Raw genomic sequence first — 45572 nt, forward strand, 5'->3', positions numbered from 1 at the left:
GTGACCAGCGCGGCAATCGCGGCCTTGACCTCCGAGAAGTACACGCTCTTCTTCGTGGCCGTGATCGAGACCAGCAGTGTATCGAGCTGCCCGAGCAGTGTCGGGTCGATTGTGGCGGCCTGGCTTGCTGCGTAGGTGAAGCGGTCAAAGCTGAGCTTGCCGGACCGAATTCGTGCGGTGAGTTTCGGCAGCCCGATGAACGCCGTGGCAGCGCCGGTCACCCGTGACCATGCGGTGCTCGACGTGACGTCGAGGGCGTGGGCGAGAGCAGTCAGCGTCGGTGTGCCGATGCGCTCCCGCAGCCAGGTGAGCGCCTCTGCGCGCGCCGCGTCCGAAGCGCCAGCTTCACCAGCAGTCTCATCAACTTCGGCAGCAGTCTCAGTACGTTCAGCCGAACCGACTCCCGCGAGGAAATGCAACGCATCGACCTGCGTGTCAATGTTGTCGCGGCTGTCGGAACGCACCCGTTCGAGCACAACACCGAACATCTCCTCATAGCCCTGCAGGTGCGCCCGTTCGAGCACGCTGAGAGATTCTTCGAACGCTGAGAACCTCGTCCGGTACGCACCAGCAGACACCGACACGGGCGCTTCAGCTGTCGCTGTCATCGCCGCTGCCTCCCTCCGCTTACCGGTGCAGTGGTTCCATCACGCCATGAGGCACTGACATCGCCCTCTGACCAGAGGCGACGCCGGAAAGTAGGCTCCGCAGCACCCGTGACGGCCACTGGATTCACGATCATGGCCATCACTCCTCCGTGCTCCTGACTTCCGTGCTTCTCCTGCCTTGCTTCCATCACAGCACGAGGCACTGACATCACTCGCTCACCAGCAGATATACACCCGACGGGCACTGAGTTGGGGTCGGCAGACCCCACCCAGCGACCACCTCGGCAGCGGCGACCACCGCCTCGGGAGCGGTACCCCCCCATCCTGGCAACGGCGACCCCCGGCTCGGGTGCGGAGGCCGCCCCAGCAGACACCGCACCCGGCAAGGCGCACTGACGTTATCCGCTGTCAGGTGTAGACTCGCAGGTCAAGGCACGATCCACTGACGGCAGCCGAGGGGAGCCACGCACGTGTGGGAGTACTTCACGCAGCGCTCTGACCAGATCCTCTTCGCCTCCTGGCAGCACTTCAGCCTCGTGGGCCAGAGCCTCCTGCTCGCCACCCTCATCGCCGTCGTCATCGCGGTGCTGTCCTACCGCTCCTCGGCCATGAGCGCAGCCGCCAACAGCGTGTCCGCGATCGGCCTGACGATCCCGTCGTTCGCACTCGTCGGCCTGCTCATCGCCCCGGTCGGCTTCGGTGTCATCCCCGCCGTCATCGTCGTGACCTTCTACGCCGCCCTGCCGATCCTGCGCAACGCCCTCGTCGGGCTCTCCGGCATCCCCGACGACGTCGTCGAATCCGCCCGCGGCATCGGCATGAGCCGCATGCGCACCCTGCTGACCGTCGAACTGCCGATGGCCTGGCCGGTCATCCTCGCCGGCGTCCGGGTCTCCGGGCAGATGGTGATGGGCATCGCGACGATCGCCGCCTACTCCCTGGGCCCCGGCCTCGGCGCCTTCATCTTCTCCGGCCTCGACCGCCTCGGCGGGGCGAACTCGCTCGAATCCGTCGTCATCGGCGTCGTCGGCGTCATCATCCTCGCCTTCATCCTCGACCTGCTGCTTGTGGCAGTCGGCCGTCTGACCATTCCGAGGGGTATCCGTGTCTGAGAACCACCGCACTGCATCCACCGCTTCCGAGGCGCCCGGCACCGAACACGATTCGGGCACCCAGGGCGTGTCGATCACCCTGGAGGGGATCACCAAGCGCTACGACTCCGGCAAGCCGCCGGCTGTCGACGGGCTGAACATGGAGATCCCGGCCGGGTCGATCGTGATGTTCTGCGGGCCCTCGGGCTGCGGGAAGACGACGACGCTGAAGATGATCAACCGGCTCATCGAACCCAGCTCCGGCCGGGTGCTCATCGACGGGGAGGACGTCACCGACCTCGATGCCGACAGGCTGCGCCGCCGCCTCGGCTACGTCATCCAGGCCGGCGGGCTGTTTCCGCACATGACGGTGGCCAAGAACATTGGGCTGGTGCCCAGGATGCTCGGCTGGGACGCCAGCCGGATCCGCGCCCGCGTCGACGAGCTGCTCGAACTCGTCTCCCTCGACCCGGCCACCTACCGCGACCGGTTCCCCCGCGAGCTCTCCGGCGGCCAGCAGCAGCGCGTCGGTGTCGCCCGGGCGCTGGCAGCGGACCCGCCGGTACTGCTCATGGATGAGCCCTTCGGCGCCGTCGACCCGATCACCCGGCAGCGGCTGCAGGATGAGCTCATCGCCATCCACTCCGAGCTGAAGAAGACGATCGTGTGCGTCACCCACGACTTCGATGAGGCCGTCAAGCTCGGCGACTGGATCGTGATCTTCCGCGAAGGCGGCATCCTCGCCCAGTACGACTCACCTGAGAGGATCCTCGCCCAGCCGGCGAACTCCTTCGTCGAGGACTTCATGGGCGCAGGCGCCGGGCTCAAGCAGCTGTCCCTGTCCCGCCTCGATGACGTCGAGCTGACCGAGCCGGTGCGCGTGCGTGCTGGTGCTCCCGCCGCCGAGGCGGTGGAGACGATGCGGGCGGCAGGAGAGGACTATGTGGTCGTCGTCGACGACCAGGACCGGCCCGTCGACTGGCTCATCGCCAGCCAGCTCGAACGCTTGGAGACCCTGCCGACGCAGGTGAATGAGGACCTGCCGGTGGTCTACAACCGCGCCTCCCTCAACGACGCTCTCGACTCGATGCTCGTGACGACGACGTCATCGGCGATCGTCGTCGGAAAGCGCCGCCAGATGCTCGGGCTCGTCACCGTCGACACGATCATGGACGTCATCTCCGGGCTCAACGGTCGCGCCCACGACACTGCCGCCGAGGCGCCGCTGGGGCAGAACGAACCCGAGGAGTTCGAGATCCCCGAAGACGACGGGCGCACCGGCCGCAACACCGACGAGGCGATCGCTGCCAAGCAGCGCGAAGACTCGACCGCAGACACAGGCGACGCCGGTGACGACACGGCTGCCGGCGACCCGGCAGGCGGTGCGATTGCCGACGACACAGCAGGCAACACGACAGGCGACACGGCTGCCGGTGAGCCTGACGATCGTCCGGCCGGCGCGCACCGCGCAGACGGGGACAGGCCATGAGCACCCTGACCGCCGGACAGCGCCGGGACATCCGCGACCTGCTCGTGCAGGCCGGGCTCATCGTCGTGGCCTTCGGCGTGCTCATCTGGTGGCTGCTGACCACGGATCTCACCGACGTCGAATCCTCGACTCTGGCGCCCGGTGCAGTCTGGTCGCTGACGCTGGAGCACCTGCTGCTCACCGTCGTCTCCGCCGTCATCGTGCTCGCCGTGGCGATCCCGCTCGGCATCCTGCTCACCCGCCCGGCCCTGCGCCGGGCCGCAGGACCGGTCATGGCCGTGGCGAACATCGGCCAGGCCGCCCCGGCTGTCGGCATCATCGTGCTGTTCGGATTCTGGCTCGGCTTCGGCCTGCAAGCCGCCATCGCAGCACTCGTCGTCTACGCGCTGCTGCCGGTGCTGCGCAACACGATGGTCGGCCTCACCCAGGTCGACCGGCAGCTCATCGAAGCCGGCCGCGGCATGGGCATGAGCGCTGCCGCCGTGCTCTTCCGCGTCGAACTGCCGCTTGCAGTGCCCGTCATGCTCTCCGGCATCCGCACCGCACTCGTCCTGCTCGTCGGCACCGCCACCCTGGCGACCTTCGTCAACGGCGGCGGACTCGGCCTGCTCATCACCACCGGAGTGACCCTCGACCTCACCCGGGTGCTCATCGCCGGGGCCATCCTCGTCGCCCTGCTCGCCCTCGTCGTCGACTGGACCGGACGCGTCGTCGAACTGGCCGTACGGCCGAAGGGACTGGCATGACATCCCACCCGACCACCACCCCGGTCAGCCGCAGACGCACGAGGCTCGGCCGCCTCGGCGCCGGGATCGCACTGCTGAGCACCCTGGCGCTCGGTGCCTGCGGACTGCAGCCCTCGGCCGCCTACATTCCGCCGGTCGGCCCCGGGTCGATCGAGGAGATCCCCGGTGCCGCCGACGGGAAGGTCTTCACGGTCACGAGCAAGAACTTCACCGAAGCAGTCATCCTCGGCAAGATCTCCGTCATCGCCGCCGAGGCCGCCGGATTCAGCGTCAAGGACCTCACGAACGTGCCCGGCAGCGTCTCAGCCCGCAAGCTCATGACGAGCGGGCAGGCCGACCTGACCTGGGAGTACACCGGCACCGCCTGGCTGACCTACCTGAATGAGGAAGAGGGCATCGCCGATCCGCACGAGCAGTGGCAGGCCGTCCACGACGCCGACCTGGACAACGGCCTGACCTGGGGCCCGGCTGCCGAGCTCAACAACTCCTATGGCATGGCGATCCGGCCCGACGCCCCCGGCGAGCTCGGCGCGGTGACGAAGATGTCGCAGCTGGCAGACCTGAAGCCGGAGGACCGCACGATCTGCGTGGCCGCCGAATTCAACTCCCGGCCCGACGGGCTCACCCCGATGCTGGAGGCCTACGACATTCCGCGCGGGGAAGCCGACGGCACACCGGAGGACAACATCGGCATCTACGACGCCGGCCCGATCTACTCCGCAACGGCCGCCGGGCAGTGCAACTTCGGCAACGTCTACCTCACCGACGGCCGGATCAAGGCGATGGACCTCGTCGTCCTCGAAGACGACAGGCAGTTCTTCCCCGCCTACAACGCAGCCCCCGTGTTCTTCACCCAGACGCTCGAGGAGTATCCGCAGCTTGAAGAGGTCTACGCGCCGATCGCCGAGAAGCTCACCACCGAGCAGATGCAGGAGCTCAACCGGCAGGTCGACGTCGACGGCGACGACCCCGTCGACGTGGCGCTGCGCTGGATGGTCGACGAAGGCTTCGTCACCGAACGGTGACCCAGCGTCTAAGCGGTAGGCTCGTCACCGACACGTGACGGAAGGAAACGGCGATGTTGGGGCTGAATCTCACCGAAGGCACGGTGCTCATCATCTGGCTGATCGGCATCGCCTGCGCGGCCGGCACCCGGCGCGAACCCGGTGACACCGCCCGCTACCCGCTCACCGTCATGGCCGCCCTGTTCGTCCCGGTCATCGGTTCGGTCTATGCGGTTGTACGGTTCTTCCAGGTGCGGGCACGCCACCGGCAGCAGCGCGGACTCGGCCGCGCGAAGGACACAGCGCTCAGCCGAGAGTGAGCGGCTCGTCGGCTGCGATCGGGCCGTCCTCGCCGACCCGCCAGGAGATCTCGACCTCCACCTCGCGTTTGGTGCCCTTGCTCGGCTTCTGCTCGGTCGCCGGCTTGTCCTCGTCGACGACCTCGACGGACAGGCGCACCGAGCTCGGCATCTCCAGCCGGGTCTCTTCAGCGCCCTGACGGAACACGAGCGTGCCCTCGGCGATCTGGTCGGCGAGCTGCTGGAGCAGGTCGGCGAGCTCGTCGCGGCTGCGGATCTCTTTGGTCTTGAGGTGAACGGTCTTCACAGTGACATCCCTTCAGGTGCAGGGTGCCGGCGCAGATGCCGTGACAACGGCGGAAAGGCGCGCAACCGGCCGGATACCCATCGTATCGGAGTCCGCATCTGCGGGATACGGGCGTCGTGAGAGCAGAAACAAAAGGTCTCGCCTGCTGGCACCAGTTCACAAGCGTGACCTGCATCGCTAAGCTCTGTGTATGGACGTCACTCATACTCTCGGTTCATTTGACTACGTTGACCCAACTGATCTCAAGAGGATGGCTGAGGCCTCAGGACCCAAGGTGACCATCCTGATGCCGACATCGCGAGCGGATCACCAATCCCGTGAATCCTCCACCCGGCTCAAGTCACTGCTCGATGAGGCGGGCCGCAAGCTCGCCGACGCCGGCGTCGAGGCGAAGGAAGCAAAGGAGATCCTCGCCCCGCTCAACGACCTCGTCAACGACGGCCCGTTCTGGCGGCAGCAGGCCGACGGACTGGCCCTCTACGCAGCCAAGGGCATGACGCTGACCTACCGGCTCGGTGTGCCGCTGACCGAGCACGTCAGCGTCGGCGACTCGATGACGGTCCGCCCGATCGCCCCAGCGCTCGCCCAGTCCCATGCCTTCTACATCCTGGCGCTGTCACGGAACAAAGTGCGCCTGTTCGACGCGACGAAGGACTCGATCGTCGAACTCGACCTCGGTGAGACCGTGCCGCAGAGCATGGACGACGTCGTCGACCCCGATGAGCGGCAGCGGCAGCTGCAGAGCCGGTCGATCGGCGGTGACCGTGCCATGTTCCACGGCCACGGCGCCGGCGGAGAGGTCGACCGGATCTTCGTCGAGAAGTTCGTCAAGGCCGTCGGCGAAGGCGTCGGAACGCTGCTCGGCAAAGCCCGCAGCCAGCCGCTGATCCTCGCAGCCGTGGCTGAGGCGATGCCGCTGTTCAAGCCCGTGTGCACCTACCCGGCGCTGCTCGACGAGATGGTCGCCGGCAACCCCGATGACCGCACGCCCGGCCAGCTGCACGCCGATGCCTGGGAGGTCGTCATGCCGGCCTTCGCCGAACGCGACGACGCAGCCTACTCCCGCTTCGCCGATGCGCAGGGCACCGGCCGCGGCGTCACCCAGACCGATGTCATCCGCGAGGCGGCTGCCGAGGGGCGGGTCGACACGCTGTTCATCAACCCGTCGCTCACGGCCTCAGAGGGCAGCGGCGATGTCGATTCCGCGATCCTGTCGACGCTGCAGAACTCCGGCACGATCGTCATCATCTCCGACGGCCGGGTCGAGAACGTCGCAGCGCTGATGCGGTACTGACCCCCGGCCGCTCAGGCGGTCCTGATCTCTGTCAGAGCGGCGAGTGCGGCAAGGGCTGCGCTCGCCGCTTCGTGTCCCTTGTCCTCCCGTGAGCCCGGCAGCCCAGCCCGGTTGCGGGCCTGCTCGTCGTCATCGCAGGTCAGCAGCCCGAACCCGACCGGTGTGCCGGTCTCGGCCGCCACCTGGGCCAGCCCGTCGGTGGCGGCCCGGCAGACGTAGTCGAAGTGCGGGGTGCCGCCGCGGATGACGACGCCGAGTGCGACGACGGCGTCGAAGCGTTCCGCCGCCGCACGGGCCAGCAGCGGCAGCTCGAAGCTGCCCGGCGCCCGGAAGACGCTGACCTCCATCCCGGTCGTCTCAGCTACGGCCTCGGCGAGGGCGCGCTGGGCGCCGGCGAGGAGCCCGTCCATCACCTCGGTGTGCCAGGAGGAGGCGACGATCGCCACGCGGGTGCCCGGTGCGGCCTGCGGCTTCATCCTCGGTGCTCCGCTCGATGCCATGATGTGATCCCTTCTCTCAGTGTTCGGTGCGGTGTCCGGTGCAGTGCCCGGTTCAGTTCTGGTGGGCGGCTGGGGTGTGCGTGTCGAGCCACGTGCGCAGGTCGGCGATCGAGATGACCGGCAGCCCGAACCGGGTCCCGAAGGCCAGCAGCGCGTCGAGGCGCATGACCTCGCCGGTGTCGTCGACGACCTCGGCGATCGCTGCGACCGGCCGGCAGCCGGCCAGCCGGGCGAGTTCGACTCCGGCCTCGGTGTGCCCGGCGCGCTCGCGGACCCCGCCTGCGGCGGCGATGAGCGGGAACACATGCCCCGGCCGGGTCAGCTGCTCCGGGCCCGCCTGCGGGTCGGCCAGCGTGCGCAGGGTTGTCGTGCGCTCACCGGCGCTGATGCCGGTGTCCAGGCCGCGGGCATCGCAGCTGACGGTGTAGTTCGTGCCCTTCGGGTCCTCGTTTACCGCGGTCATGGCCGGCAGATCGAGGTGGGCTGCGATCTCAGCGGTCATCGGCGCGCACACCACGCCGGAGGTGTGGCGGACGATGAAGCCCATCCACTCCGGGCTCAGCAGCTCGGCCGGCACGATGAGGTCGCCTTCGTTCTCGCGGTCGGCATCGTCGACGACGATCGCCGGCACACCGCGGCGCAGCCGGCTGATCGCCTCCTCGATCGAGTCGAGCCCGCGTGCCGGGGACGCGTCGGCTGCGGTGGTCTCCCACGGCTTGTCCTGCCACGGCGACGGCGGCGCCTGCACGGGATCGGCGCGTCGCACGTGCCGTCCGGCGAGGCTCTGGGCGTACTTGGCCAGCACATCGGTTTCGATGTTGACGAGGTCCCCGACGCTCGCCTGCCCGAACGTCGTCGCGGCCAGGGTCGCCGGGATGAGCCCGACCTCGCACCACGGCTGCCCGGCACCTGCCGGGGAGACAGCGGTGATCGTCAGCGAGGTGCCGTCGAGTGCGATCGAACCCTTCTCCACGCACAGCGGGGCGAGCGTGGCTGGCAGCTCGATGCGCATCCGCGTCCACGCCCCGCAGTCCTCGAACACGCTGATCCGCCCGACCCCGTCGACGTGGCCTTGGACGATGTGCCCGTCGAAGCGCCCGCTGGCCGGCATGCAGCGTTCGAGGTTCACCTGCGCGCCCGCCCGCAGCGCGCCCAGGCTCGTGCGCGCCAGCGTCTCGCCCATGATGTCGGCGGTGAAGACCCCCGGGCCCGAGGTGCCGGCCGGGTTCTCATCAGCTGGCGCGGTGTCGGCGGGAGTGCGGGTGGCGGTGAGGCAGACGCCGTTGACGGCCAGGGACCCGCCGGCTGGCAGGTCGTCGATGAGGCTGCCGGCCCTGATGCTGATGCGGGCGGTGTCGGTGCCGGGAACGGAGGTGACGGATAAGACGGTGCCGGTGGCTTCGATGATGCCGGTGAACATGTGGTGACTCCTGTGGTCGGTGGTGGATGGGGCTGGCGGTGCCTGGGCCGGGGCGGCGGGTGCCGGTCTCAGGTGCAGGATGGTGTCCGTCCCGCTCGTGGCAGCGGCAGGGGCAGCAAGGTCATCGGGGATGAAGCGCGGGGCGGCTGCGAGTGTCGGCACCTCAAGGCCGGTGGTGGCGGCGAGCCCGCCGGTGCCGAGCAGCTGCGGGCCGAGGTGGAGGAACAGCTCGTCGACGAGCCCGGCGGTCAGGAAGCCGCTGAGCAGGTGCGCCCCGCCCTCGACGAGCACGTGCTCGATCCCGCGGGCCCGCAGCTGCCGCAGTGCGTGCAGCAGGTCGTGGGTGCGCAGGTGGATGGTGCGCGGGTCGGCGGCGAGGTGGCTGGAGGCGTCGAGATCGCGGGTGCCGATGACGACCGGCACCGGCTGCCGGGCCGCAGCGCGGCCGTCGACGCGGGCGGTGAGCCGCGGATTGTCGGCCCGGGCGGTGCCGGTGCCGACGATGACGGCATCGACCCGGGCGCGCAGCGCGTGCACGCGGGACCGGGTCTCATCGGAGGTGATCCACTGACTGGTGCCGTCGGCAGCGGCGATCCGCCCGTCGAGGCTCTGGGCGAGCTTCGCCGTCACGAACGGCCGGGACGCACGCTGTGCGGCCACCCACCGGTCATTGAGTGCAGCCGCCTCATCGGCTGCCAGCCCGGCGACCACCTCGCGTCCGGCCGCCCGCAGCACCTCGGCACCACCGGCGGCGACCGGATTCGGGTCGGCTGCCGCGTAGACGATGCGCGGGATCCCGGCCCTGACGATCGTGTGCGCACACGACGGGGTCCGGCCGACATGTGCGCAGGGTTCGAGCGTGACGACGAGCGTGGCAGTGCCGAGGTCGATGCCGGCTGCGACGGCGGCTGCCAGGGCTGCCGGTTCGGCGTGCGGGTGCCCAGCGCCTGCGTGGTAGCCGGTGACGATCGTCCCGTCGGCGCTGATGACGGCGGCACCGACGACGGGGGTGGCCCCGCGCTGGCCGCGGCGGGCGGCGGCGAGGGCAGCGGACATGGCCCGGCGTTCACGGGCAGTGATCCCGGCGGCAGGCGCGGCGGGTGCAGATGAGCGGTGCATTCTCCCTCTCCTCCTACCGGGGAGACGGGAGCCAGGCGGCAGGCGTCCGCGCAGACACGGGTGCGCCGCTGCCGGTCCGGGCAGACACGGGTGCCCTGGACCGTGTGTTCCTCCCATCCAGACTTTCACTGTCGGTCTCGGAATCGCACCGAGTCAGCCGAACCCCTCCGCCCGTGTGGGCTTCGGCGTTCGGGTCGCGGACTGTCACCGCCGGTACGGAATCTCACCGTCCCCGGAACATCTGCCCACACCGTAGCACGCGTCACAGACACACCGGTCACCGCGCCCGAGGCGGTGGGCGCCTCCCGTACTCCGCCACCGCCGTTGTCCGACCCGTCTGGCATAGTGAAGACAGGATGCTCACCAGGGAGATCATCACGGTGTCCCTGCTTGCGAAGGAACAGTCATGCACCCGTTCTCCCGCCCCGCGCTCGCCCTCATCGCCGCCGGCGCTCTCACACTGGCCGCCGGATGCACGGCCGCAGATGACGCACCCGGCAGCTCGCCTGCGCCCAGCACCCCGGAACCGCCGCAGCTGAGCGAGGCGATCACCCTCGACTTCTACGCCAGCCTGCTGGCCGACAACGACACCGACCGGGCGCTGGTCGCCGACGCCATGGGCGGCAGGCTCGTCGCCGTCGGCGCCGATGGTGCCGAGCTGTGGAGCCACCAGGCGCAGGTCGATATGGACCGGCCCGACAGCGTGGCCGCCTACTCCCACGGCCAGACCGTCATCGTCGATGACGGGACCGGCCGTCTGCGCGCACTCGACTGGGGCGACGGCAGCGAAGCCTGGACGTATACGCCTGCCGATGCCGATCTCGGCTGCACCGAACCGGGAGACTACTACTCGTCCTCCTCCACCGGAACGAGCGCACTGGGCGAGGACGGGATCATCCTGCTCGAATACGGGATGATCGACGCCGAGCGCGGCAGCTGCACCGGCGCTGAGCAGAAGGCCATGGTCCTCGGCCTCGATCCGGCCTCCGGCCAGCCGGCGTGGCCGGCCGTGCAGGCGGCCGCCGATGCGCAGCCCATGGGCGGGGCGAACCTGCAGATCACCCCGGACCGCACGCGCGCCTACCTGCCGTGGCGCGATGGCGACGGCAGCTTCCTCACCCGCCTCGACCTGGCATCGGGCCAGCATGCCACCGTCGACCTCAGCACGTACGGCGAGCAGGGCCTCGGCTTCGGCATCTACCCGCAGACGGCACCCGGCACGTTTGTCTACGCCTTCGGCACCGCCGATCCTGACGACCCGTACGCCGGGTCCGTCACCCGCACCGCACTGCTGACGGTGCCGACGGACCTGCCGGAGAGCTCTGGGGTGCTCACCCCGCTCAGCACTGCCGACGATCCTGACCTCGCCGCGGGCATCGACTTCAGTGAGGAACCGGTCGACTACTGTGCCGCCCGGCCCATCTCCACCGCCGCGGGCACTTTCGTGTGCGCGAGCACCCAGCTGTTCGCCTCCCGGATCCTGGTGCTCGGCTCACTGCTCGACGGCGAGGCCTGGCACACCGACATCTCCGAGGACGCCTTCGAATTCGGGCTGTTCACCGAGCAGTACGGTCGCCTCCACACACCCGTCGACGGCACCGACGCGCCGCTGGTCATCATGCCCGGTCTCGACGCCGGCGTCCGGGCCGTCAACGCCGCTGACGGATCGACACTCTGGGAGGCAGGAGAGGACGCCGATCCGCTCGATCCGGTCGAAGGCAGCTACGGATTCGGCGGCAACGGCGCACTCCCGCAGCTCGGCCTCATCCCGGTGCTGCTCAACGACGCGGTGCACTTCTTCACGCTTGACGGCACCGAGCACGCCGAGGCCCACGATGTCGGCCAGTATGCCGAGCCGAGTGCCACCGGCCGCTGGTTCGCAGCAGCCGCCGGTGAGTCCACCACGCTGTGGACCGTCACCGGCGGCTGAACGACGCCGCTGTGCGGTGCTGGCTGCGCTGCGCTGAGTCTCACCAACCGCGCTCGGCCAGGCGGTGCGGGGCCGGCAGGTCGCTGACGTTCAGCCCGACCATCGCCTCACCGAGCCCACGGGAGACCTCGGCGAGCACCTCGGGGTTGTCATAGTTCGCCGTGGCCGTGACGACGGCTTTGGCCCGTGCCTCCGGGTTGCCGGACTTGAAGATGCCCGAGCCGACGAACACACCCTCGGCACCGAGCTGCATCATCATCGCCGCATCAGCAGGGGTGGACACGCCCCCGGCGACGAACGTGACGACCGGCAGACGGCCGTCGCGGGCGACGGTGCGCACGAGGTCGAACGGCGCCTGCAGCTCCTTGGCCGCAACATAGAGCTCATCTTCGTTCAGCGCGGACAGCCGGCGGATCTCAGCGCTGATCGTGCGGATGTGGCGGGTCGCCTCCGAGACATCGCCGGTGCCGGCCTCGCCCTTCGAACGGATCATGTCGGCACCTTCGTTGATGCGGCGCAGCGCCTCGCCGAGGTTGGTGGCACCGCACACGAACGGCACCTCGAAGGCGCGCTTGTCGATGTGGTTGACGTAGTCGGCAGGGGAGAGGACCTCGGATTCGTCGACGTAGTGCACGCCGAGGGACTGCAGGATCTGCGCTTCGACGAAGTGGCCGATGCGCGCCTTGGCCATGACCGGAATCGACACGGCCTCGAGGATCCCGGCGATGAGGTCCGGGTCGCTCATCCGGGCGACCCCGCCCTGGGCGCGGATATCGGCAGGCACCCGTTCGAGCGCCATGACGGCCACTGCACCGGCGTCTTCGGCGATGCGGGCCTGATCAGGGGTGACGACGTCCATGATGACGCCGCCGGCCAGTGAGCGTGCGAGTTCGGAGCTCAGCTGGGCGTCGGCGGCGCGCTGGTGCTCGGCGCTGCCGGCGGTGCCTGCGGTGGGCGTGTGCGCAGCGTCGTCAGAGGCGGTGTTCTGGGTCAGTGTGGCAGTCATGCAGTCTCCTGGGTCTCAGCGGGCGCCGGGCACCCGCGGGTGGTGAACCGGACGACCAGGCGCCCGGCGGGTATTCGTGAGCCTAACGAGCATTGGACTGCAGATATGGTCCAGTTCCAGGGGTATTCTGTAGTCCAGTTGCGCGCGGTTCCGGAAAGCCGCGAGGCCAGGTGAGGGAGGGGTGCTCATGGCGCATGACGCGGATCTCACGGTGAGGCTCGACCGCAGCTCGCGCATCGGTCTGCCGCTGCAGATCGTCGCCGGCATCCGGGCCGAGATCGCCACCGGCCGTCTGCGCCCAGGCGACAGCCTGCCCTCCAGCCGGGTGCTCGCCGCGCAGCTCGGCGTCGCCCGCGGCACCGTGCAGACGGCGTATGAGCACCTCATCGCCGAGGGTCAGCTCGTCACCGCCGCCCGGTCGGGCACACGCGTCAACCCGGCACTGCAGACGGCGCCGTCGCGCCGACCCTCCGCTGCCCGCGCCCTGACCGGTCGCGGCCTGACCGGTCGCGCCCCGACCGGTCGCGCTTCGGCTGCGCGCCGCTCGGGGACACGTGCCGCGCCGGTGCGAGCGGCCCCCGCCCAGCACTCCACTGACACCTCGGCTGAGGTGCGCATCGATGCCCGGGATGTGAGCGTGCGCCCCGACCCGCGCGACGAGCCCGATTTCCGGGCTGCCTGGCGCCGCGGACTCGACACCCGCGATGTCAGCGATGACGGCTGCGGCACCCAGACGGTGCGCCAGGCGATCGCCGGGCACCTGCGGCTGGTGCGCGGCATGCAGGTCGAACCCGCCGACATCGTGCTGACCGCCGGCGCCCGCGACGGGCTGCGCACCGTCCTCAACGTCCTCGCCCCCACGGCGCTCGGAGTCGAGAGCCCGGGCTTCCCCGGTCTGCGCCGAGCGCTGGCGAACACCCCCACCGTCGATGTGCCCGTCGACGCCGACGGCATCGACCCCGCTGCGATCCCGGTGCGGCTGCGCGCCCTGCTGCTGACCCCCAACCACCTGCATCCGCACGGAGACTCGATGAGCGCGAGGCGACGCGTGCAGCTGCTGCGCTGGGCCGAATCGTGCGGCGGACACCTGATCGAAGACGACTACGACACCGAAGCCCGCTACGCCGGCAGCCTGCCGCCGACCCTCGCCGACCTCGACAGCAGCGGCCGGGTGCTGCACCTCGGATCCTTCGCCACCCTGCTCGGCACGCGCCTGGGCATCGGCTACATCATCGCCACCGGCCCGCTCAGCGCTGCGATCGCCGCCCACCGCCGGATGCTCGGTCCCGCCGCCTCACCGCTCATTCAGGCAGTGCTCGCCGACTACCTGGACTCAGGCGGGCTGCGCCGGCGGATGCTGCGGATGCGCAAGCGGCTGGCGGCCGCCGCCGAGGCGGTCGATGCCGCAGGCCTGCCGCTGACTCATGTGCGCGGGCGGGTGATCCTCGAACGGCCGGCCGGGGATGCGCGGCGCCTGCGGCGCGCACTCGGTGAGCGCGGCATCCTCGTCGACGATCTGGCTGGCAAATGGACCGGCGGGCAGCAGACCGGCATCGAGATCGCGCTGAGCTCGCTCACCGGCCCGGAGCTCTCTACTGTCCTGGCGGCTGTGCGCGATGAGCTCAGCCAGGACTGATGACGCTCAGCAGCGGTCGCCGGGCATCACCGCAAGCGGATCCCGTTCGGCGGCCGGCAGGTGGAGATCCGGCTGTGCCAGCGCCCGCGTCAGGGCAGCCCGGGGTGTCAGCGGCTGATGGGCAGGCGCCCCTGCGAACAGCTCGGCGCGCCAGCTGTCGCCGGAGGAGACCATGTCCTCCTGAAGCGATTCGATGAGCGCCTCGACCGTCGGTCCCGGCAGATCCGTCAGCACCGCCGCAGCCTTCGCGACGAGCGGCTCCGGCAGCGGGCCGCCGGGCACCTGCGGGCGGACGAGCCCGCTGAGCTCAGTGAGCAGATCGATGAGCTCAGGGTACGACATCACCGTCCCGCCGCCGATCGAGAACTGCCCGGTCGGCCGATCGACTCGCAGCGCCGCCTCGATCGCGGCGGCCACATCGGTGATGGCGATCGGCTCGACGAGGTGGCGCATCCACGACGGCACCACTGTGACCGGCAGCCGCGTCGCCAGCTGCCGGACGAGGGCCAGGCTCGTCGAGCCCGCCCCGACGATCATCGCCGCACGCAGCGTGATGACCGTGGCGTCAGCTCTGGAGAGCTCCTGTTCGACTTCGAGGCGTGAGAGCAGATGCTCGGACAGTCGCTCCTCGCCGACAGCCGGGATGATCCCCGAGAGATAGACGATCCGGCTGATGCCTGCAGCATCGGCTGCCCGGCGGACGCGCAGGGCTGACTGCCGGTCGACCGTGCGGAAGTCAGACCCGCCCATCCCGTGGACGAGGTAGACGATGGCATCGGCATCACTGTGAGCCACCACCGTTGATACGGATGCGTCATCGGTGACGTCGAGCCGGGCGGCGGTGACGCGGTCTGCCCACCAGAACGCCCTGAGCTTCTCCGGTGAGCGGGCCGCGGCGGTGACGGTGTGCCCGGCCTCGAGCAGGACGGGGATCGTGCGCGAGGCAACGTATCCGGTGGCGCCGATGAGCAGAACTCGCATTGCAGTCATCTCCTAGACTGGTGCCATGACGTCGCAGCGGGTGCTCACCTCACGTGTTGCTGTCTGGGCGCCTGCGACCGTCACCATTGTCCTCGGCGCGCTGATCCTCCGCAAGGCCTTCGGGCTCGGCGCATCTGCCGGCACTGCGGCACTGCCGCTGTGGAGTCTTGCCCTCGCCGCGGTGTGGACGCTCGGCGGGATCGCCCTCATGCTGCTTGCACGCGCGCATGCCAGACGCCACCGCTCAGCTGACCTCGCACCCGGCCCGCCGACGCGCCGCTCCGCCGCCTCTGCCGGGTGGCGGGCGCTGGCCATCGGCGCGGTGCTGGCGGGCGCGTCGTTCCTCGGCGGCTGGATCCTCAGCCTCATCCCGGCAACCGCGCCGTGGATCACCGCGGCCCTTGTGACTGCCGGGACCTCGGCGGCCGGGCTGACGCTGGCGGCGGCCTTCGTCACGGGGCTGTCGGAAGAGGTGTTCTTCCGCCTCGGCCTGGCCGACCTGTTCCGCGGCCGCGCCCGCTGGATCGCCCCGACCATCGTCTACACGCTCGTCACCTGCGCAACACTCAACCCCGGCCTCATCGCCGCCGCCCCCGTCGTCGGGCTCGCCGCCGCCTGGGCCCGTGAATCGACCGGCCGCTGGTTCGCCCCGCTCATCGTCCATGGCCTGTGGTCGCTCGTCATGGTCGGGATCTTCCCGCTCGCAGCCTCCCTGCTGGGAGGCATCTGATGGCCGCCCGGATCGCCCCAGCACCGGCAGCCCCAGCACCGGCAGCGCCGCGGCAGCCCGGCGCCGAGGTGGGCCGCGCCGTGGTGGGCAGCGCGAGTGCGTGGAGCCGGTGGTGAGCGCTCCGGAGCGGACCGCAGACGGCCGCTACATCATCGTCAAGGGCCGGCGCTGGCGAGCCCAGGATCCTGTGCTGCCTGAAGAGCTGACCGCCCCGCTGCTGAGCGCCCTCGGCACTGCCCGCTCGCAGCTCTCCCGCCGGCGCCAGCTCACCGACGAGCAGACCGCAGCGCTGCGGCAGCGCGTCACCTGGGCCAAAGAGGGCCTCGGTGAGCGCGGCACCCCGTGGTGGGAGCTGACCGAGGATGAGCGGCTCGCCCGCGCACGCGACCGGCTGGAACGCCTGGCGCGCCGGGATGGCGCAGAGCGCGACGGGGATCGCTGAAAGAAATCTGTCCGCCGGTGGAATAATCTCCCCTCCAGCAAAGTTGAGTCTGGTGTACGCAACTTTCATGATGCTGGGTTTGACACTCGAATTCAGCGTGACAAGACTTGAGTCAGATGCACTCAACACCGGCGTCAGCCGGGTTGGGCCTGACTCAGAAGAAAAGGAGAAACACTATGGCTCGTGCAGTAGGAATCGACCTCGGCACCACCAACTCGGTCGTGGCTGTGCTCGAAGGCGGCGACCCCAAGGTCATCGCCAACGCAGAAGGCGGCCGCACCACCCCCTCGGTCGTGGCGGTGAGCAAGAACGGCGACTCCCTCGTCGGTGAGATCGCCAAGCGCCAGGCCGTGCTCAACGTCAAGAACACCGTCGCCTCGGTCAAGCGCCACATGGGCAGCGACTGGACCACCGAGCTCGACGGCAAGACCCTCACCGCCCCCGAGGTCTCCGCCCGCATCCTGCAGAAGCTCAAGCACGATGCTGAGGAGTACCTGCAGGAAGAGGTCACCGACGCCGTCATCACCGTCCCGGCCTACTTCAACGACTCGCAGCGCCAGGCCACCAAGGACGCCGGCAAGATCGCTGGCCTCAACGTCCTGCGCATCATCAACGAGCCCACCGCGGCCGCACTGGCCTACGGCCTCGAGCGCGGCAAGGAGGACGAGCTCATCCTCGTCTTCGACCTCGGCGGCGGCACCTTCGACGTGTCCCTGCTCGAAGTCGGCAAGGACGACGATGACTTCTCGACCATCCAGGTCCGTGCGACCTCCGGTGACAACGAGCTCGGCGGCGACGACTGGGATCAGAAGATCGTCGACTGGCTCGTCAGCCAGGTCAAGAACGGCTACGGCGTCGACCTGACCAAGGACGCCGCTGCCGTCCAGCGCCTCAAGGAGGCCGCAGAGCAGGCGAAGAAGGAGCTGTCCTCGGCGACGAGCACGAACATCTCGCTGCAGTACCTGTCGATGAGCGACAACGGTCCCGTCCACCTGGATGAGACCCTCACCCGCGCGAAGTTCGAGGACCTCACCAAGGACCTCCTCGAGCGCACGAAGGCTCCGTTCAAGGCCGTCATCGCCGATGCCGGCATCTCGGTCGACGAGATCGACCACGTCGTGCTCGTCGGCGGTTCGACCCGCATGCCGGCCGTGGCCGAGGTCGTCAAGGAGCTCACCGGCGGCAAGGAGCCCAACAAGGGCGTCAACCCCGATGAGGTCGTCGCAATCGGCGCCGCCGTGCAGGCCGGTGTCCTCAAGGGTGAGCGCAAGGACGTGCTGCTCATCGACGTCACCCCGCTGTCCCTCGGACTGGAGACCAAGGGCGGTGTGATGACGAAGCTCATCGAGCGCAACACCCCGATCCCGACGAAGAAGTCCGAGACCTTCACCACCGCTGAGGACAACCAGCCCTCCGTGTCGATCCAGGTCTTCCAGGGCGAGCGCGAGTTCACCCGGGACAACAAGCCGCTGGGCACCTTCGAGCTCACCGGCATCGCCCCGGCACCGCGCGGCATGCCGCAGATCGAGGTGTCCTTCGACATCGACGCCAACGGCATCGTGCACGTGTCCGCCAAGGACAAGGGCACCGGCCAGGAGCAGTCGATGACGATCACCGGCGGCTCGGCGATCCCGCAGGAGGACATCGACCGGATGGTCCGCGAGGCTGAAGAGCACGCCGACGAGGACAAGAAGCGCCGCGAGGCTGCTGACACCCGCAACATGGCTGAGAACCTCGCCTACCAGACCGAGAAGCTCATCACCGACAACGACGACAAGCTGCCCGAGGACGTCAAGACCGAGGTGCAGGGCGACGTCGACGCGGTGAAGGAAGCGCTCAAGGGCGAGGACGACGACGCGGTCAAGACCGCCGTCGAGAAGCTCAGCCAGTCTCAGACGAAGATCGGCGAGGCACTGTACCAGCAGGGTCAGGAGGGCGGCGCCGAGGGCGCTGCCGGTGCCGAGGGAACCGCAGACGCCGGTTCCGATGCGACTGAGGACGACGTCGTCGACGCTGAAGTGGTCGACGAAGACGAGGAGAAGAAGTGATGTCCGCCGAGAATCCTGAACAGGGCTTCTCGTTCACCGACAAGCGTCGGGTGGACCCGGAGACCGGCCAGGTGCGCGAGCCCCAGGCCGGCTCCGGCGCCGCCGGCGATGCTCAGGAGCAGGCACAGGCGGCAGCCGCCGAGGGCCGGCTCGACAGCGACGGCCCGGAGGTCGCCACCGGCGGCGAACCGGCCGCCGAGACCGACCCGGCAGCCCAGGCAGCCGAGCAGGCTCAGGGAACCGAGCAGGCTGAGGGAACCGCGCAGGCCGAGGCGCCTGCCGCCTCGGGTGCGGAGGCAGGGGACGGCGCACTCGATCCGGAGAACGTCAGCCCGGCTAACGACACCGAGGCCGAGCTGCTCGATCACCTCAAGCGGATCAACACCGAATACGCCGCCTACCGGATGCGCTCCCAGCGCGAGCAGGACCGTGCGAAGGAGGCCGGTGTCGCCAGCGTCGTCGAGGCGCTCTTCCCGGTGCTCGACGAGGTCCGCCTGGCGCGTGAGAACGGCGACGTCGAGGGCCCCTTCGACACGCATGTGACGAAGCTCTTCGACACGCTCGCCAAGCTCGGCGTCACGCAGTACGGCGAGGTCGGTGAGGAGTTCGACGCCAACATCCACGAAGCGCTCATGCAGCAGCCCAGCGACGAGGTCGAGACACCCACGGTGTTCCTCGTCATGCAGCCGGGCTACATGCTCGGCGAGCGGGTGCTGCGCGCCGCCCGCGTCGGCGTGCAGGCCCCGGCAGACTGATCTGCCCAGCCGGCACCCGGCGTGAGCCGCCCGCAGCATGAGTTGCGGATTCCGTTCCCGAGGCGGCCACCGCCTCGGGCACGGACCGGATGGGCAGGCAGTCCGCCTGCGCATGCGGTGCGTGAGGAACGACAGACCGGCAGCCGCGGCTGCCGCACAGCAGACAGGGACCGACATCCAGACACACACGACACACGATGACGGCGCGAGCCGGAAAGGAGGTGCCAGGTGAACTCCGGACCTCAGAACGAATGGTTCGACACGGACTACTACAAGATCCTCGGCGTCTCCAAGGACGCCTCGCAGTCCGAGATCAAGAAGGCCTACCGGAAGCTGGCCCGGAAGTACCATCCGGACACCAACCCCGGTGACAAGGCCGCTGAGGAGAAGTTCAAGCAGATCGGGCAGGCCAACCAGGTGCTGTCGGACAAGGAGACCCGCGAGCAGTACGACCAGGTGCGGGCGATGGGCCGCGGCGGCGCCCGGTTCTCCGCCGGTGCCGGCGGACCCGGCGGTGCCGGCGGGTTCGAGGACATCTTCTCCGGCCTGTTCAACACCGGCGGCGGGGGCACACGCACCCGCTACACCACCCGCAGCCCCGGCGGCGGGCCGGCCGGATCGGCAGGCGGGGACATCCCCCCGGAGTTCGCTGATCTGTTCGGCGGATTCGCCGGCTCCTACGGCGGCAGCCCCTATGACAGCCCCTACGGCGGCGGCTTCTCCACCGGCCCGCTCAAGGGCGGGGACATCAAGGCGAACACGACGCTGTCCTTCACCGAAGCCGCCAAGGGCGCGACCGTGAAGCTGTCGATGCCCGGCGGCAAGCCGCTGACCGTGCGCACGCCGGTCGGCGTCAAGGACGGGCAGAAGATCCGCCTGCGCGGCAAGGGCAAGGCCAGCCCCAACGGCGGCGATTCCGGTGACGTCATCCTCACCGTGCAGGTCGAACCCCACCCGGTGTTCACCCGCGACGGCGCGAACCTGCGGATGACCCTGCCGGTGACCTTCGACGAGGCTGCCCTCGGCGCCGAGGTCGAGGTCCCGACGCTCGGTGGGATGCCGGTGCGGGTGAAGATCCCGGCCGGAACACCGTCGGGCCGCACCCTGCGGGTGCGCGGGAAGGGCATCGAGACGAAGAAGCTCACCGGTGACCTGCTGGTGACCGTCGAGATCGCCGTTCCGCAGAACCTGACGCCCACGGCCAAGGAGGCGGTCGAGGCCTTCCGTGAGGCGACCAGCGGTGAGGATCCGCGAGCCGGGCTGCTCGATCGGGCCCGGGAGAGGTGAGCGGGGTGAGCGACGATGAACATCGGAGCGACAGCAGCCGTCTACGTCATCTCCGTCGCCGCTGAGCTGGCGGGCATGCACCCGCAGACGCTGCGGCAGTACGACCGGATGGGCCTGGTGGTGCCCAAGCGCACTGCCGGTGCCGGGCGGCGCTACTCACCGCGCGACATCGAGCGGCTGCGGCTGATTCAGAAGCTGAGCAAGGAAGACGGCATCAACCTCGCCGGCATCAAGGAGATCCTCGCCCTGCGCCGCGACCTCGACGAGGCCCGCGACGCCGCCACCCAGGCACATGCCGCCGTGCACGAGCTGCGCCAGCAGATCGAGGGACTGCGGCAGCGCGTGCAGGCCGAATCACGGGTCTTCGCCGCCGGGCAGAGCGGTGACATCGTCTCCGTCATGCACGGCAGGCGCCCGCGGGTGCGCATCGCCGGGGCTCTTCCCTCGGCAGCCAGCGCCCGGCCCGGCGGGAGCGAGGCCGATCGCGCCTCCCGCGACATCCTCCTCTACCGCCGCCGGTGACGCGGCAGCCTGCGAGACGATCGACGGTGAGGTTTCAGACCTGACGATGCGAAGCGGCGCCCAGCGCAGAAGCTGGGCGCCGCTTGCGCTGTCCCGGCTGTGCGGCCCGGACTGATCGCCTCAGATGATGGTGTCGAGAAACAGCGGGGCGAGTGCGAACCAGCTGAGCAGCACGGCTGCCGGCCCGGAGAGCACGAGTGCCGCCGTCCACCGCAGCCGGGTGAGCGTCACCGCCGTGAGGCCAGCGGTGAGCACGGCACACGCCCACGGCACCCAGTGGCCGGGCGTTTCGGTCAGCGCAGTGGTGAAGAACGACCCGGCGATCACCCAGCAGGCGATGAACCCGAACACGACCGCGCAGCGGATGACAGCACCGGCAGGCCGGGCCGTCTGCGGTGCTGCCGCCGTTCCCGGCGGACCTTGTCGAACTGGTGCTTCGGTCATGCCTGCTGTGCTCGCTTCCGGCCGACGATCCACAGGATGATGCCGAGAATCGTCAAGCCCACACCGAGCAGACCGCCGAACACGGCGATGAGGATGCCGCCGACGGTGGAGAAGACCCCGCCGGCCGACAGCGGTGGGGCGAGGATGACATCGGGCTGGTTGCACGTGATCGAGTAGGTGCCCGCCTCGCGGACCGAGAACCCGTCGATCGACTCATAGGTCCTGCCATCGAAGGAGTAGGACGACGTCTGATTCGTGCCCTTGCTCACCGGGGTGGGCCCGGTGATCGTGCAGCTGGTGAAGCCGGAGTCCTCCGGCACGTAGACCTGCCACTCGGATTCCGCTTCGAAGAACTGGTTCGTGGTGCCGTTGACGCGGATCGCCTCGTCGGAGAACCCTGACAGGGACGAGGCACCGGCGATCGTCATGACGATGCCGCCGATGATGGTGAGCACGAGGATGCCGGCGCCGACGAATGTCAGGATCTTGCCGATCAGCGGCATCTTCGACTTCGGCTTCGGGGCACCGGTGCCGGTGGCGCACGGGTCCTGGCCGCCGTACTGCGGCGCCTGGCCGGGATACTGCGGTGGCTGCTGTCCCTGCCGACCCTGGTGTCCCTGGTGGCCGGGATACTGGGGCGGCTGCTGGCCCGGAAGAGGTGCCTGGCTGCCGTACTGCGGTGCCGACGGCGCTCCGTACCCGGGTCCGCCTGGTCCCTGCTGGCCGGCTGGGCTGTCGGCCGGGTGCATGCTGCTGCTTGCGTGCGAGCCACCGGGGTGCTGGCCGCCGGGCTGCGCCGGACCGGCTGGAGGCTGGGAACCAGGAGGCTGCTGGCCACCCGGCGGCTGCTGACCTCCCGGAGGCGGACCGCCTGCTGGCGGGCCGTTCGGCGGGGGCGGCTGGGGTGGGTAGCTCATGACGCTCGTCCTCTTCCTCGTCGTTGTCGGTGCTAGATCCAGGGCGGCGGCTTGGGGAGGTCCTGCGGAGTCGCCGTTCCCGAGGCGCCCTTGTCGTTGTCCTCGACGCCGGAGTTGGGCCAGCCGCGCCCGGTGAGATAGGAGACGATCTCGGCGGCCTCGCCGGTCACCTCGATCGGCTCGGCTGGACGCGTGTCGTCCGGCCCGGCGACGACCATGCGCGGGGAGTCGTCGCGGTCGGTGATGTTGAGCTTGAAGTTGACCGGTTCGTCGCGGGCGATCCACATGCCGGTGATCTCATCGAGCAGTGCGTTGACCATCGCGGCCGGGAAGTCGAGGGTCGTCATCCCGATGTTGAGGTCCAGGGAGTGCATCCAGGCCTCCCGCGCCCGCGCCCACGGGATCTGCGCGGCCTGGATGTCCTTGCCCTGCCCGTTGACGACCGTTGCGCTCCAGGCCTCATCGTCCATGTCGTCGAACTCGTCGCTGAGCTCGTCGACGACCTCATGGGCCATCGTCATCACGTCACCGTTGGAGGTGTGGGCGACCGTCGAGTCGATCTCCTCATCGCGGGCCTGCCGCGAGGGGTACATCCGGTTCTCCTCACCGGTCCGGGCCCATTCGAGCAGCCGCATGAACGCCTCGGCGTTGTGGATGACGTGTGCTGCAACGTGCTTGCGGGTCCAGCCGGGCAGCGATGAGGGCTGGTCGAGATCGGCGCGGGAGAGCTGGTCGAGTGCCTGCAGGAAGAACTGCTCGCCGAGGAGCCGCAGGTCGAGGTCGCGTTGAAGCTGATCTGCATCGATTGCCATGTCCTCAGCTTAACGTCCCACCTCGGCCCGCGCCTGCCTGAACCTGAGCCCTCAGACGAGTCCCAGCCACTTCCAGTACGTCGCCGAGAGAAGCAGCACGAACAGGTAGCCGGCGATGGTGAGCGGGATGCCGGTCTTGAGGAACTGCTTGGCGGTGAACGCGCCGGTGCCGTAGGCGAGCATGTTCTGCGGTGCCGAGATCGGCAGCAGGAAGCCGAAGCTGATGACGAACTGCTGGATGATGACGAAGCCGAACCCGCCCTGGGCCGCACCCGGCAGGCTCATCGCCAGGGCGATGTAGACCGGGATGAGGGCCGAGGCCAGCGAGGTCGCTGAGGCGAAGCCGAGGTGGATGAGGATGGTGAACACCGACACGACGGCGATGATCGCCAGCATCGGCATCTCCGACAGGCCGACTGCGCCGAAGGTCTTCGACGACAGCCACGCGGCGGCACCGGTCTTGAGCAGCAGGGAGCCGAGCGAGATGCCGACGGCGAAGACGACGAGTGTGCCCCAGTTGATGAGCTTCTCGACGGCCTTCCAGGAGAACACGCCGATCTTCGGGGTGAGCATCACCGCGATCGCGACGATCGTCACCGTCGAGGAGTCGAACGGGTGCAGCACCTCCTCAGTCGACCACAGGATCAGCAGCAGCACGGCGATGATGATGAGGCGGATCTCGCGGGCGGTGATCGGGCCGAGTTCGGAGAGGTTCTGGCGGATCATCTCGCGGCCGCCGTCGATCTTGTCGGCCTCGGGCTTGATCGCCCAGCGCATGACGAAGTACAGGGTGATCGACATGAGTACCGACCATGGGGCTGCCCACAGGAACCAGGAGCCCCAGGCGACGTCGACGCCCATCTCCGAGGAGATGAAACCGGTGGCCACGAAGTTCTGCGCGGCAGCCGTCTTGATCCCGACGTTCCAGATCGAGACCGCCTGCGCGGCGGCGATGACGAGGAGTGCGCCGAGCTTCGAATTGTTCGCCAGGCCGAACGCGGCGACCATGCCGAGCAGGATCGGCACCACGGCCCCGGCGCGAGCGGTGGCAGACGGGACGAAGAACGCGAGCACGATCGAGATGACGATCGCACCGATGAGGATGCTGCTCGTCTTCTCACCGGCGAACCGCAGCACCCACAGCGCCAGCCGCTTGTGCAGTCCGGTCGCCTGCATCGCCGCAGCGAGTGCGAGCGCGGCTGCGACCAGCGCGACGGCTGGGGAGGCGAAGCCAGCCAGGCCGAGTTTCAGCGCCTCGGTCGAGCCCATCGGCTCAGGGCCGGCACCGTCTTCCAGCGCAGGGGCGAAGCCGAGCAGGATCGCGGTCAGGCCGATGATGATGACGGAGGAGACCGGATAGGTCACAGCCTCGGAGACCCACAGGATGACGGCGAAGGCGAGGATCGCCAGCGCCCGCTGACCGGCCACGCCGAGCTCCGGGTCGCCAGGCAGCAGCAGGACGACGATGAGGGCGAGCCAGGCGGCGGCGAACCAGATCGGCTTGAGCCCGAGGTGGGCGAAGAATCCATCGTGGTGCTTGGAGCTCGCGGTGCTCGAGCCGCCATCGTGCTCGGCGACGGCGCGCTGATCTGCGCGTGCCTCGGCCTGCTGCTTCGAGCGCTTCTCCGCTCGGGAGCGCAGGGGTGACCGGCGCTCTGCGGGCTTGTCAGAAGTGGGGCGATCATTCATGGGAATTGCTGCTCCTCAGCTGCACGTCGGGGATGGGCGTCACCGCAGGTTCTGCTCCCAGGGTATCGGCAGGCGATCCTCAGGCGCGAGGGTTTCGCCTGGTCACTCGCGTGGAACGCATCACCCCCGGTGGCACAGACCACCGGGGGTGATGCGTCGTGATGACCGGCTCAGCTGCGGCGGCGGGTCAGCATGATGCCGGCCGTGCCGATGGCCAGCAGCGCCAGGCCGGCACCGGCGGCGGTGAGTTCGGAACCGGTGCGCGGCAGACGGCTGCGGTCATCGCGCTTGTCGTCGCCGTTCCTCCCATTGCCATCTGTGCCGCTGTCATCGCCGCCGGAGCCGTCATCGTCTGAGCCGTCGCCGGCCGTGACGGTGAAGGCACCGGTGAGGTCATCTCCACCGGGGCAGGCGACGACGACGTCATAGGCACCGATGTAAGACTCGGCGGCTTCGGGATTGTCGCCGAAGACGGTGAAAGGGACCGTGCCGTCGGCATCGGCGGTCGCGGTGTCGACGTGAGTGCCGATGTTCTCGCTCTCCGGCGTCACTGTCAGCTCAGCGTCTGTGCCCGGCTCACACCCGGTGGCGACGATCGTGACAGCGCCCTCCTTGACGAAGTCGGCGGCTGCGATCCGCTCGGGATCGACGCTCAGCTCACGCGCAGCCGGGGTGGAAGGGCCGTCGGTCGGCTCCGCCGTCGGGTCGTCCGTCGGCTCCGTGGTTGGTTCGTCCGTCGGGTCAATCGTGGGATCTGCGGTCGGGTCCGTGGTTGGTGCGTCCGTCGGGTCCGTCGTGGGATCACCGGTGGGGTCCTCGGTCGGCTCCTCGACGATGCGCACGGTGTGCTGGGTGACCGGCAGCGTGTCCGGCAGCCGGTTGGAGCCCTTGACCGTCTCTGCACTGACGGTGATCTCATCGCCGACAGCCACCGAATCCGGCGCGGTGACGGTGAACTCCTCTGCCGGGCCTACGCTCTCCGGTGCGACGTCTGCGATCGGCTCATCACCGAGTGCCGCGGCAGGGGAGTAGCTGTAGCCCACTGCCGGGCCCTCCTGGACCGAGAATGCCAGGCCAGCCTGCGCCTCGGCGGCGGTCGCCGTCTCCGGCCCAGCGATGTGTCCGGCGTCGTAGGTCACGACTGTCGTCTTCGAGGTGCTCTTGCTGGCGCTGCTCACCTGCACGACGACGGCCTCATCGGGCTGCAGTTCGCCGACCGTGGCATTGCGCTCCGGTTTGAACGAGGAGACGAACGCGTCATCAGCGGCGAGGGTGAACGAGTACTCACCCGACTCATCGGCTGCGCCGTCGAACCGGTCGACGTCTTCGATCGGCAGGGTGTAACCGCCGTTGAACATGGCGTTGACCGACCGCACGTCGACCTCGGCGCCGGGATCAGTGGTGACGGTGACGGGGATGCCGTCGGCGAGCTCGGAGACCGGGATCGGGTAGGGCATGTCGACGGTGACGTCGGCCGCCTGGGCGGGAGCCGCCACGGCGACACCGGCACCGGCGGCGAGCAGGGCTGCCGCACCGGCGGCAAGACCGCGCAGCGACAGGGCAGAGAGCAGAGTCTTCACAGGACACCTCGCAGAAGCAGGATCGATACACACCCAGCCAAGCGGATCGAAGCATCGCGGCACTGGCGGTTAGATGAATCCAGCGAGAACTCTGCGCCCGCAGCTTCAGCCGCGGCGGCGGGTGAAGACGACCGAGGCGGTGCCGACGGTCAGCAGGATCGCGCCGGCGGCTGCGGCCAGCAGGTCGCTGCCGGTGCGCGGCAGCCGGGCGCCGCGGCCGTGCTGCCCGCCGGGCGTGCCCGTCGGCTCGGCGCTCGGGGTCGGTGCGGCATCGGCGGTGACGGTGAAGCTGCCGGTGCGCTGGTCATTCCCGGCACAGGCAACCGTAACTGCGTAGTCGCCGGCGTAGGTCTGGGCCATCATGTCGTGCTGGCCGTGGACGCTGAACGCGACGGCCCCATCGGCGTCGACGGTGGCGGTTTCGGAGTAGTTGCCGACGTTCATGCCCTGCGGGATGACGGTCATCGTCGCATCGGCGTCCGGCTGGCAGCCGGTGGCGGAGATGATGACGGCGTCCTCGCGCACGAAATCCGAGGCACTCAGCTTGCCCGGCTCGATCGTGAGGGTCTTCTCCGCAGTCGCCTCTTCCGTGCCCGAGGTGCCGGTCGCGGTCTCCGTGGCAGGTGCCGGTTCCGTTGCGGTCGTGTCCCCGGTGGCGGCAGGCTGCGGGGTCTCCGCCTCGGGCGTCGCCGGTGACTGAGTGAAGCCGCCGGATTCGTCGGCTGAGTGCTCGTGCGTGCTATCCGGTGCGGTCGGCGAGGTGTCGGGCACCGTCTGCTCCGGAGCTGGGCTCCGATCCTCAGCAGTGCTGCTGCCCGGACGCGGGCTGGTGGCCTGCATGGCGTCATCGGCGGGCTGCGCGAGGGCTGGGGTGGCACCGGCGGACATGGTGAAGGCGATGAGGACTGCTGCGCAGGTGCGGGAGAGTCTCATGGCGTGCCTTTCAAGCCGGGCGACCGGATACTCAGGATATACCCAGGTTCAGCTGAGCGGAAGAGGCTCAGGCGACGGGCAGCGGCCAACCCTCCTGACGGATGAGGCGGGTCTGCTCCCGGGTTGGGGTGCGCACGATGAGACCATGGTGTTCGACCTGCATGGCCAGGTAGTCCGTCTCGCCGAGCGGGTCGCCGTCGATCTGCATGTCGATCTTCTCTTCGCATTCGATGACGACGGACTCGCCGCGCAGAATCTGCGTGTGCAGGCCCTTGCGCTTCTGGCGGGAGAACACCGAGGCGGCCACACCGATCCATTGGAAGGCGTTCTTCGGGGCTACGACGAGGAGGTCGAGGATGCCGTCGGCGATGTCGGCCTCGGGCATGAGGATGATGCCGCCCTGGATCTTGCCGCAGTTGCCGCCCACCACCGAGCGGACTTTGGCCCGCAGCGCCTGCTCGCCGTCGACGGTGATCGTCACGCGGGTCGGGGAGCCGACGAGCTTGCGGGCACCGGCCTCGAAGTAGGCCAGCCAGCCGACCTTCGACTTGAGGTCGGAGTCGGTGTCGGCCATGACGGCGGCGTCGAAGCCGAGCCCGGCCATGACGAGGAAGGCGGAGTCCTCACCATCGGGGGCAGTCTGCGCGTGACCGATGTCGATCGGCTTGTCCTGGCCCCACAGGGCGATGCGCATCGCCCATTCCTGCCGGTCGAGCGGCAGGCCGATGTTGCGGGCCAGCAGATTGCCGGTGCCCATCGGGATGATGCCCATCGGAGTGTCGGTGCCGGCCAGCACCTCGGCGGCGGCGCGCACGGTGCCGTCACCGCCGGCGGCGACGACGAGGTCGACTCCGGCGTCAAGCGCCTTGCGGGCCATCGCCTCACCGGGATCGTCCTCGGTGGTCTCGATGATGAGCGGCGGCTGCCAGCCCTCCTGGCGGCACACCGCCGAGGCGACCGCGGCGAAGTCACCGGTCACATCCTTGACCGGGTTCATGATGACGGCCGCGCGCGGCTTCGGCGGGATATCGGCACTCTGGCCCGACTGGCTGTCTGCGCTCGTGAGATCCTCAACATCGAGCTGCTGATCCCTGCCCGCAGCAGACTGCTGCGCTGCCCGGCGATCCGCGGCACGTGAGCGGGAACCGAGCCAGTAGCCGATGAACAGACCGACACATAGGATGACGACGGCGAAGGCCAGAAGGAAGAGCATTCCGGTTGAAGATTCCATGACACCAATCTACTCCGCGAACCGGTCCAGCTGACTCAGCCTGAGCGGGCGAAATTCCGGTGAACGGGTGCTGGGAGACGTCCTGTCATCGCAGCGATAGGCTAGGTGTGTGATCGATCTACAGCAGCTCAGAGAAACCCCCGAGGCGTTCAAGGCCTCCCAGCAGGCCCGTGAGGCGGATCCGGGACTCGTCGATGAGATCCTCGCCGCTGACGAGGCCCGGCGCGCAGCGCTGACGTCCTTCGAGGAGGCCCGCGCTGAGCAGAAGTCGTTCAGCAAGCAGGTCGCCAAGGAGAAGGACAAGGACGCCAAAGCCAGGCTCGTCGCCGAGGCCAAAGGCAAAGCGGAGAAGGTCAAGGCACTGCAGGCCGATGCCGACGAAGCCGGCTTCGCCTTCGACAAACTCGTGCGCAAGCTGCCGAACCTCGTCATCGACGGCGTGCCCGCCGGCGGGGAGGACGACTCCGTTGAGCTGCGCCGTGAGGGCACCCCGCGCGATTTCGCAGCCGAGGGCTTCGAACCCCAGGATCACCTCGCGATCGGTGAGGGCCTCGGCGCGATCGACACCGCCCGCGGGGCGAAGGTCTCCGGTGCCCGCTTCTACTACCTCACCGGTTTCGGCGCCCGTCTCGAGCTGGCGCTGCTGACGATGGGCCTCGACACTGCTGAGAAGCACGGTTTCAGTCCTGTCATCACCCCCACGCTGGTCAAGCCTGAGGTGATGGGAGGCACCGGTTTCCTCGGTGAGCACGCGGATGAGGTCTACCGCCTCGAAGCCGACGACCTGTTCCTCGTCGGCACCTCAGAGGTGCCGCTGGCCGGCTACCACATGGACGAGATCCTCGACCTCGACGGCGGGCCGAGGCGCTACGGCGGCTGGTCGCCCTGCTATCGCCGCGAGGCCGGCTCCTACGGCAAGGACACCCGCGGCATCCTGCGCGTCCACCAGTTCCAGAAGGTCGAGATGTTCTCCTACGTCAAGCAGGAGGACGCGCTGGAGGAGCATGAGCGGATGCTGTCGATCCAGGAGGAGATGCTGGCCAAGTGCGAGCTGCCCTACCGGGTGGTCGACATCGCTGCCGGCGACCTCGGCGATTCGGCTGCCAAGAAGTACGACTGCGAGGCGTGGGTGCCGACGCAGGAGACCTACCGTGAGCTGACCTCGACGTCGAACTGCACGACGTTCCAGGCCCGCCGCCTGAAGATCCGCGAACGCACCGACAAGGGCACCCGCCCGGTCGCCACGCTCAACGGCACCGTGGCCAACACCCGCTGGCTCGTCGCCATCCTGGAGAACCACCAGCAGGCCGACGGCTCGGTGCGCATCCCCACTGCGCTGCGCCCCTACCTCGGCGGCATGTCGAGCTACGGGCCGGACGGCGCACGCTACGAAGACTGAGGAGAAGATTGAAGCCCCACATCATTGCTCTCGACGTAGACGGCACGATCGTCGACTACGACGACATGATGACCGATCGGGTGCGCTCCACCATCCAGGCTGCTGAGGCTGCCGGCCACCACGTCGTCATCGCAACCGGCCGCTCAGCCGGCGGAGCGCTCGAGGTGGCCAACCGTCTCGGGCAGCGCGACGGGTACCTCATCGCGTCGAACGGTTCGGTGATCGTGCGGATCACCCCGGAGGCCGAGCGCGGCTGGGAAGTCAACCACGTGGAGACCTTTGATCCGGCACCGATGCTCACTCGGATGCGCGAGCACCTGCCGATGGCGCTGTTCATGGTCGAGGATCCCGAGCTCATGCGCTGGGCGTCTGGGGAGTTCCCGGTCGGCGAGCTGGCGTCGAATGAGCAGCTCAATCTCGTGAGCTTCGATGAGCTCATGGACAAGGAAGCCACGCGTATCGTCATGCGTGAGCTCAACGGCAGCAACGAGGAGTTCCTGGACGCCGTCGAGCGGATCGGCCTGCACGGTGTGACCTACTCCGTGGGCTGGTCGAACTGGCTCGATATCGCCCCTGAGGGGGTGTCGAAGGCCAGCGGCGTCGAGTACGTCTGCCAGCAGCTGGGCGTCGCACGGTCGGAGACCGTGTGTGCCGGCGACGGCATGAACGACATGGAGATGATGCAGTGGGTCGCCCACGGCATCGCCATGGGTCAGGCGAAGGACGAGCTCAAGGCACAGGCCGACGTCGTCACCGGGACGGTGCAGGAGGACGGCCTGGCGACTGCACTCGAAGAGTACTTCGGCCTGGACAGCTGAGGCAGCTCAGCCGCCCAGGCCGTGTGGCCTTGGAAGAGCGGAGGGTTGCTGGGGGAAGTCCTACTTCTCCCGGATGAGCGTGCCGATCTCCTTGCCGTCCTTGTCCTTGACGGTCATCTCATCGGCGTTCTCATGTGAGTCGGTGATTTCGGCAGTGCTGGCGCCGCTGAGCCAGGTGTCGATATCTGGGCAGCCTTTGGCTGTTGTCACCCATGGTTCGATGTGAACCGTTGATCCCTCGATCGTGTAGGTGCTGTTGATGCCGTTGCACCCGTCGGTGCCGATGACAGTCTCATCGGTCTTGAATTCGAGGAATGGGTCGCCCTTCTGGTCGGCGCCCCACTTGCCTTCGAGTGTCTCGGGTGTCAGATCGCCAGACGGGTCACCGGGGTTTGCGGTGCTGGTCTCCTCGGAGGTCTCTGTGGCGTTGGGGGATTCACTCGGGGAGACAGTGCCGTTGCCGTCGTCAGTTCCGCACGCGGAGAGCGCAAGCAGCGAAATGCCAGCTGCGGCAAACGTGGCAGTTTTCAGTGTTCTCATGTGTTCCAGGATACTTCGGGGGCTGAGACACAGCAGTGCGGCACCGCTGATTGTCAGGGCTTTCTGACGTCTTCGGAAGATCGGATCAGGGTTCCGATGACATCGTCATTCCGGTCGCGAACGGTCATGGTGTCACCGTGGATTTCGGCGAAGCGGGCCATGCTCAGCCAATCGTTGACGCCCAGGCAGGCGCGAGCGGTGGCGATCCACGGTTCGATCGTGATGGTGGACTTCTCGAGCGTGTAGGAGGTGTTGATCCCATTGCAGCCGTCGGTTCCCCATGCCGCTCCTTCGTCGTTGAAAGTCAAGTACGGCTGACCGGGTTCGTCTGATCGCCAGGTGCCGGCCACGTCGTGCATTGTCAGCGAGTTGTCGTCATGGTCGCGGGGGTCGGAGTTCATGCTGTCAGGCTAGCCCTTTTGCTGCTGCCGTGTGAATGCGATTCGGGCTGTGAACCGGAGTGGTTCACAGCCCGAATCAGCTGGCGTTCCTGCTGTCAGGCAGTCACGGTGTCAGCGGCGTCAGTTCTTCCGACGGCGAGCGAGGACGTAGAGTCCTGCACCACCGGCGATGAGAGCGGCTGCAGCCCCGAGGGAGCCGAGTGCTTCAGAACCGGTGCGCGGCAGTTCCTTCTTGTCATCCTTCTTGTCGTCGCCGCCCTTGCCGTCATCGTCCTTGCCACCGGCTTCGGTGACAGTGAAGGTGCCGGTCAGGTCGTCGCCGCCGTCGCAGGAGACGGTGACGTCGTATTCGCCGATGTAGGCGTTCGGCATGTCGGCGTTCTCGCCGTAGACGGTGAATCCGACGTTGCCGTCCTCATCGACCGTGGCGGTGTCGGTGTGACCGGTGACGTTCGAGCCGCGCGGCTTGACCTCGAGGTTGGCCTCGGTGCCCGGGGTGCAGCCGGTGGCGAGGATCTCAACAGCATCCTTCTTGACGAAGTCGGTTGCCTTGATGTTCTCCGGGTCGATCGCGAGTGCACGCTTGACCGGGTCATCCGACGGATCCTCGGTTGCGGTCGGATCGTCCGAAGGGTCCTCCGTTGCCGTCGGATCGTCGGTCGGTTCCGTGGTCGGATCGTCGGTCGGCGTCGGCGCGCTGGCTTCAACGGTCACTGTGACAGTGGTCTTCTCCGAGACGTTGAACTTGCCCTTGCGTGCGATGAAGGAGTAGGTGTACTCGCCCGGCTCAGTCGGAGCCGTGAACGAGAACGTGCCGGCCGCAGCCTTGAACCCAGCAGGATCCTCGCTGCCCTCGGCCGCCTCAGCGGTGGCGTTCGACTCAGTCGTGCCGGAGACCGTTGCACCCGGTGCCACAGTCGCATCAGCAACCGTCGGAGCGTCGACGTGCAGGCGCACTTCGGTGCCTGCGGGCATCTGCTCGAGACCATGGTTGATGTCGGTGACGAACGAGAAATCATGCTCCGAGCAGTTCGGGTCGTCTTCAGCGCAGTCCTTTGAACCGAGGACGTAGGCAGAGGAGATGCCGAGTGCTTCACCCTTGTCGTTGAACCAGGCACCGCCCGAGTCGCCGGGGCGCAGCGTGTTCGTTGCCACAAAGCCGGTGACGTAGTGCAGCTTGGTCGGGTCCTCGATATCGGTGACGCCGAACACCATGTCGCCTTCGACCGTGCCCTGAGTGAGCCCGGTCGTGCGCCCGGACTTCTTGATCGTCTGGCCCTTGGTTGCCTTGCCGACGGACGTGATGGTCTGCGTGGACTTCGCCAGATCGCCCGAGGCCTTCGTCGTCCAGTCCGTCACTTCCGGCTTCATCTTCAGGTCGGGATTCGTCTTCTCGACGACGGCGATGTCGGTGACTGTCGGGTCTGTTTCAGGTGCGAATGGGTCGGTCTTGCCGCCCCACTGGGAGGCAGTGAACGTGCCGAAGCTGTCCAACGGCTCTGCCGTGTACTTCTTCGGGTCCATCGGATCCTGCTCACCGCCGGTGAACTCGACGTCGGTCTGAGGCACGCTGCGCGAGACATCGCCGCCGGCGCCGGGCTGGCCGCAGTGGCCCGCCGTGAGCGCGGCTTCGTCGCCTTCAGGCGTCCAAGCTGAGAATGCGAAGGAGCAGAGACCGCCTGCACCCACGATGTAGCCCGAACCGCCGACGACTTCATCAGCGGCGGCAGGCTTGATGGGCCCGTTGAGTTCGAGGAATTCGACGTTGTCGTGCTTCTGGCCGAGCTCGCGGAGTTCATCGGCGTTGTCGGCAGTGACATCGAGGGCAAGGAGCACGTCCTTGCCTGCGGTGCCGACACCTGCCGCGCCTGCGGCAAACGCCTGGTCTTCGAACTTCTTGAATTCAGCGCCTGCTGTCGGCAGAATTTCTGGGGCTGCGAAAGCCGGGGAAGCGGCCAGGGAACCGCCTGCTCCGACGATGATCGCAGCGCTCAGGCCCAGTGCCCGCAGCGAGTAGCGTTTCGTCATGTCGTATGTACTCCAAAGGTATTGAGTGCTGGTGTTGGCTGCGGGCTAGGCGCGGGGAAGATCGTTACCGTTCCGCAACACACGAATCTCAGAGTAGCCTGAGTGCCCTTGAAGTGAAACCTGGAAACGTGGCCCAGGCGACAGAATCTCCGCAGCACGTGTCATTTGTGCAGGTCAGGACGGTCGTCACAGGCTGAAAGAATTTTGTCTGAATTTCGGACTATCTGCACGCAGGCCGTAGTCGGCAGCTCATCCACGGCGCTGCGCGGCGGCTGCGAAAGCCCGGATTGTTTCAGTAATGCCGCCATCACGGACCGCCGGGGCCACGGCGCGGGCTGCGGCGAGGGTGGTCGGGTGGCCGTCGGCCATCGCATACCCCCAGCCGGCCCACGTGAGCATCTCGATGTCATTGGGCATATCGCCGAATGCGGCGACATCGTCGGCGTCGATCCCACGGCGCTGACAGTACTCAGCCAGCGTATGCGCCTTGGTGACCCCGGCAGCAGCGAGCTCGATGAGCCCGGTCGTCGGATTCGAGTGTGTGGCGTGCAGCGCATCGCCGATGAGCTCGCTGACAGCAGCGAGCATCGCATCGGAGTCCGTCGACGGCCCGCGCACCATGATCTTGGCGACCTCGCGGATGTCCGGGCTCTCAGCCGGGTCGATGGTGACGGCCTCCTGCGGCCAGCGGGTGACGAAGCCCGGTTCGATGCAGAAGGCATCGAGGGTCTCGAAGGCCAGTTTCGCCTCGGGCATGTGCGCCCGCACCCGGCTGATGAGCTCGTGCTGAACCTCGGTGCTGATGAGGTGGGCGTGGACGACCTCATCGCGCTGCAGGTTGTACACGATCGAGCCGTTGGCGCAGATGACGTGGCGCACGATCGGCAGATCCCGCTGCAGGGGTGCCAGCCAGCGCACCGGCCGGCCGGTCACCGGCACGAAGTCGACACCGGCGGCCACCAGCGCATTCACCGCATCGATGGTGGCCTGGGGAATCGGCTGGAAGCGCTGCAGCAGGGTGCCGTCGACATCGCTGGCCACGAGCCGGATGTTCTCCGGATGCTCATGCGGGGCCTGCGGTGCGCCCGTCTCGCTCACTGCTGGCCTCCGTCTCGCCGATATCTCATGAAAACGCATACCTATTGAATACATGCACCTAGTGAATGCGTGCTGCTGCCGGCACCCCACAGGCGGGGTGCCCGTACCTCTATATCTATCAGCTTCCCGCGTCGAGGCGGACGCACTCGTCGATGAGCGCGGTGACATCGTCGACGAACCGTGCCGCGGCCGCGGTCGGGGCTGTCGGGTCCTGCCCCGTCCGCACGGCGATCCGGGCCATCGCCGCCGCCTGCCCGGCCTCGGCGGCCTTGGTCGCCGCCTGGGACAGCTTCTCCGGCAGCGGCCCGCAGGCACTGCGCACGCCGGCGGGGACGACGAGTCCCTCGAGCGGCCAGCGCGCATGCAGCCGGCGGGTCAGCTCGGTGACCTGCTCGGCGGCCTCATTCAGCGGCGCGGTGAGGGCCGCGATCTGCTCACCGGCAGCCTGGGAGGCCGCCGCAGAGTCCCCGGTCTCGCGGCCGAGCGCGACAGCGGTCTCGTAGAAGCGGTCGACGGCGCGCATGAACCGGTCGTGGTGCTGGCGCCACACCCCGGTGCCGAACTCACGGTCGGCCTCACGCGCAGCGTGCTCGGCCGGGGAGAACAGTCCCGTCAGGCGGGACAGGATGCCCACGCCGGTCTCAGAGGTAGTTGCCAGGCCGCTGCTCGGCCTCAGCCTCGCTGTCCTCGCCGCCGTCCTCCTGGCCCATCACGACCGCCCCGCGCGGCAGCGCGCCGGCCTCCTGCCCTGACTGCGACTGCGCGAGCGCCTGCTGACTCATGAGCGCGGTCTGGATGCCGTGGAAGAGACCTTCGAGCCAGCCGACGAGCTGGGCCTGCGCGATCCGCAGCTCACCGATCGACGGGGTCTCCGACTCACCGAAGGGCAGATCGAGGCGCCTGAGCTCGTCGATGAGCTCATCGGACATGCCCGCCGAAAGCTCCTCGATCGTGCGGCGGTGGATCTCGGCCAGCCGCTCGCGGCCGGCCTCATCGAGATCGGTCTTGCGGACCTCCTCCAGCAGCTGCTGGGCCATCGTGCCCACGCGCACGATCTTGCCGGGCTCGGAGATCTTCGCCGAGCGCTCCTGCCCACCCTGCTGGCGCGCCGACTGCTGGCCCGCCTCGGCGCCGGAGGCCTCCTGGCCGGTGCGTTCCGGGCCCGCGGTGTCCTGCCCCGAGGTGTCCTGGCGCTGCGCTTCCTGCTCACCCTGCTGGGTGGTCCCGTCGGCACCCGAGGCGGGGCCCGCCTCGGGACCGGGGGTGCTGTGCGCGCCGTTGAGGCGGGCGGCGGCCTGCGCGAGAGTCTCCAGGTGCGGGGCCTGCGGGGTGGTCTCGTCGGTCATATCGTCCTCGTCTCCTTCGTGGGGGCGGTCAGGCGGGCTGGGCGTCATCGCCGACGCGCAGCAGCACCTTGCCGATGCTATCGCCATCTTCGAGCATCGCGTGCCCGCGTCCGGCCTCGGCCAGCGGCAGCGTGTCGTGGATGATCGGGCGGATGGTGCCGTCGAGCACGAGCGGCCACACGTGCTGGCGGACCGTGGCGACGATGAGCGCCTTCTGCGCAGCCGGGCGGGCGCGCAGGGTGGTGCCGAGCACGTGCTTGCGGCCGGTGAGCAGGCGGGCGAGGTTGATCTCGGTCTTGACCCCGCCCTGCATGCCGATGATGACGAGCCGGCCGTCGTTTGCCAGGGCCTTGATGTTGCGCTCGAGGTATTTCGCGCCGATGAGGTCGAGGATGACGTTCGCACCCGGGGTGCACGGGTCGCCGGCCGGGCCGGTGGCGGGATCGGATGCGGTGATCTCGCGGATCCGGTCGACGAAGTCCTCCTCGCGGTAGTTGATGACGGCATCGGCGTCGAGCTCGCGGCAGAACGCAGCCTTGCGCTCCGAGCCGACGGTGACGGCCACGCGGGCGCCGAGCGCCCTGGCGAGCTGGATGGCGCATGTGCCGATGCCCGAGCCGCCGCCGTGGACGAGCAGCCACTGGTCAGCACGCAGCCCGGCCTCCATGACGACATTCGAGTACACGGTGGAGACGACCTCCGGCAGAGCGGCTGCCGCGGTGAGGTCGACGTCATCGGGGACAGGCAGCAGCTGGCCGGCCGGCACGTCGACGTACTCGGCATAGCCGCCGCCGGACAGCAGGGCGGCGACGCGGTCGCCGGTCTTCCAGCCGGTCACCTCGGAGCCGACCTCGGCGATGGTGCCCGAGACCTCCAGGCCGGGGATGTCGGTGGCGCCCTCGGGTGGGTCGTAGTGGCCCTGCCGCTGCAGGATGTCGGCTCGGTTGATGCCGGCGGCCTGGACCTTGACCAGCACGGAGCCGGGCTCGATCGCGGGAGTTTCGACGTCGTCGGCGAGCACCAGGGCCTCCGGGCCGCCGGGCTGAGGAATCGTCATCGCGCGCATGACGCAAGCCTAGCGTCCAGGGCTGTCTGTGCGGTCAGTATCGCCACACGATCACACACGCACTGCGCAGCCATCGCCTCGGGCGCGGGGCTCAAACGAACATGCGGAACAGCGGCGAATCGTAGGAGACCTTCTCGATCTCCAGCGGTGAGGCGTCCATCCGGGCGAGCAGGCCGGGCAGGCTCTGCGCCTGGCCGAGGGTGATGCCGACGAATGCCGGGCCGGTCTCGCGGTCGGAGCGCTTCATGTACTCGAACAGCGAGATGTCGTCATCGGGGCCGAGCACCTCGGACAGGAAGCGGCGCAGCGCCCCGGGCTCCTGCGGGAAGTTGACGATGAAGTAGTGCTTGAGGTTCTCGTACACGAGCGAGCGCTCGATGACCTCGGAGTAGCGGGAGATGTCGTTGTTGCCGCCGGAGACGATGCACACGACCGTCGAGCCCGGCGGAATCGTGATCGGGGCGCGCGAATGCGCCCCGCCGATCGCCGCCGAGGCCAGCGCGCCGGCCGGTTCGGCGATGATCCCGTCGACCTGGTAGAGCTCGAGCATCTCCGAGGCCACCCGGCCCTCGGGCACCGGATCGATGCGCAGGCCGAGGTCGGCGATCATCCGGTACGTCAGGTCCCCGGCCCGGCGCACGGCGGCGCCATCGGCGAACGAGTCGATGTTCTCCAAGGTGACCGGGCGGCCGGCGGCCAGTGCCGCGATCATCGAGTCCGCGCCGGCCGGCTCGGCGCCGATCACCTGGGTCTCAGGCATGTGCTCGGCAGCGTAGGCGGCGATGCCGGCGAGCAGCCCGCCGCCGCCGACCGGCACGATGATGAAGTCCGGATCCTCGCTTAGCTGCTCGTGGATCTCCGGGGCGATCGTGCCCTGCCCGGCCACGGTGCGCGGGTGGTCGAAGGCCGAGACGAGCAGCGCGCCGTAGGTCTCGGCGTAGTTCGCCGCCAGATCCGAGGCGTCGTCGTAGGTCGAGCCGTCGATGACGACAGTGACCTCATCGCCGCCGAAATAGCGGATCCGGTCGATCTTCTGCCGCGGTGTCGTCTTCGGTACGAAGATCCGGCCCTTGACGCCGAGCTCCTTGCATGCTTTCGCGAAGCCCTGCGCATGGTTGCCCGCCGAGGCGCACACGACTCCGCGGGAGCGCTCATCGGCGTTGAGCTGCAGGAGGAAGTTGAATGCACCGCGGATCTTGTACGAGCGCACGAGCTGGAGATCCTCGCGCTTGAGGTAGATCGTCGAGCCGATCGCATCGGACAGGCGTTCGGAGATGTGCAGCGGGGAGGTGATGATGGAATCCGAAATGAGCGCGGCAGCGGCCTCGACGTCGCTGGCGGTCGGCAGGTTCCAGATCTTCTGTTCATGAATCAGCACCTCCCCATTGTGTGCCCGCCGCTGCGGTCGTGTCACGTCATGAGTCAATCTGTGCCATATAGTGAGCAGTTTCGTGTCGTTCGGTGACGAACGACGTCTCGGCGCACACCGCCTCGGGACCGGACACCTGTGGGGTGGGCGCCGCCTCGGGACCGGACGCCGGTGCGGCGGGCACCGCCTCGGCGCTGGTCAGGGCGGGTGTGCCGGGCGTGCCCTCCCGGCCGCACTGCGCGGTTTCGGTAGAGTGTGCCCTAGCGCATGATGCGAGCCCGCGCCGACGCAACGCCAAGGGGGAACACGGTGGCCATCAGCAGTGAACTCGAAGGTCTGCTCTCTGCCTGGCTGCCCCGCCAGAGCTGGTTCCCCAAACTGGAGACCGAGCTCGGCGCCGACCCCGACATCACGCCGATGTCCGTCACCCGCCTGTTCGAATGGGACACCGGCGAGGGCACCGTGCGCGGCACCCAGGCGATCATCTCCGTCGGCGACGGACGCACGCTGCGCCGCATCAACGTCCCCCTGAGCTTCCGCACGAGCGAGAACTTCGCCCTGCGGGCCCACCTCATCGGCACCATCGACGACATCACGCTCGGCCCCTGCTGGGTCTACGACGGGTGTGCCGACCCGGTCTTCGTCATCAACTGCGCCCACGCCGCGGCCACCGCCCGCCGGTTCGAGGGCGGCCAGGTCGCAGCACACGCGGTGAGCAACGCGATGACGAAGTTCCACCGCGTGCAGACCGAGCACCAGATGCTCGACTACGCCGCCTCGGTGCGCCTGGAGCTGCTGGAGGCCCGCGCGCACGAGTCGACCGTCGTCATCGAGGACCCCGAGAACCCCTGCGTGCTCACCTTCTTCCGCGTCGTCCAGCCGGGACTCAGCCAGGCGGTGCGGATTCCCGTCGCCCTGACCGAGGCGGAGTCGCGCGCCGTGCCCGAGGTGATGGGCTGGGTGTCCGGCCGCTGGTTCGACGCCGAGGTGCTGGAGACCCGGTCGGCGCCGCTGGCGATGCTCTCGGTCCAGTACCCTGACTCGCAGCCGGCCTGGCGCGAGGCCGTCGACATCGCCTGTGCAGTGGACTCCGGGTCGATCGGCAGCTACAACAAGAAGGCCTCGGCGCTCGGCTCGCGGATCGGTGAGCTGCACCTGGACCTCGCCGCAGAGTTCGGCGTGGTGCGCGGGGCCGGGGAGCCGACCGAGGACTGGGTCGCCAAGTGGCAGGAGCGCGTCGACTGGGCGCTCGCCCGCGCGCCGCTGGCGCTCGGCGACCTGCAGGCCAAACTCAAGGAGCACCGCGCGAACCTCGGCCGCCTTGAGACAGTCGGTGCGCTGCAGCGGATCCACGGCGAGCTGACCCTCAACCAGGTGCTCACCAGCCCGGTCGTCGGCTTCACCGTCGTCAACTTCTCCGCCGCCACCCAGGAGTTCCCGAAGCCTGCGGCGATCGACCTCGTCGCGCTGCTGCGCAGCATCGACTACGCCGCCGGCTACGCCCGGCTGCGCCGGACCGGCGCCCTCAAGGCCGATGCACAGCCGACGTTCATCGGGCTGTCCGGGCTCTCCGACGGGCACGAATCGCTGCGCGAGGTCGTCGACTCGCCCGAGTACCTGTGGTCCTCGCAGGCGCAGAACTCACTGCTCACCGGCTACTCGCACGCCGTCGGCGCCTCGGTCGGACTGCACGACCCGGTGCTGCGGGCCGTGCTCATCGACCGGCTGCTCGTCGAGGTCGTCACCGAGCTGCGCAACCGGCCCACCTGGCTCATCGTGCCGCTGGCGACCCTGACCCTGCTGCTCGGCGGCCGGCTGGAGCACGACTCCCAGCCTGCCGACGATGCCGATGGTGAGGCTGGGGCCGACAGTGGCGCCGGTGGTGCCGGTGCTCGCGGCGCGGCTGGTGCCGATGGCACGACCGGTGCGGCCACTGCGTGGAACGCCGAGGAGACCGTCAGCGCCGAGGAGTTCGCCCAGAGCGCTGTCGAGGAGATCGCCCAGCCGGCTGACCCTGTGCCCGATGCCTACGACGACCTCGACACCGAGGTCGCCCGCGCCGAGAAGAACGGCAGGGGACCCGGCGCAGCGGATCAGACTGCGGCTGCGGAGCCGGCAGCCGAGCAGGATGCGGCCCCGCAGCCGGAGGCGCCGGCTCGACCGGCGACCCCGCCGGCAGCACCGGAACAGACCCCCGACCCGGCACCTGCCCAGCCGGAATCCGACGCCAGCGAGACCACCGCCTCGGGCGCGGACGCGAACGCCGACCCCGATGACGCGGTCATCGACGAGGACGCCGACGCCGAGGCGGCCGCAGCCACCCAGTTCCCGCCGATTCCAGCCCGCCCGACGACCCTGCCGCGGTTCCCCAACCGCGACTGAAGTGGTTTATGCTGTGATGTGGACTCCGGGCGGCTGAACCGCCGCGGATGCCGAGGTGAGTTGACTGAGCGGCCGAAAGTGACGGTCTTGAAAACCGTTGAAGGGCAACCCCCTTCCGTGGGTTCGAATCCCACACTCACCGCCAAGATGGCTCTCTGACCAGGGGTGATGATGTCACCACAGGTTGGGGAGCCATTCGCGTATTCAGCGGCGCCGGATCAGCTCGGGACAGTCGGTGGACAGCTGGTGGACAGTTGGGACGCTGCGGTGCAGGGCCGCGGACTTGAACCGCTAGGCGGGGCGATCCTCGCCGAGCAGCTCGGAGATGAGGGACTCGACGCGGCGGCGGATCTCGTCGCGGATCAGGCGCACCGCAGCGATGTCGCGGCCCGCAGGGTCATCGAGCTGCCAATCCTCATAGCGCTTGCCGGGGAAGATCGGGCACGCATCACCGCACCCCATCGTGACGACGACATCGGAGGCGTGCACCGCATCGGTGGTGAGGACGCGCGGGGAAGCGGTCGAGATGTCGATGCCCTCCTCGCGCATCGCAGCGACCGCGACCGGATTGAGCTCAGACGCCGGTTGGGAGCCGGCGGACAGGACGGTGATCCGGCCCGCGGACAGCGCGGCGAGGTAGCCGGCGGCCATCTGCGAGCGGCCGGCATTGTGAACGCAGACGAAGAGCACGCTCGGGGCGGCGGGGCTGGAATGAGTGGTCATACTGGTCTCCTCAGGAGCGGCGGCCCGGCAGCGTCGGGTCGTGTGTGAAGAGTCTGCGGCCGGCCCACAGGGCGACGTAGACGAGTGCGACGAGCACCGGCACCTCGATGAGGGGGCCGACGACGCCGGCCAGAGCCTGGCCGGAGGTGATGCCGAAGGTGCCGATGGCCACGGCGATGGCGAGCTCGAAGTTGTTGCCGGCAGCGGTGAAGGCGACCGTTGTCGACTGTGCGTAATTCAGGCCCGCCGAACGGGAGGCGAACAGGCCGATGCCGAACATGACCACGAAGTACAGCAGCAGCGGCACCGCGATCCGCAGGACGTCGAGCGGCTGGGCGATGATCGCCTCGCCCTGGAGGGCGAAGAGCAGCACGATGGTGAACAGCAGGCCGTACAGCGCCCACGGTCCGATGCGCGGCAGGAAGCGCTCCTCGTACCACTCGCGGCCCTTCGCCCGCTCGCCGATGACCCGCGAGAGGAACCCGGCGAGCAGCGGGATGCCGAGGAACACGAGGACGGAGACGACGATGGTGACGACGGAGAAGTCCGCAGCCGTCGTCGGCAGGCCGAGCCAACCGGGCAGCACCTGCAGGTAGAACCAGCCGAGCGCACCGAAGGCGAGCACTTGGAAGACGGAGTTGATGGCGACGAGGACGGCAGCGGCCTCACGATCACCGCAGGCGAGGTCGTTCCAGATGAAGACCATCGCGATGCAGCGGGCGAGACCGACGATGATGAGGCCGGTGCGGTACTCCGGCAGATCGGGCACGAGCAGCCAGGCCAGCGCGAACATGAGCGCGGGGCCGACGAGCCAGTTGAGGATGAGCGACAGCGCTAGGAGCCGCCGGTTGGCGGTGACGCGGCGGGTCTCGTCATAGCGGACCTTCGCGAGCACCGGGTACATCATGACGAGCAGGCCGATGGCGATCGGCACCGAAACCTGCCCGATCGTCACCGCGTCGAGCGCCTCGTTGAGCCCCGGGACCAGGGCACCGAGCAGCAGGCCTGCCCCCATCGCGAGCAGGATCCACGCCGGCAGCCAGCGGTCGAGGAAGGACATCTCCTCCAGCACCGCGCCCGAGGTGGTGGCTGGGGCCGGTGCCGAGGTGGGGGTGTGGGGTGTCGTCTCGGGCACGTTCCTCCTCGTCGGCGACGTCATGTCTCAGGGGGAGAGTACGGCCTCATATCGATGAATGTCAATGTATGATGGCGTCATGGATGACCGCCGGAATGCTGGCCCTGCCCGCCAGGCCGCAGCCGAGTGCTGTCCGCTCGCCCTCGGCCCGCTGGCTGCGGCGGACGCTGACCGGATGGCGCACCGGCTCAAGGCGCTGGCAGATCCGACGCGGCTGCGGATCCTGTCCCTCATCGCCGCGCGCGGCTGCGAATCCGTGTGCGCCTGCGAACTGCTCGATGCCCTCGACGTGACCCAGCCGACGGTCAGCCACCATCTGAAGAAGCTCGTCGAGGCTGGACTGCTGCAGCGCGAACAGCGCGGCAAATGGGCTCACTACACCGTCGAGCGCAGCGCCGTCGCCGAACTCCAGGCCTTCCTCGCACTCGGGTGAGCATCACCGGTCGGGCAGCCCACGCCTCGGGAGCGGCCGAGACAGCACGCACGCCCGCACCCAGGATCTTTTCAGGAATGCCCCGCGGGAACTCTCAGGCGCCCAGCGGTTAGCGTCGGGGCATGGCAGTGCAGAGAGTCGAGATTCAGGCGACCGACCAGGTCGAGGCGCGTCGCGTCGAGGCGATCTACCGCCAGGGCGGCCGGCACGGCAGGCTCGAAGACGAGGTGCTCGATGCGGTCTGGCGCTCCGGCCGCACCCCGGTGGGCGGCCCGGTCTACGTCGGCCTCACGCACGGGTCGCCCGTGCTCTACCGGTTCGATGTTCCCGTCGACACAGCGGTGCGCTGAAGGCTGCTGCGTGGAGGCGCGGATTCACGGCCACTGCGGCGGCCGCGGCGGCTCCCCGTTCTCACCGAGCATCGGATCACCGGCCGGCAGTGCCCGCCAGATCCCGAATGCCAGCAGAATGCCGAGGCAGTCGGCGATCCAGTCGCCGAACTCGCCGGACCGGCCGGGCACTGCGAACGCCTGGATGAACTCGCTGATGGCTGCGTAGGCCGACATCGCCAGCATCGTCGCCAGCGGCCGGAACCCGAGCAGCAGGGGTGTGGTGAGTGCGGCGAAGCCCACGGCGTGCATGAGCTTGTCGAACCCGGCGAACGGCGAGGCCATGCCGGAGCTGGGGGAGTAGAGGAGGAACAGGTGCACAAAGAACACGGCCGCGAAAGTGGACCAAGTCCACTTCCGCGCCCGTGTCGAGAGGATCAGGTGCGCGACAAATCGCATCTGACCGAGAAGAGACGCTCTTACTTCTTGAACGCGTCCTTGACCTTCTCTCCGGCCTGCTTGAGGTTCGCACCGGACTGCTGAGACTTGCCTTCGGCTTCCATGCTCTTGTCGTCGGTGGCCTTGCCGATGCCGGACTTGGCCTTGCCGAGCATTTCGTCAGCCTTGTTTCCGAACTTGTCATCTGCACTCATGGGAACCTCCTCGGGTTGGGTATCGCCTCGGGTGGAGGCGACGCACTTCCATCTTAGTGACAAGCGGCCTTCCTGGAAAGAGTGTCCTGCGGCGTTGTCGCAGATCAGTGACGCGACTGCGGGTGGCCGTGCCGCAGGCCGTGCCCGAGGTGGTGGTTGGGTGCGTGGGATGGGTTGCCGCCGTGCGTGTGCCGGCGTTGCCGTTCCCGAGGTGGTGGTGGCGTTTGCGGGGTGGGTTGTCCGTGGCTGCTGGCAGACTGGAACCAGAACCCGCAGCAGGCACATGTTTATGTGAGTTACATGTGAACACAGTCGAAACTATTGTCACAGCATATCGAACACACCTAGACTTGAAACCAGAACGATCGCGGTAGATCACAAGGAGGTGACCGCGATGCTCGTCGAAGAACAGGTCATCACACCCCGCCGCAACGACACGGTGGCCGATACCTCTGACTTCGCTGACTGCCTCTACCGGCTGGAATCTGCCAACCGGGACATCGACGAGCGCCGTATGACTGGGCTCGGGTTCCTCTTCGATGCCTTCCTCGCCCGGGCAGCTTCCGATTCACCTGAGGATGTCTCCCTGCAAGTTGATGCGGTGCGTGAACTGGCAGCCGATCCGCGTGCGCTGGGCCGGCCGGACCGTGACGGGACTGATTTCCGAAACGAGGCCGGCCAGCGCCGGGACGCCTACGCCTGGCTGGTTGAACGAACGGCGTCGACGTCGCTGATGCACATGGCAGACGCCCTCGACACGACCGTCAAGCAGGTCCGTTCACGTGTACAGGTTGCTGCAGCAGGACTCGTCGGCCTGCCGGCCTTCACGTCCCAAGCCCGGGCCGGGGTGATCGGCTACGACCGCTACCATTATGGTGCTGCGCGTGCCACGAGTCTGGAGCCTGAGTATCTGGCGGATTTCGATGCAGGGCTCACCCGGATTCGGGTGTCGGATATTGTCGCGCGTCAGACTTAGTGGCAGGGCCGTTATGTAGGTCCTGAAGGAGAGTCAGACATGGGTAGACCACCCTC

At 68.5% G+C, this 45572-nt stretch carries 45 protein-coding genes, 1 tRNA gene and 1 riboswitch; of the genes, 21 read left to right on the forward strand and 25 right to left on the reverse strand.

The genetic code is table 11. The features are described 5' to 3' along the window. Nucleotides 1-608, reverse strand: a 608-nt coding sequence (locus tag H9634_RS13600) for a hypothetical protein (protein WP_191727348.1), incomplete at its 3' end; no start/stop codon positions are given. 470 nt (nt 609-1078) lie between these two features. Here H9634_RS13600 and H9634_RS13605 point away from each other — a divergent pair. The 5 genes from H9634_RS13605 to H9634_RS13625 are packed head-to-tail and all read left to right on the forward strand — an operon-like array spanning nt 1079 to nt 5258. Beyond that, complete coding sequence (locus H9634_RS13605; protein ID WP_191727349.1) at nt 1079-1720, forward strand: ABC transporter permease; 642 nt, start codon at nt 1079-1081, stop codon at nt 1718-1720. Next, a complete protein-coding gene (locus tag H9634_RS13610; protein ID WP_191727350.1) occupies nt 1713-3188 on the forward strand; it encodes an ABC transporter ATP-binding protein in 1476 nt (491 codons plus the stop codon). The genes H9634_RS13605 and H9634_RS13610 overlap by 8 nt, the downstream gene beginning before the upstream one ends. Beyond that, complete coding sequence (locus H9634_RS13615) at nt 3185-3934, forward strand: ABC transporter permease (protein WP_191727351.1); 750 nt, start codon at nt 3185-3187, stop codon at nt 3932-3934. Before H9634_RS13610 ends, H9634_RS13615 begins: the two co-directional genes overlap by 4 nt. Beyond that, entirely contained in the window at nt 3931-4959 is a 1029-nt protein-coding gene (locus H9634_RS13620) for a glycine betaine ABC transporter substrate-binding protein (RefSeq protein ID WP_191727352.1), read from the forward strand. Before H9634_RS13615 ends, H9634_RS13620 begins: the two co-directional genes overlap by 4 nt. Nucleotides 4960-5012: 53 nt before the next feature. Then, nucleotides 5013-5258, forward strand: a complete 246-nt coding sequence (locus H9634_RS13625) for a hypothetical protein (protein WP_175293299.1) — start codon at nt 5013-5015, stop codon at nt 5256-5258. On the opposite strand, the gene H9634_RS13630 is transcribed toward H9634_RS13625, so the two are convergent. After that, complete coding sequence (locus tag H9634_RS13630) at nt 5245-5544, reverse strand: amphi-Trp domain-containing protein (RefSeq protein WP_191727353.1); 300 nt, start codon at nt 5542-5544, stop codon at nt 5245-5247. The two genes, H9634_RS13625 and H9634_RS13630, sit on opposite strands and share 14 nt — an antisense overlap. A 286-nt stretch (nt 5545-5830) precedes the next feature. On the opposite strand from H9634_RS13630, the gene H9634_RS13635 reads away from it, so the two are divergent. Beyond that, on the forward strand, nt 5831-6838 hold the full coding sequence (locus H9634_RS13635) for a baeRF3 domain-containing protein (protein ID WP_191727354.1): 1008 nt from the start codon (nt 5831-5833) through the stop codon (nt 6836-6838). Nucleotides 6839-6849: 11 nt separating this feature from the next. Here H9634_RS13635 and ribH read toward each other — a convergent pair whose 3' ends face one another. Together ribH and ribD are read right to left on the reverse strand one after the other, a co-directional pair. Next, nucleotides 6850-7338 carry a 6,7-dimethyl-8-ribityllumazine synthase gene (ribH, locus tag H9634_RS13640; protein ID WP_191727355.1) on the reverse strand — a complete coding sequence of 163 codons (489 nt, stop codon included), beginning with the start codon at nt 7336-7338 and terminating at the stop codon, nt 6850-6852. Between the two features lie 52 nt (nt 7339-7390). Next, on the reverse strand, nt 7391-9877 hold the full coding sequence (ribD, locus tag H9634_RS14635; RefSeq protein ID WP_225210982.1) for a bifunctional diaminohydroxyphosphoribosylaminopyrimidine deaminase/5-amino-6-(5-phosphoribosylamino)uracil reductase RibD: 2487 nt from the start codon (nt 9875-9877) through the stop codon (nt 7391-7393). Between the two features lie 101 nt (nt 9878-9978). Further along, a riboswitch (FMN riboswitch) is annotated at nt 9979-10121 on the reverse strand. Between the two features lie 162 nt (nt 10122-10283). Here ribD and H9634_RS13655 point away from each other — a divergent pair. Beyond that, entirely contained in the window at nt 10284-11807 is a 1524-nt protein-coding gene (locus tag H9634_RS13655) for an outer membrane protein assembly factor BamB family protein (RefSeq protein ID WP_191727356.1), read from the forward strand. A gap of 40 nt (nt 11808-11847) precedes the next feature. On the opposite strand, the gene pdxS is transcribed toward H9634_RS13655, so the two are convergent. Next, the gene (pdxS, locus tag H9634_RS13660; RefSeq protein WP_191727357.1) at nt 11848-12813 is read right to left on the reverse strand and encodes a pyridoxal 5'-phosphate synthase lyase subunit PdxS; all 966 of its coding nucleotides are present in this window, start codon (nt 12811-12813) and stop codon (nt 11848-11850) included. 187 nt (nt 12814-13000) lie between these two features. Between pdxS and H9634_RS13665 the strand changes: the two genes are divergently transcribed. Further along, the gene (locus H9634_RS13665; protein WP_191727358.1) at nt 13001-14449 is read left to right on the forward strand and encodes an aminotransferase-like domain-containing protein; all 1449 of its coding nucleotides are present in this window, start codon (nt 13001-13003) and stop codon (nt 14447-14449) included. 6 nt (nt 14450-14455) lie between these two features. On the opposite strand, the gene H9634_RS13670 is transcribed toward H9634_RS13665, so the two are convergent. After that, nucleotides 14456-15430 (reverse strand): NAD(P)H-binding protein, encoded by a 975-nt coding sequence (locus tag H9634_RS13670; RefSeq protein WP_191727359.1) that lies wholly within the window; start codon nt 15428-15430, stop codon nt 14456-14458. A 25-nt stretch (nt 15431-15455) separates the two neighbouring features. Between H9634_RS13670 and H9634_RS13675 the strand changes: the two genes are divergently transcribed. From H9634_RS13675 to H9634_RS13700, 6 genes are all read left to right on the forward strand, one after another. Further along, entirely contained in the window at nt 15456-16160 is a 705-nt protein-coding gene (locus H9634_RS13675) for a CPBP family glutamic-type intramembrane protease (RefSeq protein WP_191727360.1), read from the forward strand. 112 nt (nt 16161-16272) lie between these two features. Further along, complete coding sequence (locus H9634_RS13680; RefSeq protein ID WP_191727361.1) at nt 16273-16602, forward strand: biopolymer transporter Tol; 330 nt, start codon at nt 16273-16275, stop codon at nt 16600-16602. A gap of 176 nt (nt 16603-16778) precedes the next feature. Further along, nucleotides 16779-18650, forward strand: a complete 1872-nt coding sequence (gene dnaK, locus H9634_RS13685; RefSeq protein ID WP_191727362.1) for a molecular chaperone DnaK — start codon at nt 16779-16781, stop codon at nt 18648-18650. Then, complete coding sequence (locus H9634_RS13690; RefSeq protein WP_191727363.1) at nt 18650-19405, forward strand: nucleotide exchange factor GrpE; 756 nt, start codon at nt 18650-18652, stop codon at nt 19403-19405. The genes dnaK and H9634_RS13690 overlap by 1 nt, the downstream gene beginning before the upstream one ends. A 228-nt stretch (nt 19406-19633) precedes the next feature. Next, nucleotides 19634-20692, forward strand: a complete 1059-nt coding sequence (locus H9634_RS13695; RefSeq protein WP_191727364.1) for a DnaJ C-terminal domain-containing protein — start codon at nt 19634-19636, stop codon at nt 20690-20692. 15 nt (nt 20693-20707) lie between these two features. Then, complete coding sequence (locus H9634_RS13700) at nt 20708-21214, forward strand: heat shock protein transcriptional repressor HspR (protein WP_191727365.1); 507 nt, start codon at nt 20708-20710, stop codon at nt 21212-21214. 120 nt (nt 21215-21334) lie between these two features. Here H9634_RS13700 and H9634_RS13705 read toward each other — a convergent pair whose 3' ends face one another. The 7 genes from H9634_RS13705 to H9634_RS13735 all read right to left on the reverse strand — a co-directional run bounded on the left by H9634_RS13705 (nt 21335) and on the right by H9634_RS13735 (nt 28820). Beyond that, nucleotides 21335-21658 carry a hypothetical protein gene (locus H9634_RS13705; RefSeq protein WP_191727366.1) on the reverse strand — a complete coding sequence of 108 codons (324 nt, stop codon included), beginning with the start codon at nt 21656-21658 and terminating at the stop codon, nt 21335-21337. Continuing rightward, complete coding sequence (locus H9634_RS13710) at nt 21655-22407, reverse strand: hypothetical protein (RefSeq protein ID WP_191727367.1); 753 nt, start codon at nt 22405-22407, stop codon at nt 21655-21657. The genes H9634_RS13705 and H9634_RS13710 overlap by 4 nt, the downstream gene beginning before the upstream one ends. Nucleotides 22408-22607: 200 nt before the next feature. After that, complete coding sequence (locus tag H9634_RS13715) at nt 22608-23387, reverse strand: maleylpyruvate isomerase family mycothiol-dependent enzyme (protein ID WP_191727368.1); 780 nt, start codon at nt 23385-23387, stop codon at nt 22608-22610. 51 nt (nt 23388-23438) lie between these two features. Beyond that, entirely contained in the window at nt 23439-25076 is a 1638-nt protein-coding gene (locus H9634_RS13720; protein ID WP_191727369.1) for an SLC13 family permease, read from the reverse strand. A gap of 170 nt (nt 25077-25246) precedes the next feature. Beyond that, nucleotides 25247-26656, reverse strand: a complete 1410-nt coding sequence (locus tag H9634_RS13725) for a hypothetical protein (RefSeq protein WP_191727370.1) — start codon at nt 26654-26656, stop codon at nt 25247-25249. A 105-nt stretch (nt 26657-26761) separates the two neighbouring features. Beyond that, complete coding sequence (locus tag H9634_RS13730; RefSeq protein ID WP_191727371.1) at nt 26762-27589, reverse strand: hypothetical protein; 828 nt, start codon at nt 27587-27589, stop codon at nt 26762-26764. Between the two features lie 67 nt (nt 27590-27656). Continuing rightward, on the reverse strand, nt 27657-28820 hold the full coding sequence (locus H9634_RS13735; RefSeq protein ID WP_225210983.1) for a diacylglycerol/lipid kinase family protein: 1164 nt from the start codon (nt 28818-28820) through the stop codon (nt 27657-27659). 109 nt (nt 28821-28929) lie between these two features. Between H9634_RS13735 and serS the strand changes: the two genes are divergently transcribed. Both serS and H9634_RS13745 read left to right on the forward strand, forming a co-directional pair. Continuing rightward, a complete protein-coding gene (gene serS / locus H9634_RS13740; protein ID WP_191727372.1) occupies nt 28930-30219 on the forward strand; it encodes a serine--tRNA ligase in 1290 nt (429 codons plus the stop codon). Between the two features lie 8 nt (nt 30220-30227). Beyond that, on the forward strand, nt 30228-31037 hold the full coding sequence (locus tag H9634_RS13745; RefSeq protein WP_191727373.1) for an HAD family hydrolase: 810 nt from the start codon (nt 30228-30230) through the stop codon (nt 31035-31037). A gap of 60 nt (nt 31038-31097) precedes the next feature. Here H9634_RS13745 and H9634_RS13750 read toward each other — a convergent pair whose 3' ends face one another. The 8 genes from H9634_RS13750 to ilvA all read right to left on the reverse strand — a co-directional run bounded on the left by H9634_RS13750 (nt 31098) and on the right by ilvA (nt 38894). Next, nucleotides 31098-31577: an META domain-containing protein gene (locus tag H9634_RS13750; RefSeq protein ID WP_175293276.1), complete on the reverse strand. Its 480-nt coding sequence runs from the start codon at nt 31575-31577 to the stop codon at nt 31098-31100. 53 nt (nt 31578-31630) lie between these two features. After that, nucleotides 31631-31978, reverse strand: coding sequence for an META domain-containing protein (locus tag H9634_RS13755; protein WP_191727374.1), 348 nt, complete (start codon nt 31976-31978; stop codon nt 31631-31633). Nucleotides 31979-32098: 120 nt separating this feature from the next. Beyond that, a complete protein-coding gene (locus H9634_RS13760; RefSeq protein ID WP_191727375.1) occupies nt 32099-34006 on the reverse strand; it encodes a S1 family peptidase in 1908 nt (635 codons plus the stop codon). 249 nt (nt 34007-34255) lie between these two features. Then, on the reverse strand, nt 34256-35104 hold the full coding sequence (locus tag H9634_RS13765) for an HAD family hydrolase (RefSeq protein ID WP_191727376.1): 849 nt from the start codon (nt 35102-35104) through the stop codon (nt 34256-34258). A gap of 118 nt (nt 35105-35222) precedes the next feature. Then, nucleotides 35223-35738 carry a hypothetical protein gene (locus tag H9634_RS13770; protein ID WP_318245126.1) on the reverse strand — a complete coding sequence of 172 codons (516 nt, stop codon included), beginning with the start codon at nt 35736-35738 and terminating at the stop codon, nt 35223-35225. Between the two features lie 7 nt (nt 35739-35745). Beyond that, nucleotides 35746-36450, reverse strand: coding sequence for a bacterial proteasome activator family protein (locus H9634_RS14820; protein WP_263598824.1), 705 nt, complete (start codon nt 36448-36450; stop codon nt 35746-35748). Nucleotides 36451-36478: 28 nt separating this feature from the next. Then, complete coding sequence (locus H9634_RS13780; protein WP_191727377.1) at nt 36479-37516, reverse strand: NAD(P)H-quinone oxidoreductase; 1038 nt, start codon at nt 37514-37516, stop codon at nt 36479-36481. 91 nt (nt 37517-37607) lie between these two features. Then, a complete protein-coding gene (gene ilvA / locus H9634_RS13785; protein WP_404801694.1) occupies nt 37608-38894 on the reverse strand; it encodes a threonine ammonia-lyase IlvA in 1287 nt (428 codons plus the stop codon). A gap of 300 nt (nt 38895-39194) precedes the next feature. On the opposite strand from ilvA, the gene H9634_RS13790 reads away from it, so the two are divergent. Together H9634_RS13790 and H9634_RS13795 are read left to right on the forward strand one after the other, a co-directional pair. Next, nucleotides 39195-41267 (forward strand): maltokinase N-terminal cap-like domain-containing protein, encoded by a 2073-nt coding sequence (locus H9634_RS13790; RefSeq protein ID WP_191727378.1) that lies wholly within the window; start codon nt 39195-39197, stop codon nt 41265-41267. 54 nt (nt 41268-41321) lie between these two features. Then, nucleotides 41322-41412 (forward strand) — tRNA-Ser (locus H9634_RS13795). Nucleotides 41413-41558: 146 nt separating this feature from the next. Here the strand turns inward: H9634_RS13795 and H9634_RS13800 are convergent. Then, nucleotides 41559-41990, reverse strand: coding sequence for an arsenate reductase ArsC (locus tag H9634_RS13800; RefSeq protein WP_191727379.1), 432 nt, complete (start codon nt 41988-41990; stop codon nt 41559-41561). A gap of 10 nt (nt 41991-42000) precedes the next feature. Next, on the reverse strand, nt 42001-43050 hold the full coding sequence (arsB, locus tag H9634_RS13805; RefSeq protein WP_225210990.1) for an ACR3 family arsenite efflux transporter: 1050 nt from the start codon (nt 43048-43050) through the stop codon (nt 42001-42003). 154 nt (nt 43051-43204) lie between these two features. Between arsB and H9634_RS13810 the strand changes: the two genes are divergently transcribed. Together H9634_RS13810 and H9634_RS13815 are read left to right on the forward strand one after the other, a co-directional pair. Then, entirely contained in the window at nt 43205-43558 is a 354-nt protein-coding gene (locus H9634_RS13810; protein ID WP_191727380.1) for an ArsR/SmtB family transcription factor, read from the forward strand. Between the two features lie 122 nt (nt 43559-43680). After that, complete coding sequence (locus H9634_RS13815) at nt 43681-43908, forward strand: hypothetical protein (protein ID WP_191727381.1); 228 nt, start codon at nt 43681-43683, stop codon at nt 43906-43908. Nucleotides 43909-43932: 24 nt separating this feature from the next. On the opposite strand, the gene H9634_RS13820 is transcribed toward H9634_RS13815, so the two are convergent. After that, nucleotides 43933-44277, reverse strand: a complete 345-nt coding sequence (locus H9634_RS13820; protein ID WP_191727382.1) for a VanZ family protein — start codon at nt 44275-44277, stop codon at nt 43933-43935. 89 nt (nt 44278-44366) lie between these two features. Then, nucleotides 44367-44540, reverse strand: coding sequence for a CsbD family protein (locus H9634_RS13825; protein WP_102160963.1), 174 nt, complete (start codon nt 44538-44540; stop codon nt 44367-44369). 394 nt (nt 44541-44934) lie between these two features. On the opposite strand from H9634_RS13825, the gene H9634_RS13830 reads away from it, so the two are divergent. Beyond that, nucleotides 44935-45516, forward strand: coding sequence for a hypothetical protein (locus tag H9634_RS13830; RefSeq protein ID WP_191727383.1), 582 nt, complete (start codon nt 44935-44937; stop codon nt 45514-45516). Nucleotides 45517-45572 lie beyond the last annotated feature (56 nt).

Origin of the sequence: Brevibacterium gallinarum (assembly GCF_014836885.1) — a bacterium.
GTDB classification, from domain to species: domain Bacteria; phylum Actinomycetota; class Actinomycetes; order Actinomycetales; family Brevibacteriaceae; genus Brevibacterium; species Brevibacterium gallinarum.

Coding starts and splice junctions, on each gene's coding strand:
- dnaK (WP_191727362.1), top strand. CDS start 16,779: ATGGCTCGTGCAGTAGGAATCGACCTCGGCACCACCAACTCGGTCGTG.
- H9634_RS13800 (WP_191727379.1), bottom strand. CDS start 41,990: ATGACCACTCATTCCAGCCCCGCCGCCCCGAGCGTGCTCTTCGTCTGC.
- H9634_RS13675 (WP_191727360.1), top strand. CDS start 15,456: ATGACGTCGCAGCGGGTGCTCACCTCACGTGTTGCTGTCTGGGCGCCT.
- H9634_RS13720 (WP_191727369.1), bottom strand. CDS start 25,076: ATGAATGATCGCCCCACTTCTGACAAGCCCGCAGAGCGCCGGTCACCC.
- H9634_RS13710 (WP_191727367.1), bottom strand. CDS start 22,407: ATGCACCCGGCCGACAGCCCAGCCGGCCAGCAGGGACCAGGCGGACCC.
- H9634_RS13620 (WP_191727352.1), top strand. CDS start 3,931: ATGACATCCCACCCGACCACCACCCCGGTCAGCCGCAGACGCACGAGG.
- H9634_RS13830 (WP_191727383.1), top strand. CDS start 44,935: ATGCTCGTCGAAGAACAGGTCATCACACCCCGCCGCAACGACACGGTG.
- H9634_RS13690 (WP_191727363.1), top strand. CDS start 18,650: ATGTCCGCCGAGAATCCTGAACAGGGCTTCTCGTTCACCGACAAGCGT.
- H9634_RS13700 (WP_191727365.1), top strand. CDS start 20,708: ATGAACATCGGAGCGACAGCAGCCGTCTACGTCATCTCCGTCGCCGCT.
- H9634_RS13815 (WP_191727381.1), top strand. CDS start 43,681: ATGGCAGTGCAGAGAGTCGAGATTCAGGCGACCGACCAGGTCGAGGCG.
- arsB (WP_225210990.1), bottom strand. CDS start 43,050: ATGTCCTTCCTCGACCGCTGGCTGCCGGCGTGGATCCTGCTCGCGATG.
- H9634_RS13715 (WP_191727368.1), bottom strand. CDS start 23,387: ATGGCAATCGATGCAGATCAGCTTCAACGCGACCTCGACCTGCGGCTC.
- H9634_RS13625 (WP_175293299.1), top strand. CDS start 5,013: ATGTTGGGGCTGAATCTCACCGAAGGCACGGTGCTCATCATCTGGCTG.
- H9634_RS13825 (WP_102160963.1), bottom strand. CDS start 44,540: ATGAGTGCAGATGACAAGTTCGGAAACAAGGCTGACGAAATGCTCGGC.
- H9634_RS13705 (WP_191727366.1), bottom strand. CDS start 21,658: ATGACCGAAGCACCAGTTCGACAAGGTCCGCCGGGAACGGCGGCAGCA.
- H9634_RS13655 (WP_191727356.1), top strand. CDS start 10,284: ATGCACCCGTTCTCCCGCCCCGCGCTCGCCCTCATCGCCGCCGGCGCT.
- ribH (WP_191727355.1), bottom strand. CDS start 7,338: ATGGCATCGAGCGGAGCACCGAGGATGAAGCCGCAGGCCGCACCGGGC.
- H9634_RS13670 (WP_191727359.1), bottom strand. CDS start 15,430: ATGCGAGTTCTGCTCATCGGCGCCACCGGATACGTTGCCTCGCGCACG.
- H9634_RS13635 (WP_191727354.1), top strand. CDS start 5,831: ATGCCGACATCGCGAGCGGATCACCAATCCCGTGAATCCTCCACCCGG.
- ribD (WP_225210982.1), bottom strand. CDS start 9,877: ATGCACCGCTCATCTGCACCCGCCGCGCCTGCCGCCGGGATCACTGCC.
- H9634_RS13665 (WP_191727358.1), top strand. CDS start 13,001: ATGGCGCATGACGCGGATCTCACGGTGAGGCTCGACCGCAGCTCGCGC.
- H9634_RS13735 (WP_225210983.1), bottom strand. CDS start 28,820: ATGGAATCTTCAACCGGAATGCTCTTCCTTCTGGCCTTCGCCGTCGTC.
- H9634_RS13755 (WP_191727374.1), bottom strand. CDS start 31,978: ATGAACTCCGACCCCCGCGACCATGACGACAACTCGCTGACAATGCAC.
- H9634_RS13760 (WP_191727375.1), bottom strand. CDS start 34,006: ATGACGAAACGCTACTCGCTGCGGGCACTGGGCCTGAGCGCTGCGATC.
- H9634_RS13615 (WP_191727351.1), top strand. CDS start 3,185: ATGAGCACCCTGACCGCCGGACAGCGCCGGGACATCCGCGACCTGCTC.
- H9634_RS13780 (WP_191727377.1), bottom strand. CDS start 37,516: ATGCGCGCGATGACGATTCCTCAGCCCGGCGGCCCGGAGGCCCTGGTG.
- H9634_RS13750 (WP_175293276.1), bottom strand. CDS start 31,577: ATGAGAACACTGAAAACTGCCACGTTTGCCGCAGCTGGCATTTCGCTG.
- pdxS (WP_191727357.1), bottom strand. CDS start 12,813: ATGACTGCCACACTGACCCAGAACACCGCCTCTGACGACGCTGCGCAC.
- H9634_RS14820 (WP_263598824.1), bottom strand. CDS start 36,450: ATGACCGACGAGACCACCCCGCAGGCCCCGCACCTGGAGACTCTCGCG.
- H9634_RS13810 (WP_191727380.1), top strand. CDS start 43,205: ATGGATGACCGCCGGAATGCTGGCCCTGCCCGCCAGGCCGCAGCCGAG.
- H9634_RS13730 (WP_191727371.1), bottom strand. CDS start 27,589: ATGAGACTCTCCCGCACCTGCGCAGCAGTCCTCATCGCCTTCACCATG.